The sequence below is a fragment of the Streptomyces sp. NPDC004752 genome, assembly GCF_053601275.1.
This window is the reverse complement of sequence record NZ_JBSGBN010000016.1, coordinates 12,005-69,675: the sequence shown is the minus strand read 5'-3', so window position 1 is coordinate 69,675 and position 57,671 is coordinate 12,005. Positions and strand designations below refer to the sequence as shown.

Below are 57,671 nucleotides of genomic sequence, written 5' to 3'. Positions count from 1 at the left end.
GGTCCGTTCATGGAGCAGGCTGTCCAGCTTGCAACCTCAAAGAGGGTACGGTGCCCGCCCACAGAGAGCTTGGACAGGTACCGCTCGGGACCTTCGGCCCCCGATACGAGGCTGTCTACCCGGGCCGATGGTCCGCCTCGCGCCTCCGGTCACCTTGTTACCGCCCCATGGTCGAGCCGTGACCGACGTGGCCGGATCCGGACGCTCCCACGGCCGCCGCCCGCGGACCGGGCGCACGGACGTCCCCAAGCCCCGGCTCACACTCCGCGCGGGGTGATCCGGCCCAGGCCGTGCACGGACTGTTCGGTCGCATCCCCGGGGGACCTCACGATCGCCGCACGGTGCGCGGGCGGTGTGCCAATGTCCTTGCCGCCGGAGAAGAGGATCGGGTTCAGGTGGCGGAGATCATGTCCCGACGAACTCGGCCCCCGCGTCCCGCAGTCGCGCGTGCAGCGCGTGGAACACCTCCGCCGAACGCGCGCCCGGCCAGCCCGCGGGCAACAGATGCGCCGGCAGCCCGGGATCGGTGTAGGGCAGGTGCCGCCAGGAGTCCAGGGCCAGCAGGTAGTCGCGGTACGCCTCGGCCGGCGGGGTGTCCGCCCGCCGCTGCCAGGCGTGCAGCACGGGCGCGTGCGTGTCCAGGAACGCCTCGTGTTCCTTGGCGAGGGCGGCCAGGTCCCACCAGCGGGCGACCGCCTCCACGGTGGGCGCGAAGCCGAGGTGTTCGCCGCGGAAGAGGTCGACATACGGGTCGAGTCCCAGCCGCTGGAGGGTGTGCCGGGTCTCCTCGTGCAGCCGCGCCGGAGCGATCCACACCCCGGGCGCCGCCGTGCCGAAGCCCAGGCCCGCCAGCCGGGAGCGCAGCATATGCCGCTTCTGCCGCTCCGACTCCGGCACCGAGAACACGGCCAGCACCCAGCCCTCGTCCCCGGGCGGCGCGGACGCGTAGATGCGCAGATCCCCGTCGTCGAGCAACTGCCGTGCCACCGGCGAGAGTTCGTAACCGGCCGCGCCTCGCTCCGTGCGGGCGGGCAGCAGCAGCCCGCGCCGTTTCAGACGGGACACCGACGAGCGCACGGACGGCGCGTCCACGCCGACCGCGGCCAGTAGCCGGATCAGCTCGGCGACGGGCACCGGACCGGGCATGAAGCGGCCGTACGCGCCGTAGAGCGTGACGATGAGGGACCGGGGGACGTGCTGCTCGGACACGTTGATCATCTTAGGTCTTTGTGATCATGGCGGGTCACCCCGGCTACGCAGGCGGAAACGCTGGAGCTTGCCGGTCGCCGTGCGCGGCAGCGCGTCGAGGAAGACGATCTCCCGCGGGCACTTGTACGGCGCCAGCTCCGACTTGACGAAGGCCCGTAAGGCGTCGGGATCCCGCTCGGCGCCCTCCGTCAGCACGGCGTACGCCACCACGACCTGGCCGCGCGCCGCGTCGGGCCGAGCCCGGCCGGGTCGACCGCCCGCTCGTCGCGGAACTCGGCCGCATCTGGCGGCGGTTGGCGGGCCGGACCTATCCGGTGATGGCCGTCGTCGAGGTCGTACGCCGCTGGGACGACCGGGCGATGGTGGAACTCGACGGCTTCGCGCTGCTCCTGCGGTAGCGCTCCGCTGGGCCGGCGGTGGCGGGTCGTCGTGCGTCTGCCGCGTCGTCGTGGCTGGTTGCGCAGTTCCCCGCGCCCCTTTGGGGCTGCTGTTGTGGCTGGTTGATTGGTTCCGTGCGCTCCTTGGGGGCTTTGCCTACGCGGCCGGGGTGAGGCGGTGTGGGGGGATGACGCTGCCGTCGGGGTGGAGTTCGCCCGTGTCGTCGAAGTGGATCGTTCCGTCGCACAGCAGGCTCCAGCCCTGTTCCGGGTGGGCGGCGACGATGTGCGGGACGCTGTCGGCGTGGCACGGGGAGAGCTGGGTACACATGGCAGACCTCCGCGTCGGATATGACGACTGCCCGGCGGCCTGAGCGCCACCCGGCATACCCAGACCATGCAACGGCCGTGAACGCCCCGGAACGGCCGGTCGGGAAGTGTGACAACACGCGGACAACACCCCGACCGCCCCGCGACAGTCATGACGCGCCACCGATGGGGTGACGGTCACCGACCGGGCCCCCGCCACCCGGTATGACCTGACACAACCCCCACCACCCCCATGATTCCGGGAGGTACCCCATGCCCGTACGCACCGCCCTCGGCACTGCCGCCGCCGCGCTGCTGCTCGCCGCGGTCGCGCCGATGACCGCCGCCGCCGGCTCCTACGAGAGCGTCACCGTCGCCCGCGTCGGCCGCGTCGACGTCGACGGCACCGTCGTCCTCACCGGTACCTACCGGTGCCGCGCGGGCATCGGCCCGGTGTTCGTCAGCTCCTCGATCAGCCAGGGGTCCGCGTCGGTCCGACACGGCATCGGCGGCACCCGGGCGTTGTGCGATGGCGCCGAACACCGGTGGGTGAACTCCGGCAAGGTGTCGTCGAAGCGGACCTCCCCCGGGGCGGCACACGTCGAGGCCACCGTCATGGAACTGCGCCCGCAGGGAGGTCTGCCGCTGCCGTACTTCCACGCCACCGGGCAGCGGGACGTGACGCTCGTCGCCAACTGACCCGCGATCCCCGGGCGCCCCCCCCAGGGATGCGGAGTGTGGCCACGGTCGGCGTGGGCCGCGACCGGAGTTCGGGGTGCCGCTTGCGCCCGTCCGGCGCCCTGACGGCGAACCGGACGGGCCGCGGGGTCACCGGACGGGCCGCGGGTTCATACGCGGGACCGCCGTCCGGTCCGCTCCTTGCGCAGAAAGCGTCGCAGGCGGGTCTCCGGCCAGGTGTTGATCACATCGTCCGCGGTGAGCCAGCCGCGCTGTGCCGTACCCACGCCGTAGCGCATGTTGGCCAGGTGGAGAACGGAATGCGCGTCGCTGTCGACGGCGAACTTCACTCCGTGCCGCCGGGCCCGCAGGATGTCCTCGTCGCGCAGGTCCAGCCGGTCGGGGTGGGAATTGATCTCCAGGGCGGTGCCGGTGCGCGCGCACGTCGCGAAGACCTCGTCGAGGTCGGCGTCGATCGGCGGTCGCTTGCCGAGGATGCGGGTGGTGGGGTGACCGATGATGTTGACATACGGGTTCTCACAGGCCCGCACGATCCGCCGGGTCACCGCCCCGCGGGGCTGGTTGAAGTGTGAGTGCACCGAGGCCACGCACAGGTCGAAGCCGGCCAGGAACTCCTCGGGCCAGTCGACGTCGCCGTCCGGGTCGATGTTCAGCTCCACGCCGTGCAGCAGCCGCATTCCGCGCCGCCTGCCCCGCCCGCCGCCGTACGCGCCGTCGAGTTCCCGCACCCGCTCGCGCTGGGCCAGAATCCGTTCCTCGGTCATCTGCTGCATGTACAGGTTCGGCCCGTGGTCGGTGATCGCGTAATAGGCGTAGCCGCGCTCGGCGGCCGCCTGCGCCATCTCCTCCAGCGGCGCGAGCCCGTCGGTCAGATCGGTGTGCGTGTGCAGATCGCCCCGCAGGTCCGACTCCCGCACCAGGTCGGGCAACGCGTCGCGCAGCCCGGCCTCGATCTCCCCGCGGTCCTCGCGCAGGGGCGGCGGGATCCAGGGCAGCCCGAGCCGGGCGTACACCTCCTCCTCGGTCTCGGAGACGATCTTCTTTCCGCTCTCGACATCGAACAGGCCGTATTCGGACAGCTTCAGCCCCTCGTGCACCGCCAGCTCCCGGGTGCGGATGTTGTGTGCCTTGGAGCCGGTGAAGTACTGCAGCGCCGCGCCCCAGGAATCCGGCGGTACCACCCGCAGATCGACGGCCAGCCCTTTGACGGTGCGTACCGAGGTCTTCGACGGGCCGTGCGCGATGACCTCGGTGACGTACGGCAGACCGGTGAAGGCGTCCATCAGCGGGCCCGACTCCTCGGCCGCGATCAGGACGTCGATGTCGCCGATCGTCTCCCGCACGCGGCGCAGCGAGCCGGCGTAGGCGCAGCGGCGGCAGCCGGTCACCTGGGACAGCTCTCCGACGATGGCGTCGGCGAGGTCCAGGGCCACATCGAGCAGGACCCGGCCGCCGGCGGACTGCAAAAGCTCGACGCCGTGCAGAATGTTCTCCTCGGTTCTCGGCCCGAAGCCCTTCAGATCGCGTAGTTTCTCGGCGTGGATCGCGTCGACCAGCTCGTCCACCGAGGAGATGCCCAGTTCTTCGTAGACGGCCAGCGCCTTCCTCGGACCGAGCGTGGGGATGGCCGTCAGCCGCCGGACTCCGGCGGGGATCTTCGCGCGCAGTTCGTCGACCGCGGACACGCTGCCGGTACGGAAGTACTCGGCGACCTTCTCCGCGATCGACGTACCGACACCGGGGATCTCCCGCAGCCCCTTGGCATCGAGCGTGGACACGTCGGCGTGGTAGCCGCCGATCGCGCGCGCGGCCTTTTCGTAGACGCGCGCCTTGTAGGCGTCTCCACCGGTGATCGAGATCAGGTCCGCGTACTCCTGGAACAGCGCCGCGACCTCGTCGTTGGACCGAGCCATTCTTCCCGAGTAGGCAGGAACGCCCGGTTCATTCCTCCCCGTGCGGGCCGGTCACCCGGTGTGGGCCGGGAGCCCGCCGTGCTGGTCACGCCGGTGCGGGCGGGGGAGCCCGCCGCGCCGGTCGGTCCCGTCGATCTCCCTCCCGCCGATTTCCCTGTCCGGCGGCGTTCGAGGGGCGCGGGTGGGCATGAGCGGCTCGGCAAGGGGCATTCAGTAGCTATGGAAGGCGCGCCCGTGATTGTTCAGCCGCCGAACTCTGACGGCGGCAGGCGGGTCACGATTCGCGGCGAGTACGTCGGCACCGCGTATCACCTGCTCGATCTGGTCGAGTTTCTGCGCCGAACCGGCCTGCCCGAGACCGACACGACGCTCGACGACCCGGACCTGATCGAGTGGCGCGGCGGCGGACCGAAGGCCTGGACGGCGACTGAGTGACCCCACCTGCGGTTACCGGCGGATACCGGCGAGTACCCCCATGGGGTGCCCTATGCCGCCGGCAGCCTCACCGGATGATCCGCGCCATGCCCTCCCAATCCAATCCCGATCCAACCCGATCCAAACCCAATCCCATAGGGCGGCGCTGACGTACTGAAGGTAGAGACGCGGCACAGGGAATGCCCGAATGCCCGAATATGCGGGGCCGCGCTTGCAGCAGGCCGTCTGCTCCCCGTGGCTGCGGTCATCCCTCTCGTGTCGCTGAGAGTCGTCCAAGGCGAGGGAAGAGAAGGGTGCATCCGTCATGCGAGCGCAATACGCGAGGCGCGTCGTCGGGGCGTCCGCGGCCGGCATCCTGGTGGCCGCCGGTGCCGCGATCGGCGCGGCAGGCACTGCCGCGGCAGCAACCCCCACCGTGCACACCCGGGTGACCACCGACCGGTGTTTTGACCGCGACTGCTTCGACCGCTTCGACCACTTCGGCCGCTTCGACCAGGGTGGGTTCTGCTTCAACAACCCTGAGTTCTGTTTCGGCAACGGCTTCGACCATGGCTTCGGCTTCGGTGACCGCTTCGGTGACCGTTTCGACAACGGAGCCGTCGTGATCATCGCAGCCCGGTAACGGTCTCCGCAGACACAGCAAGGCCGCCGGCTTGGCGGCCCGCAGGGACCTGGGCTGTGCTCGAAAGTCCCAGAGAAGTGCCACGGATGCCGCCGCACCCCCACTTCTGCCCCGCTGCCTTGCGGGTCAGGGGGCTGTGGCGGCAGGTGGCTGCGCTGGTCTTCGCCGGCACTCCGTGCCCGGACCGCTCGGTCGGCGGCGGTCAGGTGCCCGTTCCCGCCTCCAGGCGTGTCGAGGTCTCCATCAGCGACACGGTGAACGGGTGGCTCGGTGCGGTGAGGACTTGTCGGGCCGGTCCCTGTTCGACGAGTTCGCCGGCGTTCAGGACCGCGATGCGGTGGGCCAGTGCGGCGGTGTCCAGGTCGTGGGTGATCAGGACCAGGCTGAGGTCGTCGCGGTCGCGGAGCAGGGTGGTCAGGATGCCGAGGATGCCCCGGCGGGTGATCGTGTCGAGGCCGGAGGTGATCTCGTCGCAGACGAGGATGCGGGGGCGGGCCAGCAGGGCGCGGGCGAGGGCGGCGCGCTGGAGTTCGCCGCCGGAGAGCTGCCCGGGACGTCGGTGGACCAGGTCCTCGGGGAGACCCAGGCCGGCCAGGGTGGCCAGGGCCTCCTGTACGGCGGCGGAGGACTCCGTGCCGCGCAGCCGGATCGCGGTGCGGGCGATCTGTTGCAGGACGGGTCGGTGCTCGTCGAAGGCGGCCCGCGCGTCCTGGAAGACGTACTGCACGGCTGCCAGTTGGGCGCGATCGCGGTGGCGCAGGCTGCGCGGCAGCGGTGCGTCGTCGAGGAGGATCTCTCCGTCGTGGCCGCGGTGGAGCCCGGCGAGGCAGCGGGCGAGGGTGGTCTTGCCGCTGCCGGAGCGGCCGATGACGGCCAGGCATTCGCCCGCGTGCAGGTCGAGTTCGGGGATGCGCAGTGCCTCGGTCGTGCCGCCTGTGGTGTTGCGGTGGCGGGCGGTCAGGTCGCGTATCCGCAGGGCGGGACGACCGGTCGCGCTCACCGGCTGCGTGAACTGCGGCTGTTCGGAGAGCAGTTCGCGGGTCCATTCGTGCCGGGGCGCGAGCCACAGGCGCCCGACCGGGCCCGACTCCACAACCCGGCCCGCCCTCATGACGATCACCTCCTCGGCGAGGACGCGTACGACGTCCAGGTCGTGGCTGAGCAGGACGACGGCGATGCCGCGTGCCGCCACGGCGGCCAACTGGTCGACGACACGGCTCTTGGTCAGGGCGTCCTGACCGGTCGTGGGCTCGTCGGCGACGATGACACGGGCGCCGAGCATGAGGGCTTGGGCGAGGACGACGCGTTGCTGCTGGCCGCCGGAGAGCTGGTGCGGGTAGCGGCGCAGCAGGGGCTCGGCGTCGGGGAGTTGGGCCTCGGCGAGGGCGTGCAGGAGGCGTTCGCGGGCCGCCGTCCGGCGTCGGCCACGGGGCAGGTGACGCACTTGGGAGCGGGCGATGTCCGTCAGGAGGGCGGAGATTCGGCGGGCGGGGTTGAGGACACCGGCCGGGTGCTGGGGGACATAGCCGACCAGGCCGTCGGCCGCCAGGCGCACATCGCCGCTGACGTGGGCGCCGGGTGGGAACTCGCCGAGCAGGGCGAGGCCGGTGGTGGTCTTGCCGCTGCCGGAGGCTCCCACCAGGGCGGTGATCCTGCCGGGCACTGCCTTGAGACTCACCCCGTCGACGATCGCCCTGCCACCGATCTCGACGCGCAGGTTGCGGATCTCGGCCACGGGATTCCCGTCGGTGGCGGGCGTGCCGACGTGGCCTGCGGTGTCGTTTGTGTGGTTCATGGGCGTGCTTCACTTCCTGCTTTTGCTCTGGACGGCCTCGCCCCGGCCACGGATCTGCTTGCCCCGATCCCCGTCGTGTCGGTGGCCGCCCGCGAGCGCGGCGTCGAAGAGCAGGTTGGTGCCCATGGTGAGGGCGATGATCAGCACAGCGGGGACGACGACCGCCCAGGGCTGGACGAACAGGCCGGTGCGATTGCGGTCGACCATGACGGCCCAGTCTGCGGCGTCAGGGGCGACCCCGACGCCGAGGAAGGCGGCCGTGGAGACCAGGTACAGCACGCCGGTCAGCCGGATTCCGGCGTCGGCGGCCAGGGTGCGCAGCATGGCACGGCCGACGTAGCCGACGGCGATCCGCCACCAGGTCTCGCCCTGCATCCGGAGTGCCTCGACCGCAGGGCGGGCGGCGGCCTCGGTGGCGGCGGCGCGGACGAGGCGGGCCGTGTCGGGCACGTTCACCAGTGCCACGAGCAGGGCCAGACCGACGGCGCCGGGGGAGAACACGGTGGCGGCCAGCAGGATCAGCAGCATCGACGGTACGGCGAGCAGGACGTCCAAGGGGCGCATCAGCAGCTCCTCCAGCCAGCGGCGATGGGTGAGCGCGCCGACCAGACCGACGGGAAGTGCGACGAGATACGACAGGGCGGTGGCGGCGAGCGCGGTCAGTACGACCGGCCGGCCGCCGTGCAGGACCTGCTGCCACACGTCCCGGCCCACGAAGTCGGTGCCGAGCCAGTGACCGGCGCCCAGGGTGAGGGACGCGGACCGCGGGCCCGGTTCACCTGCGAACACAGGGCCGATCAGGGCGAGCACGAGAGGGACGGCAACGACCGTCACACCGAGGGCGAAGCGGGCCGTACGCGCCTTGCTCATGCGGCCACCCCCGCCCGGGGCGCGAGCCGATGGGCGACGAGATCCGCGCCGAGGTTCAGTACGACGGTCAGTACGCCGAACACCACGGCGAGCCCCTGGACCACCGGAACGTCGCGTTCGGCCACGGCGTTGAGCAGAACGGTGCCGAGGCCCGGAATCACGTACAGGGCCTCCACGACGATGACGCCGCACAGCAGCCAGTCGATGGTGCGGGCGAGTTGCTGCGCGGCGGGGGCGAGGGCGTTCGGCAGGGCGTGGGCGTAGTGGACGCGGGCGCCGGAGATGCCGTAGCGGCGGGCCTGGGCCACGTAGGGGGAGGCGAGCGCGTCGATCATGCCGGCCCGCACCAGGCGGGACAGGGAGCACACCGGGCGGGCCAGCAGGACCAGCACGGGCAGGACGAGGGCGACGGGGTGGCCGAGCAGGTCGGTGCCGTAGCCGACGGCGGTCGGCGGCAGCCAGCCCAGACGGAGTGCGAGGACGGTCACCAGCAGCACGCCGAGGGCGAATTCGGGCACCGCGTACACGGCGAGCGTGACCGAGTTGATCAGCCGGTCGGCGAGGCGGCCGACGTGCCGGGCGGCGAGCACGCCGAGGCCGAAGCCGATCGGGACGAGCAGGGCCACGGTGAGCGCGGTCAGCAGCAGGGTCGGGCCGAAGCCGTCGGAGAGGTACCGGGCGACCGGGCGGCCGGAGGTCAGGGAGGTGCCGAGGTCGCCGTGGAGCAGGCCCGTCGCCCAGTCGGTGAGCCGCTCGTACGCGGGCCGGTCGAGATGCATGGCCTCACGGATGGCGGCGATCCGGGCGGGGTCGGGCTGGTCCCCGGCCAGGACGACGGCGGCGTCGCCCGGCAGCGCCTCGGTGAGCGCGAAGACCAGCAGCACCACGGCCACGGTCTGTACGGCGCCGAGCAGCAGCCGACGGGCGACGAAGGAACGCATTCCGTTCACGCGAGCCAGACCTTGTCGAAGCGGGCCCAGTCGAGTGTGTTGGCGGGGGCCTCGGTCTCAACCCCCTTCACATTGCGGGCGGTTCCGAGGATCCAGTCGCCGAACCCCCAGACGAGGAAGCCGCCTTCGGCGTACAGGCGGCGCTGCATCCGCTCGTAGATTGCGGCCCGTTCGGTCTCGTCGCGAGTGGACTGGGCCTGCTGGTAGAGGGCGTCGAAGTCCTTGTGCTGCCACTTGGTGGCGTTGGTGGTGGAGTCGGTGAGCAGGCGCTGGGAGATGTGGGACTCGATGGGCATGGCGCCGGAGCGGTAGCAGCACAGGGTGCCGTTGTCGAGGATGTCGGCCCAGTAGGAGTCCTTGCTGCCCGTCTTCACGTCGATGGTGACGCCCGCCTTCTTCGCCTGGTCGCGGAAGATGCTCGCCGCCTCGGTGAAGCCGGCGGCGACGGCCGAGGTGTCCAGGGTGACCTTCAGGTTCTCGGCGCCGGCCTGCTTGAGCAGGGCGCGGGCCCGGTCGAGATCCTGCTCACGCTGGGGGAGGGCGTCGGCGTAGTACTCGTAGCCCTTGCCGAACAGGTCGTTGCCGATCACGCCCGCGCCGGACAGGGCGCCGTCGAGAAGTTCCCCGCGGTCGGCGATGAGGAAGAACGCCTGCCGAACCCGCTTGTCGTCGAAGGGCGGCCGGTCGGTCTTCATGCAGAACGCCTGCATGACACTGTTGCGCAGCCGCACGATCTCGATCTGTCCCTTGCCCTCGTGGGCCCGGGCGGTGGTGGGGTTGAGCTCGTGGGCGTACTCGACCTGTCCGCCGAGGAGGGCGTTGACGCGGGCGGACTCCTCGCTTGCGACGACGAGTTCGAGCTCGTCGAGGTGCGGGGCGCCCTCCCAGTAGTCGTCGTGGCGGCGGAAGACGGCCGAGCGGCCGGGCCTGAAGGAGACGAACCGGAAGGGGCCGGAGCCGATCGGCTTCTGGTCGAAGTCGGAGGCGTTCTCCGGGACGATGTAGGCGCCGAACGCGGCCAGGATGTTGGGGAATTCGGCGGTGGGGCGCTTGAGGACGAACTCGACCGACCGTCGGCCGGTGGCGCGGCTGGCATCGAGGTCGATGGGTTCCAGGGACGCCTTGGCGCGGAACGCCTGGTCGGGGTCGGCGATGCGGCGGTAGCTGTAGAGGACGTCCGCGGCGGTGACCGGTTTGCCGTCGTGGAAGGTCGCCTCGCGCAGGGTGACCTGCCAGCGGTCCAGGGTCTTGTTCGCCTCCCACTTCTCGGCGAGGCGGGGCCGGGCGGACAGGTCGGCGCCGTAGTCGGCGAGCTTGTCGAACAGTGCCTTCGCGCGGGCGACGTCGGCGAACAGGTTCGCCAGATGCGGGTCGAGGGTCTCGCTCGCGCCGCCGCCCGCGAACGCGGCACGCAGCCGTCCGCCCCGCTTCGGTGTGCCGTCGTCCTTGGCGCCGGAGTCCTCGCCGCCACCGCACCCGGTGAGGGCCAGCGCGCCCAGCGAGGTGGCGGCGAGGAAGCCGCGGCGGCGCAGGCCGGGGAGACGTTCGTCGTTCATGGATGTCCCTTGAAGTGTGAGGTCAGCGGGTGGAGTTGAGACGGGCGACGACGTGCAGCCGGTCTCCGTCCGTCGTGTCGCCGGGCAACTGGCCTTCCTGCCAGGGCGGTTCGGTGCGCGGGCCGGGCCCGTCGTGGAGTTCGAGGACCTCGAAGCCGTGCGCGGTCAGCAGATGGCACAGCTCCTGCGGGAACAGCAGCCGCCACGCGGAACGCTGCTCGACCGGCTCCGACTCGTCGGCGATGGTCCATACGCGGGTACGGCGCAGGAGTTGGGCCGTGCGGTCCAGGGTGAGCGTGGTGGTGGAGCGGTAGGCACGACCTCGCCAGGTGAACTCGTTGACGGTGGGCGCATCGAGCAGGTCGGTGCGGCCGAGGAAGTAGGCGCCGTTGCGTATCTCCGCGACCAGCAGACCGTGGGGTGCCAGGGCGAGGCGGCACGATGTCAAGAAGGCGTCGAGCTGGTCGTTGGTGTGGCAGTACAGCAGGGCACTGTCCAGGCAGACGACGGCGTCGAAGACGCCCCGGCCCAGGTCGAATCCGCGCAGGTCGGCGTGGACGTACTCGGGGCCGGGGTGGTGGGTGCGGGCGTGGCCGAGCATCTCCTCGGAGATGTCGGCGCCGGTGACCGAGCGGCCGGCGTCGTGCAGACGGGAGGCGTCGCGTCCGGTGCCGCAGCCCATGTCGAGCACGCGCGCTGCCGCGCCGTACCGGCGCAGGCAACCCTCCGCCCAGCGCCCGGCCAGCCGTTCGGGATCGGGGAAGCGGGCCTCGTACAGGTCGGGGTTGTCGGTGAGCAGGTTGCGCAGCGCGGGCATCCCGTGTCCTTCCTCAGACCGTCGCCGGTACGGCGGGCTTGTGTGGCGTCGGCAGTGAGCCGAGGCGGTGCAGCCAGACCACGCCCAGCGCGGAGGCGAGCCCGAACAGGGCGCAGCAGGCCCACGGCAGCCAGCCCGCGTCGGTCTGTTCCCCGGCGTCCATGGCCCAGCCGACGACGGTGTTGCCCACGGCGGCGGCGATGCCGGAGAGCACGTAGAAGACGCCGTAGTAGGTGCCGGTCAGTTCGGAGCGGCCGAAGTCGGGGATCAGTTCCATCACGAACGGCTGGGTGACCATCACCCCGAGGTAGAGCATCAGGGCGCCGACGAGGACGGGCAGGGTGCGCAGCACCGGACTGCCCGAGGCTCCCGTCACCAGGGCGGGCGGCACAAATGCCAGCGCCATGAGGCCCAGCCCCGAGGCGATCCAGCGCGCCCGGTTCCCGCGCTCTTTGAGGGCACGGGTGATGCGCAGTTGCAGTGCCAGGTTGGTGAGGGTGCCGACGACGAAGACGAGCCCGGCGGCGCCGTCCCAGCCGGTGGCCTCGCGGGCTCCGTCGGGCAGCAGCAGGTACAGCTGATTCTCCAGGGTGAACATGCCGACCATGGCGAGCGCGAAGGCGAGGAAGGCACGGTTGCCCACGACCTCACGCCAGTCGGAGAGGACCGTGCCCTTGCCGGGTTCGACGTCCCGGGCGGGCAGCACGAGGGCCTGCGCGACGGTGAGGACGGCGAAGATGCCGGCGGCGGTCAGCGCGGACGTGCGGAAGTCCATGAGGAGCAGCGCGCTGCCCAGCAGCGGGCCGATCAGGGCGCCGGTGGTGGCGAACACGTTGAACAGGGCGAACGCCTCCGCCTTGCGCCCGTCCGCCTCCTGGGCGATGTAGGTGCGCACAGCCGGGTTGAACAGTGCTCCGGCGAGCCCGCTGAGCACGGACGCGGCGACCAGTACGGCCAGGTCGTCGCCGAGCGCGAACAGCGCGAACCCGACGGTCCGCAGGGCGCACCCGGCGATGATGACTCCGCGCGCGCCGAGCCGGTCGGAGGCGGAGCCGCCGATGATGAACAGGCCCTGCTGGCTGAGGTTGCGCACCCCGAGGACGATGCCGACGACGGCCGCCGACATGCCGAGGTTCTCGGTGAGGTGGGTGGCGAGGTAGGGGATGAGGAGGTAGAAGCCGGTGTTCACGCCGAGCTGGTTGACCAGCAGGAGCTGGACGGCGAGCGGGAACCGGCGCATCTCACGCCACGTCCTCATACGTCCCCACCTCCTGAACTCCCAGGCCGGGCCGGTCACTTGCCTGCACGAAGCCGTCCGCGCCGCCGATCCCGGTCCATGGGTCGCGGGCGAGCAGCAGGTGTCCGTCGAGGTCGGCCCAGCGGGCCCGGTCGGCGAGGTGCACGGCGGGCGCGAGGCCGAGGCTGCTGGCGGCCAGGCAGCCCAGCATCAGCTCCGTGCCGGTGCCGTCGACCAGCGCGGCGATGCGCAGGGCGGCGTGCACCCCGCCGCACTTGGCGAGCTTGACGTTGACGCCTTGCACGCGTCCGGCCAGGCGGCGGACGTCGTCGATGTCCACGGCGTCCTCGTCGGCGATGACCGGAAGGGGTGAGCGTTCCGCCAGCGCGCCCAGTTCCTCCGGGGCGCCCGGCGCGAGCGGCTGTTCGACGGCCTCGACACCCAGGTCGGCGAACCGGGGCAGCAACTCCCGGGCCTGTGCCGAGGTCCATGCCCCGTTGGGGTCGAGGAGCAGTCGGACCCCGGGCGCGGCGTCGCGGATGACGCGCACGCGCTCCACGTCGTCCGCCGGATCGGGAGACCCTGCCTTGACCTTGATGACCTCGAAACCGCTCGCCGAGAGGCGGCGGGCCTGTGCCGCCGCGTGGGCGCGCGAGGTGATGCCGATGGTGCGGGCGGTGGCCGCGACCGGTGGGGCAGGGGCACCCAGGAGCCGGTGGACGGGACTGCCCGCACGCCTGCCGACGAGGTCGAGCAGTGCCGCCTCGACGGTGGCGGTCACCGCCGGCGGAGTGCTGCCACCGGCCAGCTCGCCCCCGCGCAGGGCGTCCAGCGCGCTTTCGGGGTCGGGGAAGCGGAGAAGATCCACGGCGACGGCAGCGAGGAGCCTTTCCAGGGTGTCGGCGTCGAGGCGGTAGTAGACGCTGGTGACTGCTTCGCCGTAGCCCCGCACGCCTTCGTGGTCGATGCTCAGCCATACGGCGTCGCGGGCGGTCATGGTGGAGCGGGAGATGCGCAGCGGCTCGGCGAGTTCGAGGCGTACGGTGCGCAGGCTGGCTTTCACGGGATCCTTTCCTGGTGGGGTACGGCTTTCGGCGGGCTCTTCAGCGGGTCGGTGACGCGGGTGCAGCGCACCCAGCCGACGGCCTCGGCCGCGCATGGGTGCGGGATCTCCATGGGCCGGGTGGCCGCCGTGGCCGGGTCGAGGCCGTGGGCTGCGGCGAAGTCGTCGTCGTAGACGGTGCCGAGATAGCGGTGCGGGCCGTCGGGGAAGACGGTGGCGACGACCGCGCCCGGGTGGACGCGGGCGACCCAGGCGGCGACGCGGGCGACGGCGCCCGTGCTCCAGCCGCCGCTGACGAAGCTGCCGTGGGCCAGGCGGCGGCAGCTGTCGACGGCTTCGGCGGGGCCGACCCAGTGGACCTCGTCGAAGGCGTCGTAGGCCACGTTGCGCGGGTGGATGCTGCTGCCGAGGCCGCGCATCAGCCGTGGCCGGGCGGGCTGGCCGAAGATGGTGGAGCCGGTCGAGTCGACGCCGACCAGCCGAAGTGCGGGCCAGCGCCGGCGCAGGGGGCCGATGATCCCGGCGCTGTGGCCGCCGGTACCGACGCTGCACACCAGGAGGTCCAGATGGTCGAGCCGGTCGACGAGTTCGGCGGCGAGCGAGGCGTAACCGGCACTGTTGTCGGGGTTGTTGTACTGGTCCGGCCAGTACGCGCCGGGGAGCGCTGCCAGCAGTTCCCGCAACCGTGCGAGCCGTGCCGCTTGCCAGCCGCCCTGATCCGCCGGGCGGTCCACGATCTCCAACCGCACTCCATGGGCGCGCAGCAACTGCCGCATGGACGGCTCCAGTTCGCGGTCGCCGACGAGGACGACGGGATGGCCGAGAGCCTGACCGGCGAAGGCGAGCCCGATGCCGAGGGTGCCGGAGGTGGACTCCACCACCGGTGCGCCGGGCCGCAGTTCGCCGCGCTCCCGGGCGCCCAGCAGCATCGACACGGCGGCCCGTGCCTTCATGCCGCCCGCCGCGAGCCCTTCGAGCTTGGCCCAGAAGCCGGGGTGCGGGCCGGGCAGGTCGGTGGTGACGCGGACCAGAGGCGTGCGACCGAGCAGGGCGAGCAGCTCCGGGCGGGCCGCAGGGCGCAGGGCGGTCGCGGTCACCGGGTGCCTCCCGCGTCGCCGGCCCGGTAGTGGTGGACGGTGCCGGGGCCCCCGTCCAGCCAGAAGAAGGGGTACGGCTCCGCGCACACCGCGCTCACGCCGTGGCCCAGGAAGCGGGGCGGCACGGCGCTGCCCGTCTGGGCGAACATCACCAGCTGCTTGCCGTGCGTCAGCGCATGCTGCCGCAGCGGTTCGAACGTGCCGTTGCCCAGTGTCATCCCGGACACCAGGAGGGCGTCGCAGCGGCCGGCCTCGGCGAGCGCGTCGGTGACGACCGCCTCGCCCCACTCGGTCAGCCCGCCCTTGAGGTCACACGGCACATAGCCCAGCCCGCTCGAACGCAGCGCCTCCAGCAGGGAGTTGACGACCCCCACCACCAGGACGACGGAGCCCGGCCGCAGATCGAGCAGTTCGACGACGGCCTTCGCCCGAACACGGGACTTCTCCAACGAGGTTCCGGCGGGCAACGGGACGGGACACGCGCCGTTCTCCGGAGTGTGCGGGGTGATGTGCATCAGGTAGGCGTCCAGCGCGGCCACCCGAACGGGCAGCAGGGGATGTTCCAGCAGTCCGGCCAGTTCGGCGCCCGCGCACTCCTCGACCGTATGGTCGGGAAGCGCCCCCGGTTCCACCGCGCACGAGCCGACCGCGCTGCCCAGACGCAGGCTGAGGACCTCGTTGTGGTAGCCGGTGCCGCGCCCGTCGTGTCGTACCGCCTGCCGTGTGGTGAACGCCACGGCGATCCGCAGCGAGGCCGGATCCGGACCCAGCCCACCGGCGCGGACGCGCACCAGGAGTTCGTCGAACGTCGTCGTGCGGGACATGCCGGTGACGGCGCTCACCGGATCACCAGCGCGGACCGCAGCTCATCGAGCAGTGCCTCGACCCGGGCGCGGGCGCCCGGCCCCTCGGTATCGCCCGCCATGACGTGCCCGAGGTACTCGTTGTTGCTGCCCGCTGCCTTCACCTGCCTGCCGGGCTCGGCGAGTTGTACCTCCAAAACCCCTGGCGCGTCACCGAGTTCGGCGCCTTCCAGAGCGGCGAGGGTGCCCGAGGTCTCGGGTATGAGGAAGCCGATCGCCGCGCTGTGCAGCCCGGTGTCGCCGCCCCGCAGGTCGGGCTCGCGGCCGAGGGACACCTCCACGAAGGCCGCGGCGAGGTCGATGCCGGTGACGTGGCGGACCAGCTCGGTGATCCGGTTTCCCGCGGGGCGCGGATTCACCTCCACCACGCGCGGTCCGGCGGAGCTCAACTTGATCTCGGTGTGCGCCACGACCCCGTCGGTCAGGCCGAGGGCCTTGAGTGCGGCGAGGGCGGTCTGCTCGGCGGCCTCGGTGTCGGCGGCGGACAGGGCGGCCGGGAACATGTGCCCCGTCTCGATGAACGCGGGCGCCCCGCCGACGCTCTTGTCGGTCACGCCCACCACATGGACCGCGCCCGCGTGCGACACCGTCTCGACGCTCACCTCGGGGCCGTCCATCAGCTCCTCCAGCAGGACGGCGGGCTCCCGGCGCTGCCCGCGCGCGTTGACCGGGAAGTCGGCCAGCGCCCTTACGGCGGAGGCGAGTTGCTCCTCGTCGTCCACCCGCCGCACATACATGCCCGCACACAGGTCGACCGGCTTCACGACCAGCGGGTAGCCGATCTCCCGCGCCGCCCGTGCGATGTCGGCCCATTCCCCGTGGCGGGCGAAGCGCGGCCCGGGGACCCCCGCGTCGGCGAGGATCCGGCGGGTGGCGTCCTTGCGGCAGGCGTTCTGGACCGCCTCCGGGGACGAGCCCGGCAGGCCCAGACGCCCGGCGATTTGGGCCACGGTCGCCAGGTAGTAGTCGCAGGAGGTGAGCACGCCGTCGAAGTGCAGCACCGCGTGCAGCCGCTCGACCTCGGTCAGCAGGGCGTCGACGTCGTTGGTGTCGGCGGTGATCACGTTGCGGGCACCCAGCAGCGGGTGCGCCGCACCCTCGGGCGCCGAGCGGAGGTAGTGGTGCAGGTCGCGAGTGAGGAAGGTGAACTCGTGCCCACCCTCCCGGATCGCCCGTGGCAGCAGTCTGCTCATCGACCCCACCCAGCTCTCGACCATCAGCAGATGAGCCACAACTCCCCTTTTCTCACGATCGGTTCAGGTGCCAGGTCAGCCCGGAGAGCCCTCGGGAGCGAGGAGCCGGGGGTTGCACCCCACATACAGTAACGATCATCATTTTCACTTACCAGCCCTTTATCGAAGCCCGTCGGGAGACAGACCCTTGCTTCGTCCCAGCGCCCTGCTGTGCGCCCTCGCCGCCGCGGCGGCCCTCCTGCCCGCCACCCCCGCCCACGCCGGGGCCCCGGCCCTCCGCTTCGGCGCCTGCCCCGACTCCGTCCCGGCGCCCGCCGCCCCGGACCGTGTCGAGTGCGGACGGATCAGCGTCCCGCTCGACTGGGAGCGCCCCCGGGGACCGCGCATCGAGGTGGCCGTCTCGCGCGTGCCTGCCTCCGGTACCCCCGCCGAGCGGCGCGGCGTCCTCCTGGTGAACCCGGGCGGCCCGGGCGGCTCCGGCCTGCCCTACGCGGTCACGAAGCGCGCCAGGCTCCCCGAGAGCGTGCGGCGCGCCTATGACGTCATCGGCTTCGACCCGCGCGGCGTCGGGCAGAGCGCGCCCGCGGACTGCGGCTCCATGGGCGGCCTCTTCGACAGCCCCGGTGCCGATCCCGTGCCCCTGGGACCGGTGGCGGAACGGACCTACCTGGCGTCTCTGCGGGCCATGGCCGACGACTGCGCGGCGGGTGCCGGCGCCGTGCTGCCGTACCTGTCGACGGAGCAGACCGTCCGGGACATGGACGCGATACGCCTGGCCCTCGGCGAACCCGCGACGAACTTCCTCGGCGTCTCCTACGGCACCTATCTCGGCGCGGCCTACGCGGCACGCTTCCCGCACCGCACCGGCCGCATGGTCCTCGACAGCGTCGTCGGCCCGTGGAACTGGTACGACTTCGACGTCATCCAGAGCCTGGCGCTGCTGCGCCGGCGCGACACCTTCTTCGCCTGGACCGCCGCCCACCCGGACCGCTTCGCCCTCGGCGGCAGCGCGCAGGCGGTACGCCGGGCCTACCTCCGCGTCCGTGAAGGGCTCACCGCCCGGCCGGTGGCCGGCTTCGGCCCGGCGGAGTTCGACCGCGCCGTCTACCGGGCACTGGGCCGCACCGAACGCTGGGCGCCTCTCGCCGACGGCCTGCGCGCCTACCTGAACGACGGCAGCCCCGACGCCCTCCGCCCCACCACCGCCTTCGCGGGCCCCGACTCACGCAATTACGAAGCCGCCAACCGCATCGTGAAGTGCGCCGACGGCCCCGGACCGGGCGCCGACGAGATCGTGCGGGACATCCGCCGTACCCGTCGCCTCGACGCGCAGCCGGTGCTGACCGGCATGGAAGCCTCCGCCTGCGCCTACTGGCACCACCGCCCCGCCCACCGCACCCGGCTCGGCAGCCCCGACGCCCCGCCCGTTCTGCTGGTCGCCTCCACCCATGACCCCGTCACCCCCATCGAGGGCGCCCGCGCACTGCGCGGCCTGCTGCCCGGATCGCGTCTGGTCACCCTCGACGACGACTACTCGCACGGGGTGTTCGCCAGCCGGGGCAACACGTGCGTGGACGACAGCGTGGCCGCGTATCTCGTCGACGGGACGGTCCCGGCGGCGGATGTGCGCTGCGCGGGATCCGGACTGCCCGCGGTGTGACGGCGCACTCGTGCCGCGCCGCAGCCGGAGTTACGTGTCAAAGCCCGCTCTGGCCCCGGCGGGCGTGATCGCTCCGCTGGAGGAGGGCCGCACACACGGCGCTCGGGTGCGGGAGCCTTCCAGGGCTCCGACCCAGGCTTCACCCTGCGGGAGTGCTCCCACTTCCTGCCCCGGGCCTGAAGTCCCAGAGATGCCGCCGCACCCCGTCCAGACCCACATCGGTGCAGGTCGGACAAGATGCGGCCATACCTTGGAAGGCGCGATTCAGATGTCCCGGAAGATCTCGATCTGGGCGCCGATCGAGTTGAGGCGTTCGGCCAGGTCCTCGTAGCCGCGGTTGATGACGTACACGTTGCGCAGCACCGATGTGCCGTCGGCGGCCATCATCGCCAGCAGGACGACCACGGCGGGGCGCAGGGCGGGCGGGCACATCATCTCGGCGGCGCGCCAGCGGGTGGGGCCCTCGACCAGGACGCGGTGCGGGTCGAGCAACTGCAGTCGGCCGCCCAGGCGGTTGAGGTCGGTCAGGTAGATCGCGCGGTTGTCGTAGACCCAGTCGTGGATCAGCGACTTGCCCTGGGCGACCGCCGCGATGGCCGCGAAGAAGGGCACGTTGTCGATGTTCAGGCCGGGGAACGGCATCGGATGGATCTTGTCGATCGGCGCTTCCAGCTTGGAGGGCCGCACGGTCAGGTCCACCAGGCGGGTACGTCCGTTGTCGGCGACGTACTCGGCGGTGCGGTCGTGGTCGAGGCCCATCTCCTCCAGGACCGCGAGTTCGATCTCCAGGAACTCGATCGGCACCCGGCGCACGGTCAGCTCGGACTCGGTGACCACGGCGGCGGCCAGCAGACTCATCGCCTCGACCGGGTCCTCGGAGGGCGAGTAGTCGACGTCGACGTCGATGGTGGGCACGCCGTGCACGGTGAGCGTGGTGGTGCCGATGCCCTCGACCCGCACGCCCAGTGCCTCCAGGAAGAAGCACAGGTCCTGGACCATGTAGTTGGAGGAGGCGTTGCGGATCATGGTGACGCCGTCGTAGCGCGCGGCGGCGAGCAGCGCGTTCTCGGTGACCGTGTCGCCGCGTTCGGTCAGCACGATCGGGCGCGCGGGGCGCACGGACCGGTCCACCGTGGCGTGGTACTGCCCCTCGGTGGCGGCGACCTCCAGACCGAACCGGCGCAGCGCGATCATGTGCGGTTCGATGGTGCGGGTGCCGAGGTCGCAGCCGCCCGCGTACGGCAGTTTGAAGGCGTCCATGCGGTGCAGCAGCGGGCCGAGGAACATGATGATGGAGCGTGTGCGGACGGCGGCCTCCGCGTCGATGGCCGCCAGCTCCAGCTCGGCCGGCGGCACGATCTCCAGGTCGACCCCGTCGTTGATCCAGCGGGTGCGGACGCCGATGGAGTTGAGCACCTCCAGCAGGCGGTACACCTCTTCGATGCGGGCGACCCGGCGCAGCACCGTGCGCCCCTTGTTCAGCAGCGTGGCGCACAGCAGGGCCACACAGGCGTTCTTGCTGGTCTTCACGTCGATGGCGCCGGACAGGCGACGGCCTCCGACCACCCGAAGATGCATGGGGCCCGCGTAGCCCAGCGACACGATCTCGCTGTCCAGGGCCTCGCCGATTCGGGCGATCATCTCAAGGCTGATGTTCTGGTTCCCGCGTTCGATCCGGTTGACGGCGCTCTGGCTGGTGCCGAGTGCCTCCGCGAGCTGTGCCTGTGTCCAGCCGCGGTGTTGCCGGGCGTCACGGATGAGCTTGCCGATGCGTACGAGGTAGTCGTCTGCCATGAGGTTGAGGTTATCTCAGATATGAGATGGACCCGCTATGGGGTCCATGCAGGTGATGGGACGTCAGTGTCCCCTGGCGGCAAGGCGGATGTGGCGGGATCAGGGTAGCCGGGCGGAGGTGATGAATTGTTAGATGTCCTGTTATTTCATGACTTCGTGTCGGACTCGAACGGCGGCTCGGTCTCGGTGCGTCGCGCTCGGGGTTGCGCTCATGGTCGGCAGCGCGGTCGGGATCGTGGGCGGGGTCGTGCTCACGGTCGGTGTCGCGGTCCGGATCGCGGTCGGGGTCGTGCTCACGGTCGGTGTCGCGGTCCGGATCGCGGTCGGGGTTGTGCTCGCGCGTGGGGTCGCCGTCGCTCGGTCGTGTCGTCGGACGCGGGCGGATGGATCCGATCCGGGCATGACCATCGCGGCCCCATGTACTAGAGTTATCTCGACATCGAGATATCTCACCAAGGGCACCACAGCCGCCACCCGGTAAGGGCCACCTAACTAAGGCTTGCCTTAGTGGACTGGTCCAGTTGTCGTGGCGGCAGGATCGTGGTGGTACGCGCACATCAATGAAGGAGACTGTCGTGTCGGCGAACAGCTTCGACGCCCGCAGCACGCTGCAGGTGGGCGACGAGTCGTACGAGATCTTCCGGCTGGACAAGGTGGAGGGCTCGGCCCGCCTGCCCTACAGCCTCAAGGTCCTGCTGGAGAACCTGCTCCGCACCGAGGACGGCGCGAACATCACCGCCGACCACATCCGTGCCCTCGGCACCTGGGACTCCCAGGCCCAGCCGTCGCAGGAGATCCAGTTCACCCCGGCCCGCGTGATCATGCAGGACTTCACCGGCGTCCCGTGCGTCGTGGACCTCGCCACCATGCGCGAGGCCGTGAAGGAACTGGGCGGCGACCCCGCCAAGATCAACCCGCTGGCCCCGGCCGAACTGGTCATCGACCACTCCGTCATCGCCGACAAGTTCGGCACCACGGACGCCTTCAAGGTGAACGTCGATCTGGAGTACGGCCGCAACAAGGAGCGCTACCAGTTCCTGCGCTGGGGCCAGACCGCGTTCGACGAGTTCAAGGTCGTCCCGCCCGGCACCGGCATCGTCCACCAGGTGAACATCGAGCACCTGGCCCGTGTGGTGATGGTGCGCGACGGCAGGGCCTACCCGGACACCCTGGTCGGCACCGACTCGCACACCACGATGGTCAACGGCCTCGGCGTGCTCGGCTGGGGCGTCGGCGGCATCGAGGCCGAGGCCGCCATGCTCGGCCAGCCGGTCTCCATGCTCATCCCGCGCGTCGTCGGCTTCAAGCTGACCGGTGAGCTGCGGCCCGGCACCACCGCCACCGACCTGGTGCTGACCATCACCGAGATGCTGCGGCGGCACGGCGTCGTCGGCAAGTTCGTCGAGTTCTACGGCGAGGGCGTGGCCGCCACCTCGCTCGCCAACCGCGCCACCATCGGCAACATGTCGCCGGAGTTCGGCTCCACTGCCGCGATCTTCCCGATCGACGACGAGACCCTCAACTACCTGCGCCTGACCGGTCGCAGCCAGCAGCAGGTCGCGCTCGTCGAGGCGTACGCCAAGGAGCAGGGCCTCTGGCTGGACCCGAAGGCCGAGCCCGACTTCTCCGAGAAGCTGGAGCTGGACCTGTCGACGGTCGTTCCGTCGATCGCCGGCCCGAAGCGCCCGCAGGACCGTATCGTCCTCGCCGACGCCGCCCAGCAGTTCAAGTCGGACGTCCTCAACTACGTGGACGTGGTGGACGAGGCGGGCAAGGAGTCCTTCCCGGCCTCCGACTCCCCGGCCGTCGCCCCCAACGGCGCCCCGTCCAACCCGGTCCAGGTCACCGCCCCCGACGGCAGCACCTACACCCTCGACCACGGTGCGGTCACGGTCGCGGCCATCACCTCCTGCACCAACACCTCCAACCCGTACGTCATGGTCGCCGCCGCCCTGGTGGCCAAGAAGGCGGTGGAGAAGGGCCTGACCCGCAAGCCGTGGGTCAAGACCACCCTCGCCCCGGGCTCCAAGGTCGTCACCGACTACTTCGACAAGGCGGGCCTCACCCCGTACCTGGACAAGGTCGGCTTCAACCTCGTCGGCTACGGCTGCACCACCTGCATCGGCAACTCCGGCCCGCTGCCGGAGGAGGTCTCCAAGGCCGTCAACGACCACGACCTCGCGGTCACCTCGGTCCTGTCCGGCAACCGTAACTTCGAGGGCCGGATCAACCCCGACGTCAAGATGAACTACCTGGCCTCCCCGCCGCTGGTCGTCGCGTACGCCATCGCGGGCTCCATGAAGGTGGACATCACGCGCGACGCCCTGGGCACCGACCAGGACGGCAACCCGGTCCACCTGAAGGACATCTGGCCGAGCGAGGCCGAGGTCAACGACGTCGTCGCCAACGCCATCGGCGAGGACATGTTCGCCAAGTCGTACGAGGACGTCTTCGCCGGCGACGCCCAGTGGCAGGCGCTGCCGATCCCGACCGGCAACACCTTCGAGTGGGACGCCGAGTCGACGTACGTCCGCAAGCCCCCGTACTTCGAGGGCATGGGCATGGAGCCGACCCCGGTCGAGGACATCGCCGGTGCCCGCGTCCTGGCCAAGCTGGGCGACTCGGTCACCACCGACCACATCTCCCCGGCCGGTGCCATCAAGGCCGACACCCCGGCCGGCCAGTACCTCACCGAGCACGGTGTGGAGCGCCGTGACTTCAACAGCTACGGCTCCCGCCGCGGCAACCACGAGGTCATGATCCGCGGTACGTTCGCCAACATCCGACTGCGCAACCAGATCGCGCCGGGCACCGAGGGCGGGTACACCCGCGACTTCACCCGGGCCGCCGAAGGCGAAGGGGGCGCCCCGGTCTCCTTCATCTACGACGCCTCGCGGAACTACCAGGCCGCCGGCATCCCGCTGGTCGTCCTGGCCGGCAAGGAGTACGGCTCCGGCTCGTCCCGCGACTGGGCGGCCAAGGGCACGGCCCTGCTGGGCGTCAAGGCCGTCATCGCCGAGTCCTACGAGCGCATCCACCGCTCCAACCTCATCGGCATGGGCGTGCTGCCGCTCCAGTTCCCGGAGGGCACGTCCGCCGCGTCCTTCGGCCTGACCGGCGAGGAGACCTTCGCCATCTCGGGCGTGACCGAGCTGAACGACGGCAGCACGCCGCGCACGGTCAAGGTCACCACCGACACGGGCGTCGAGTTCGACGCGGTCGTCCGCATCGACACCCCCGGCGAGGCCGACTACTACCGCAACGGCGGCATCATGCAGTACGTGCTTCGCCAACTTGTCGGTTCTTGACCTGACGTGAACGAGCGCCCTGCCCCTGCATCTCGTGCGCGGGGGCAGGGCGCTCGCGCACGACGGGGCGGAAGACGCGCCTGCGAGCATGATCGCACGCGATCTGTTCCCGGAGCGGAGCTGCGCATCCTACGACGACGAAGAACCCCGCACCTGGTACCAGGTGCGGGGTTCTTCTGTCCTTGCGAGCGTGTGGCGAACGAGCGCCGCTAGGCGATGTGCTGCAGCTGCGTGTCGTCGCCGTCGCTCACAGCCCCATCGTCCTGGCCCAGGCCGAGCCGATACACCGTGAACACGCCCAGGTCGAGCAGGTCTTCGCCGACCTGGAAGACTCGCCCACCTGCCGTCGGGCGAGTTCACCGCGAACGCCGTCTGGCTCACCCTTGCGGCCACCGCCTTCAACCATGGCCTGCGCCTTCTTACGGACACGGGGCACAGCCGCTCGTGCCCGATGCGGTTTCGCCAGCTGCTTCGTGGAGGGACGCGGTCTCGACCACTGGATCACCGACTACTGGGAACACCGAGAGAACACCGAGAGAACATCCGAGACATAACTGCCGCTCTCGCTCCACCATTGGCTCAGCAGGGTCATCCCCCCGCCTTTCCACGCACGCCCCAGTGACTTTCGATCCGCTGACCCGGGTGAATTCCGATCCTCCCATTCGGAAGATACGCAGGAAAGAACGTTCGGCCTACTGAACCGGCAGGTCGAAAGAGCCGCCCGCTCGGTGTAGCCGTCTGGGTACCCTGCCGCTTCCGGGGGGCCTCGGTCCGGGCGTCGGCGGGCAGCCGGGCTGCCAGGAGCGGCCGCCTCCCGCCGGTGCGCGCGCACCGCGCGGGACGTGGGCAGGGAGACGGCCGACGGCGTCCGCCCCTGCCCCGTTTCAGGTGCCGGGCACGGAATTTGAGCGAGGTCGAACAAGCAGTATCAGAATTGACAGGGGGCTTGGCGGCATGCCCTCGACACCGCATGAAAATCGCCAACTGTGCGCAGGGGGCCAAGGAATTGACACCTGCCTGATGGTTGCCTACGGTCCGCTCGTCAGGATTTTCCGATCGCATCCGAAGGTAATTCATGACTACGTCTGCGTTGCCTAAGTTCAGACAGCAGTCGATTCTTGTTGTTCTCATGGTGTGTTCACTGCTGATATGGCTGGACAACACCGTCCTGAGTACGACCTTGGAGACCCTCGCGGACCCGGTCCGTGGACTGAATGCCAGCCCGGCAGAGCTCCAATGGGCCACCGGCTCGTACACGCTGGCCTTCGCCACCTTGATGTTCACCGCAGGCGCGCTGGGCGATCGCTTCGGCCACCGGGCCGTGCTCGCGACGGGCCTGGTGGTCTTCGCCGGATCCTCGGTGTGGGCGGCGTACTCGGGCGACGCAGGCCAGTTGATCGCCGCGAGGGCCGTGATGGGCGTCGGCAGCGCGCTGATCATGCCTGCCAACCTGGCCATCCTCATGTGGACGTTCACCGGCCCGGCGCGGTCGACCGCGGTCGCCATCTCCTCGATTTCCGCCGGTGTCGGCCTGGCCGCGGGCCCGGTGCTTGCCGGGGTACTTCTCGACTCCTTCTGGTGGGGCTCGGTCTTCCTGGTCAATGTCCCGGTTGTGGTGCTGGCGCTGATCGGCATCGTCCTGCTGGTCCCGGACTTCCGCAGTTCCGTGGTGCGGCCGCTGGACCCGGCCGGGATGCTGCTGTCGATCACCGGCCTCGCGGCGCTCGCCTACGGACTGATCCGCGCGGGCCAGGTGGCGGCCTGGGGCCAAACGGACGTCTGGGCGCCGATCGCCGTCGGACTGATCCTGCTGGCCGTGTTCGTCCGCGTCGAACTGCGCAGCAAGATGCCGAGCTTCGATCCCCGGCTGCTCGCCCAGCGCGCGTTCGGCGGTGGCAACGTGGCGATCGGACTGCTCCTCTTCGCCGTTTCCGCGGTCACCTTCTACAACGCCTTCTACCTGCAGGGCGCGCGCGGCTACTCGCCGATCGAGGCAGGCCTGGCCAGCCTCCCGACCGCGCTCGGCGCGATTGTCGGCGCACCCGTCGGCGCCCGCCTGGTACACCGCTGGTCGCTGCGCCCCGTCGCCGTGCCGGCGCTGATCGTCGCGGCGCTGACCATCGGCGCGTACGGGCTCTTCGGACTGGGCACGCCCCTCGTCTGGATCGAGATCGTGCTGCTGGTCCAGGGCCTGTCCGTCGGCATGGTGCTCGGCCCCGTGACCGCGGCGCTGATCAGCACGCTGCCGCTGGAGCGGGCCGGTGCCGGCTCGGCCGTCACCAACACCGCGCGCCAGACCGGCAGTGTGATCGGTGTCGCCGTTGGCGGCACGATCATGTCGATCGTGTACCGGCGCGCGATCGAACCCTCGCTGGACGGTGTTCCCGGACCAGTGCGGGAGCAGGCGCTGGTCTCCGCCGAACTGGCGCGGCACGCCGCCACCACGACCCACCTGCCCGCGCTCGGGCGCGCCGCCGACGACGCGTTCGTGCACGCCATGCATGTCGGCGCGGTCTGGATCATGTTCGTCGCGCTCTTGGGCGCGGCCGTACTGCTGCTCGCCCTGCGCTCGGTCGGGGAGCCCGCGCCCGTCGGGGGCGAGGCGGAGCCCGCGCGGAACGGCGGCCCGACCGCGGACAAGGCGGCCCCCCGGGCCGGTGCCGAGGGTCGGCCCACCCGCGAGGGCGACGACGTGGGCACCCGCTGACGCCATGGGAACCAGGCGGAAACTCCCCAAGGCGCGGTCGGACAGTCAGGCCACGTACCTGTCGGACCGCCACCTGTTCGACCTGTTCGCCCTGTGGACCTGGGCCGACGGCGTGCCGTGAGGGCGGCGCCGCCGGTCGGTGACATCGAGACCGTTCCCCTGGTCGTCCCGCGTGTTCGTCCGTGGACGGCGGCATCGCCCCAGCCGACTCCGGCGCGGGGCGGTGCGTAGCGGGGGAGACCAGCCGGGGCCGTAAGGGGGTGGCGTGCGGAGGGCGGTCACCTCTCGGGGGAAGGCTCCATGGGGCTTGAGCCGGACGATCGTCCCCATGGGCTGTGGCTGAGGCCCCAGGACACCGTCCCCTCCGCGAGCCACGTAAATAGGTGAACGGTCAACCGTCTCGGTTGTTGCCGCGCAGCCCGGACTGCCGCTGTGGCATGGGGAACCCTCCTTGGTGAAGGCCTGGTGGAGGTAGTCGGCGACCAGGGCGGCGAATTCGTCCGGGGTGGCCGACAGGGCTTGATCAAGTTCCGTAGCTGTCCGGATAGTTGGTGATGCCCAGGATGGGGAGTGCGCGTTGGGGCTCGTCGCGGATCGCCCGGGTGGTCTTGGCGATGTTGTCGGCTCCGGGGGTTTTCAGCACGTCGATGGCGAGGTTGCGGAGGGTCGCCATGGCCCGTGGTGCGGTCCCGGCGTGGACGGTGGAGGTGTCCTCGGCGAAGGTGACGTCCCTGATGTGGTGCGAGGAGTTCTCCACTCCCCAGGGCCCGCGGATCGCGGCGGCCAGGTCGGCGGGCCCGGCTTGGTGGGCGTCGAGGCTGGTGACGGCGTAGACACTCTCCCGGGTCTCGCGCTTGCCGGTCTGCTTGCGGCGGCGGTGGATGGTGGCCGGGCGGGCATGGGGAAAGGTGATTCCGCCGAGTTCGCCGGCGATCCCACACGTCTTGACCGAGCGGGACTCGCGGCGTCCGTGTCCGGTTCCGGAGGCGGTGTGCTGGACTGCGATGGACTGCCACGGCAGGGCGGCGAGTTGGGCGTGGGCGGTGGGCCGGCTGGTCTTGATCACGGCGATGTAGTGGGCCTTCTTGGTCTCGACCAGCCAGGAGATGTTCGCTTTCACCGAGTGCAGGGCGTCGAAGGTGACGACGGTGCCGGTCAGGTCCAGCGATGCCAGCAGCGGCCGGAAGTGTGCGGTTTCGTTCGTCTTCGCGCCGACCTCCACCTGGGCGAGGGTCACGACGGTGCCGTGCGTGACCGCGGAGAGCAGGTGCCGGCGCGTCGCGGTAAGACGGGCTGATCCCTTGAGTGCTTTGCCGTCGACAGCGATCGCGCGCGACCGCCCGGACGCGGAGGGCGACGGTGCCTGGGCGGGTTCGGTGGCGGCGCGGTGCCGTCGGCCAGGTAGGCGCCGACCGCCCGGTCCAGGGCGTCACCGTCAACAGCCCCCAGCACACGGCCGATCGTGGCCGGCGCCGGAGTCCGCCGCCCTCCGAGCAGATGGCGGCGGATCCCGATCACGGTCAGGAGTGCGTTCGAAGCACGCTGACCCCACTCGGCGAGTTCATCGATGCTCCTTGCTCCCGAGACGACCGCGCAGGCACACACCAGCAGGATCGCTGTGAGTGAGTACCACCGGCCCCGCCGGGAGCACGGGTCGGGCACCGAGTCGAAGTCGGGGCGCAGGTCGGCGATCCGGCCGGTGTTCAGCGGCCCCAGTTTCACCAGCACGGCAGGGAGGGGAGAGGATGCAGCAGCAGGCCCGGGCCATGATCATCTGGCTTGGACACCACAATGATCACGAAGCCCGTGCCTGCTCTGCTATGCACCCCAACCGGTCACAACCCGACCAGCCGCGGGACGCTGGAACTTGCAACCGCCCGGCCCAGATCCGCCAGGTTCGAGCCGGTGTCGGGATTGAAGGACGTAGTAACGCCGGTTCCTCGCGTACTCCTCTTCGTCTCGCTCGCCGGACCCGCACCATCTGGCAGTGCTGGTACGTTCCGGCTTTGTCAGGGCCGCTCCCGCCCTCCCCGGCACCACCCGGATCAGGCTGCCCTCAGCTACGCTGACCTGCTCCGACAGGCCAAAGGTGATGGTCTTCCACCTCCACTCGAACCACCGCGACTCACGGCGCAACCAAGATCCCCGCCAGAGTCAAGCTCAAGCTCCCTGCCACCTGGCCGTGGGCGGCACGATCGCGCGGGCCTCCGCCCGCGTCCTCGCCCTGCCCCACCTGGCCAGCCCGCCTGCCCCCGCCGAGCACCGGGAGGAGGAACGCGCGGTCCCGCCGGCCGACGCGCACCCCTGACCAGCACCGCCCTCGGACAGAGACAACGCGACATCACGGGCACAAGATCGATCTACCCGACCCCGAGACACCGGCCGGACAGCATCGCCGCAGGCCAGAACCGCCCCGGACACTCACCCGAGTTTCCGGCGTCCGAGTAATTCAGACCCACTGTGCCACCTCAAGCCGCATGGCCGTGGTGATGGTGTCCTCCTGCACGGCCTCCACCACGACGGGAGTGGTGAAGGTGCACAGGTCTTCGTCCCAGCGGAATCCGCCGACGGCCGCTCGCAACCTGGTGATGCGGTCGAGCTCCGCGTAGTCGGCGAAGTCGGAGGTGATGGAGGCGACCGACAGGCTGTAGGGGTCCAGGGCGTGCAGTCGGGCGACGGCGGCGACGGCCAGCTGACGCGCGGCCTCCATCTGTAGATGGCCCGGCACATGGTCCAGCGGATGGTCGAAGACGTGCGGGTGGCTGGTGTCCACCACCAACTGGCAGCCGAACCGTCCCGCGTCGGCGACGGGCTCGGTGACGAACACGTTCCGGGAGTCTCGCCGTCCCACGTGGGAGGGCTCGGCCGCCGTGAACCGCGGCAGCAGGAAGCTGGCATGGTCGGGCGACAGCCGTCTGCTGCGCATGGCCTGGTAGGCGGCCTTGGACAGGATCAGCAGCCTGCCCTCTCCCCGCATCGCGAACCGTCCGTCGACCTCGATGTCCCCGATGAAGCTGAACCCCTGCAGGCGGCCGGCCTTGTTGCGCCGGATCTGCGCGCTCACGTTGATCCGCGCGTTGGCGGGTCGCGAGCCGATGCGCAGTGGTTCGAAGGCGGTGGTACGGAGTGTCAGGTCCCGGAAGATGAACGCGGAGCCCAGTTTCACGTCCAGGTGGCGGTGGGCGATCAGGACCCCGGCCTGACGCACCACCTCGACCATCAGGCTGAAGTCGTACAGCGGGAAGCTCTCCCCGATCATATGGGCGCGCGGGAGCTGCGCGGCGACGACGAAGGTGCCCTCGCCCGTCTCGGTCGAGTCGGTGACGAACACCTCGGCAATCGAGGCTCTGTGGACCAGGGCGCGTGGAACGGTCGCGTCGTAGCTCAGCTCCACATGGTCGTTCCCGGGTGGCACGGGGGCCGTCCCGGACGCGGGGGTGGAGGCGGGTACGGGCACCGGGATCGGCGTGGGCGCATGCGTGGAAAGGGACGGGGACGCGGACATGGGGATGGTCATGGGTCGGGGTCGATCCTTCCGGGGAGATAGCACGAGCGGTGTGCTGAACCTCGTCAAGGCCCTACGGCGGGTACCGGGGTGATGCGAGGCGGCCGGGACGGGAGCCTGGAGAGGAGCGCATCGAGGTCGGCCGCGCCCGAGCGCGCCGCGACGACCCCGTCGGGCCGCAGGTACGCGCACCACGGGGTACCGGCTCCACCCAGCGTGTCGCCCGTCTCCCGCCCCACGGCGAACCCGGCGCCGTGGGGCGGGAGATCGACAGGAGCCGCGTCGGCAGGCTGGATCCACAGCACCCGCACGATGTCCCGGGCACCCCGCTCCCTCACGATCGCCGCAGCTCGTGCGGCGAGTTCCCCGGCGGCCAGGTCGCCGTGAACCAGCACGGTGTGCCGGCCGGCCGACAGGTGGGCGTGGAGCGACTCCGCCTCAGTGCCGTGCACCGGGGCGAGCGCCAGGTCGGGGGCGCGTCGGCCGAGCCGCAGTGCGCGCGGTACGGACGCGGCACCGTCGAGATCCGCCACCGCCGGGCTCCCGGAGTGGTCCAGGTCGAGCTGGGCGAGCAGGGGGATCGCCTTCTTCTCCAGCAGGCCGGTGGCGGACAGCAGCCGCAGCATCGTGTTCCGCAGGAGCCGCGCCGCCGGATTGCGCAGCAGCCACATCCGGGTCTGCTGATCACCGTTCGCGACCGCCCTGACGGACGCCGGGCGGCGTTCCGCCTCGAAGCTGTCGAGTAGCGCCGGATCAGTGCCGCGTACGACGCTCGCGAGTTTCCAGCCCACGTCGTAGCCGTCCTGGACACCCGTGTTGAGTCCCTGGCCGCCGGCGGTGGTGTGGGCGTGCACCGCGTCGCCCGCCAGCAGCACGGGGCCCTCCCGGAACCGGGGGGCGACCTTGGCGTGCACAAAAAAACGGCTGGCCCACCAGGTGCCGTGCAGGCGCAGCCCACCCGGGCCGCGTTCGTCGAGGAGCCGCTGCAGCAACTCCTCGGAGGGCGGTTCGGTCTGCCCGTCCGGCTCCATGTCGAAGAAGACGCGGTGGCCGTCGGGCTGGGGGACGATGACCAGTACGCCGTCCGGTGCGACGTGGTGCTGCACCTCGGCCTCGGCGGGCACGCCCTCCAGCAGGCCGTCCCCGATCAGGAACATACGGTCGAAGGTGTGGCCCTCGAAGGGGATGCCGACGCTGTCACGTACCATGCTGCGGGCGCCGTCGGCGGCGATCAGCCAGGCCACCGTGAGGGTCTCCTCGCCGCGGGCCGAGCGCAGCGTCACTGTCGCTGATTCCGCGGGTCCGCCACGGTTCACGGTGACCGCCGTGACCTCGGTCTCCCACTCGACGGTGCCGCCGAGTTCCGTCAGCCGGGCGTGCAGCGCCCGCTCGGTCACCGGCTGCGGTACGCAGAGGGGGCCGGGGAAGGCGGTGCCCGTCAGCCCGCCGAAACGCGCCCCGGCGAGGCGCCGGCCGTTTGACCAGTACGACGCCCCGGTCAGTGGCAGCGCCGTCTCGGCGATCTTCTCGGCGACGCCGAGGCGGTGCAGGCACTCCAGGGCGCCGCTCCACAGCACCAGCCCCTTGGGAGCGATGCCGGGACCCGGACGTCGGTCGACGACGCGGCAGGGCACGCCGAGGTCCCGCAACACGGCGGCGGCGGTGAGCCCGGTGGGCCCGGCGCCGACGACCAGAACCGGAACGGTCATCTCAGCTCACCTCGCGCGGCGTCGGCGGCCATGGCCAGGGGGCGGTCGAGCAACGCGGAGATCTCGCGGACGGCGCCGTCGGTGTCGGCGAACCGCACCGAGCGGATGCCGAGTTCCGTCGCGGCCACGCAGTTCTCCTCCGTGTCGTCGACGAACAAGCAGCGCTGCGGGGTGGTGCCGAGCCGTTCGAGCAGGATCCGGTAGATGGCCGGGTCGGGCTTGCGTACGCCTTCCCGGTGCGAGTCCACGACGACGTCGAAGAGTTCGTCGACGGGGAGCTGGGCGCGCCACAGCGGTTCCCACTCGCGGACGTTGTTGGTGAGCAGGGCGAGCCGGTAACCGTCGCCGCGCAGGCCGCGCAGGAACTCCAGGAACGGCTCATTGGGGCGCCGGCCACGGAACCACAGCTCGCCGAAGCTCCGCCCGTCCGCCAGGATGCGGCCCGCGTCCTCGGGGAGTTCGGCCAGGATCCGGTCCACCATCTGGCGCTCCGTGATCGCGCCGGTCTCCAGTGCCGCCATCGGCATCTCCCCGTGGCGTTCGGTCGACGCCAGGAGCGCCTGGCCGAGGTCGCCCGCGTCGATCCCGGCCAGTTCGGCGAAAGCGACGAAGGTCTCCACGAGCGGGTTCGTCAGCACGCCCCCGTAGTCGACGACGATCGTGTCGAAGGCCATGTCGTTCCCTTCTTTCAACACGACGCGGCGTACCGACCGCGACCGTGGCCCGAACGGTTGAGTGGCTGTCATCGGACCCCCCTTGCTCAGGGGTGCTCCGGGTTGCTCCGGCGTCCGCCTGACGCGGCGCTCCGGACGCTAACAACGAGGACTTGCGCCGTGCCAAAGCCGCTGCGCCCCGCCAGGACGCGTGCACCCCGCCAAAGCAAGTGCGGGAGGACCTGTGGGGGTCCTCCCGCATTCCGAACTCGCCTCGCCGCAGCCGTCAGTCGGCTGACTTCCCGCCCACCGCGCCGACCGCGGGCACGGGACGTTCCGAGCCGCTCTCGCTGATGCCGAACCGCGCGTGCAGTCGGCGCAGCGGCCCGGGTGCCCACCAGGTCGCCCGGCCGGTGAGCGCCAGCACCGCGGGCACGAGCAGTGTGCGGATCACCATCGCGTCCATGAGGATCGCCAGGGCGACCCCCAGTCCGAGCATCTTCGTGTTGGTGATCCGGGACGTGCCGATGGCCACCATCACGACGGAGAGGACAAGAGCGGCGGCGGTGATGACGCCCCCGGTGCTGCGAATGCCCTCCACCACGGCGGCCTTGTGGTCGAGCACGCGCTCCTGTTCCTCCTTGATCCGGGAGAGCAGGAAGACCCCGTAGTCCATGGAGAGCCCGAAGGCGAGGCAGAACATCAGCACAGGCAGCGCCGTCTCGATGCTCCCGGTTGAGGTGAAGCCCAGCAGCCCCGACAGGTTCCCGTCCTGGAAGACCCACACCACGGCCCCCAGCATCGCGGTCAGGCTGAGCGCGTTGAGCAGCACCGCCTGGATGGGCACCAGCACGCTGCCAGTGAGCAGGAACACCAGCACCAGCGTGGCGAGCACGATGATGCCGAGGGCCCACGGCAGGCCTCGTCCGATGGCCGCCTGGCTGTCGATCATGGCCGCGGTCGTACCGGAGGTGTAGGTGGGGAACGCCGCGTCCACCGCCCGTACGTCCCGTACCAGGTCCTTGCCCTCGTCGGAGACGGCCTCCACACCGGACACCACCGTGAGGTACGAGACGGCGCCGGATGTGCGGCCGGGCTCCGCGATCCCGGCGGCTCTGCCCTCGGCGTAACGGCCCGTCGGGGCGTCCACCCGCAGTACCCCGGGGAGCCGGGACAACCGCTCGGCGTAGGTGCCGAGTTCAGCGGGGGCCGCCTGCTCGGTGACGACCTCGATCACTCCGGTGGGGTTGCCCTGAAAGCCGTCATTGATGTGCTGCTGCACCACTCGCGAATCGGCCGACATGGGGAGCTGCCGGTAGTCGGCGGTGCCGAAGTCGACGTTCAGGAAGGGCGCGCCGAGCAGCAGCAGGACGGCGAGGGTGCCGGTGGCCACCAGGGGCGCGCGCCGCGTCACCCACCCCGCCAGCCGGGCCCAGCCCGCCCCGGCCTCGGTCGGCTGCCGCTGCTCGCGGGAGCGGCGCCGGAACAGCTTGCGGATGTCCAGCGCGTCGATACGGCGGCCCAGGACGGCGAGCAGCGCGGGCAGCACGACCAGGGCCGCCACGGCCGCCAGGACCACCACGCTGATCCCCGCGTACGCGAGGGAGCGCAGGAAGTACAGTGGGAAGACCAGCATCGCGGCGAGCGAGACGGCGACCGTGGCGGCCGAGAACAGCACAGTCCGCCCTGCGGTGTTGAGGGTGACAGCGAGCGCGCCGGGCATGTCCCGACCGTTCGCGAGTTCCTCCCGGTAGCGGCGCACGATCAGCAGCGCGTAGTCGATGGCGAGGCCGAGGCCCAGTGCGGTGGTGAGGTTGGTGGCGAAGACGGAGACGTCGGTGAAGGACGTCAGGACGCGCAGCACCGCGTTGGTGCCGAGGATCGCGATGATGCCGATGCCCAGCGGGAGCGTGGCGGCGACGGCGCTGCCGAACACGATCATGAGGACGATCAGCGTGATCGGCAGCGCGATGGCCTCGGCGCGCAGCAGGTCCTCGCTGATGAGCGTCTGCTGCTCGTGCTGGACGGCGATGCTGCCCCCGATCCGGACGGTGAGGTCGCCCTGCCGTCCGTCGAAGTGCCCGGTGATCCGCTCCTTCAGCGTGCGCTCGGCATCCAGTTCGTCCCCGGTGAGCCGGGCCACCACGAGGGCCTCACGGCCGTCCTTGGAACGCAACGCCTGTGCCCCGGTGTCCCAGTAGGAGGTGACCCCGGTGACGCCCTTCTCGTCGGCGAGGCGGGCGGCGAGTTCCCGTCCCTGACGTGCCACGTCGGCCTCGTCGACCCCGCTGCCGGCCCGCGCCAGCAGGACGAGGTTGGGGCGGGCGCCGGGGAACTCCCGCTCCAGGATGTCCGCGGCGTACGAGGACTCTGAGGCGGGGTCGACGACGCCGCCGCTGCCCCCGCTGCGCAGTCGGTCGGCCACCCCGCTGCCCAGGACGACGGCCCCGGCCAGCAGGATCACGGTGAGGACGAGCAGCAGCCGGGCCCGGGCGCCGGTCAGCCGGGCGAGGGCGCTGAACAGGCCGCGGGGCGGGGCCGTTTCGGGCGGCGGGGTGTCGTGGGCTACGGGTGACATGGGTGGGGCTCCCGGGGGGTCTGAGCTGGTGAGGTGCGTACGGAGCCGTACGCGGCGAGCGCCGCGGGCAGAGCCGTATGTGCCGTAGATACAGAGCCGTGTGTACGGAGCACCGCGTGCAGAGCCTTGCACGCGGACTCCGGTCGAGGCGCCGTCAGCGGCGACGCAGGTGGAACTGGCCCGGCGTGGCGGAGGGGACGCCGGTCAGGATTTCCCGGAGCCCGCCGCTGACCACGTAGTCGCCGTACGGGGTCACGGCGATGGTCGTGGGGTCCTCGATCGGCCAGGTCTGGTCCTGCACCGTGCGCGCGGTACGCCAGTTGTCGGTGGACCGCAGCACCACGACCGCGTCCCTGCCTGTGCGTCCACCGGACAGCGACAGGTCGTTGGCCGCGGCGACCAGCGAGCCGTCCTTGCGCAGCGCGAGACCGTCGATGGAGAGCGGCGCGCGGTCGAGCCGGACCTCGCTGACCACCGGCCGCGCCGACCGGGGACGGTCGATGCGGAAGAGCCGGCCGCCGTCGTACTTGCCCATGAGGAGGAAGCCCGCGGGGTGGGCGACGATCCCGTTCGGTCCCGTGTCGGAGGTGACGAAGCGGTCGTCCTGGATCACCTGGATCACCTGGCCGTCGCGGCTCACCACGCTGACCGTGTCGACCCCGGTGTCGGTGACGTAGATGGTGCCGTTGTCGTCGACGGTGACGTCGTTGGCGCGCGGCTCGGGCTGACCGGCGGACAGGTCGACCAGGTGCTGTACGGCACCGGTGGTCAGGTCGAAGGAGCCGACCCCGGACACCGGGGGCTGCGAGGGGTCCACCATGCCGAGCAGCCGGAAGAAGTAGTCGGTGTAGGCGGCCAGCACCCGGTTACGGGCAGCGTCCACCGTGATGCCGAGCACCGAGACTTGGGCGAAAGGGGCGACCAGCAAAGTCACCGAACCGTCCGCCCTGACCACCGAGATCGTGCCCTGCGCGCTCGACCCGACGAGGAACGCCTTCCTCCGCGGATCCCAGGCGACGCCCTCCGGGTACACGCCCGGGGCGGTGACGGAGAGAGTGCGCGGCAGCGGGCAGCCCCCGGACCTGGACGCCGCGAACGCCGGCAGGGGGGCGGCGGCTAGTGCACCGCCCACGGCGCCCACGGCCCCGAGTCTGAGCAGGGTGCGGCGAGAGGCCGAAACTGACGCGTCCAATGTGTGCTCCTTCAGGCGGTGGAGACGACCCTGCGGCAGAAAGGCCGGGCAGCCGTCCGGCGCCGACAGGCGAAACCACCGAGCCAGGGCCGCCTGACGGCCTGAAGAAGGCTCTCAGTACCCGCTGAAGAACCGCTTAAACGTTGCTGTGTTTGGGGAACACCGTCCCGGCGCGCAGTGGCAGCGGCAGCGGCCGAAAAGTGCGCTGTGGTCGCGGGTGGGTGCCAGGGTGCTGTCCGCGATCAGCGGGTCGCCCATCCCCGGACACAGCCACATCGCGGTCGCACTACGCGCCACCGGGCAGGGCTGATCCTGACCGGAATTCGCCCAACCGTGCCCTCCACCCCCGGCCCCGGCCTTGTGGGGTGACAGTGGATATCGTCATCCCACTCCCCAGGGTGCGGCGCAATGGTGGCATGCGCTGCGGCGCGTCACGCAACCGGTCGGCCTTCGTTCCCCCGAGTAGGGCGGCTCAGTGGCTGGTGCCGAACAACCCTGTGGATCTGCTCCAGATGGGGGCCCCGACCGTGGCCCGCGACGGCGCCGACTCCAGCCCGCGGCCGGGCAGCTCGTGGGAGATCCGGCGGGCACCCCACCGGGGATGTCGGCGGCGCAGCTCGCAGATCTCGGCCCTCAACCTCGGCGGACAGGCGCGTGGGACTGTTCCGCGGCCGGCGGGAGCGATACAGCAGACCGGGCATGTCCTCCTGCTCGAACCGCCGCCGCCAGCTTTGCAGGGTCTGGCGCGAGGTGCCGTACCGGGCCGCGACCTCACCGATCGGAGACCCGCCGAGCACTTCGCGGACAGCCCGGTAGCGGTACTCGGCCAACTGCTGTATATCCACGACTCCGACGGAAGCACCCCTGCCGCACCGGCAGTTGGGGGATAGCGGACGTTCAGCCGAACGTGTCAACCATGTCCAGAGCACAAACGGTTAAGCATCTCCTGAGACCTCACACCGACAGCCTCCTTCCTCAAGTACGAGCCGCTCTCGACTCGTCAGCCGAACGCGTCGGTTTCGCTCAGGACGACTGGTCTTCGCCTGCCCCCAGCAGCGTTGCCATGCCCACCCATGACCGACGAAGCCGGTGCCAAGCGCGGAAGCTCGGCTCGGACCCCGGGTCGATCGCAACGTCGGATTTCAGGGGAGGTGGCGATCTCAAGTACCGCAACCAAAGCATGTGAACTGAGGTGCTTCACCAACTGCGAGTTAGTGCCTATTTGTATCCCTCGGCACGTCTCTGACCAGGCGTTTTGTGTGGTTGGTCGAGAGTGAGGTCAAACGGCGGCGGTGAATAGGGTCAAGAACGGCAATCGAAGCATGTCTCAGTACGTGCTGCGCAGCCTGATCCGCAAGTAGCCGCCGGCCGGACCGGAGCAAGCGACGGTCCCTCCGGCGCTCGGCGCCGAGGGCCCGGCGTTCGGCGCCCGGCGCTCAAGGGCCGCATTCCCGGCGACGGGGGTGCGGCCCTTTGTCGCGTCGTCCGCGCGGCGGCACCTTCGGCGGCTTGTGCCCCGGTCATCGGGGTACGGCACCGGCGGCTGCTTCTGTCGTCCACGGACCGAGGGTGGTTGACCACCGGGTGCCGGTCCCGGCGACCGGGTGGGTGGAGGGCCGGGCAGGGCCGACCACGGTGTATGCCCGGCGGCGGCTCTGGGTAGCTACCCGAGTCCCGGGCGGCCGAGGGCACCACGAGGGGAGCGGCATCATGGCGACGGCCCTGTTCTGCGGAGACATAGCCTTCGATGTGGCGCTGCGGGTGCCCCGCTTTCCTGATCCGGACCAGAAGACGCACGCGTTCGAGAACCTGGTGAGTGCCGGAGGGGTGGCCGCCAACTCGGCGGTCGCCTGCACCCGGCAGGGCATCGACACGGCGCTGCTGGCCGTCGTCGGGGACGATGTGTTCGGCGTCCACGCCGTCGGCCACCTCGCGGCGCGCGGGGTCGACGTCACCGGGGTCACCACCACACCGGGCACGACCGCGCTGTCGGTGTGCACCCTGGCCGAGGACGGGGAGAAGCGTCTCGTCTACACCTCGTCCGTGTCGCAGTACCCACCGCCGGAGCGGGTGCGCCACGCCGAACTGGCAGGAGTGGACTGGATCCACACCTCCTGCCTGGACCCCGAAGGCGCGGCACTGCTCGCGGAGCGGGCGCGGGCCGCCGGCATTCCGATGTCGATTGACCTGGAACCCGTCGCCCTCGCCCACGGCACGGACGCTCTCGCCCCGGCCCTGTACGGGGCGGCGGTCGTCTTCCTCAACGAGCGGGCCACGGCGGAGATAGGCGACGTGCAGGGCTTCTCGGCGCGGCACCGTCTCAAGTCGGTGGTACGCACCGGGGGGTCACGCGGGGCAGCGCTGACGTACGGTTCCGGCGAGATCACCGTGCCGCCGCCGCCCGCTGGCCGGATCGTCGACACCACCGGTGCCGGCGACTGCCTGGCCGGGGTCTACATCGCCCGTTCCCTGTCCGGCTCGGACCCGCACTCGGCGCTCCGGGCGGCGGTGGCCTCGGCAACCTACGCCTGCGGCCACCTCGGTGCGCAAGGCGGATACCCGGACAGGGCCACGACGGACCGACTTCTCGCGGACGCCTGGCCCCAGGGTCCGGACACGACCCGAAAGCCGAAACCCTAGGACCCCACCGCGGCCCGCGGCACGCCGGGCGTTCACAGGCATGGTCGGCACCACCGGCAACGCCAGCACCGCCAGCACCGGACCGGGACCCGGTGGCGGCCTGCGACGATGGTGTGATGAGCGACGGACATCGCCCCGCGGGCCGCCTCGTGCTGCACCCGGACACCCGCAGTGTCACCCTGGACGGCCGGACGGTGCGGCTGAGCCGCAAGGAGTTCCAGGTCCTCGCGCTCCTCGTGGCGGAGCCGGACACGGTGCACACCGTGGTCGAACTGGCCCGGCGCGTCTGGGACTTCCTGCTGCTGCCGGGGGCCGAACCGGCCGTGGAGGTCGAGGTCGCCCGGATCCGCGCCAAGCTCGGCTTCCCGGCGTTCCTGCGGGGCGGCCGGGACGAGGGGTACCGGTTCGTGTCGTCCGCGCTGCACGAGGCCGGCCCCGCCCACGCCGAAGGGGCGGGGCCGGAGTGATTCCGGGCCCGCCCCTCGGTGGGAGTGGTGGGGGTCAGGACAGCAGTTCCAGTTCTGCCAGCGTCGACCTGCCCTCCAGGACCAGCCGGTACTTCGGGTACGTGCCCGGTGAGGGGATCGTGAACGCCCGGGTCTGCCGGTTCCAGGTGAACGACTCACCGGACCGCTGGTCCAGGGTCTGCCATGTGGTGCCGTCGGTGGAGCCTTGCAGGGTCCAGCCGGCCGGTGCCTTCGTATGGTCCGTGGACGAGGTCAGCGTGTACTGGACCGCCTTGGTGGCGGCGCCGACCGGCAGGTCCACGGAGGCGACCGCCGCGTCCGTCGCCGACGTGTCGTCGAACAGCGCGCCGTCCCCCTTCAGTACGTCCGCGCGCGGCGTCGGCACCTTGTCGTCCCGGGTGACGGAGACCGGGCCCGCGTTCTTGCCCGTGCCCCACGTGGACGGCTCGGCGCCCATGGCGAAGGTGAGCACCCCGCCCTTGGCCAGCACCGAGTGCGGGAGCGAAGTCGACGTCCAGGCACGGCCGTTGACCTTCAGCCCCTGCACGTACACGTTCTTCGCGCTGTTCCTCGGCGCGTCGACCACCAGGTCCCGGCCGTTCTCCAGGTGCACCGTGACCTTCTTGAACAGCGGGGAGCCGATGGCGTACTCGCCGCTGCCCATGACCAGCGGGTAGAAGCCGAGCGCGGAGAACAGGTACCAGCCGGACATCTCGCCGTTGTCCTCGTCGCCCGGGTAACCCTGCCCTATCTCACTGCCCACATACAGCCGGGAGAGCGCCTCGCGCACCAACGCCTGCGTCTTCCACGGCTGTCCCGCCGCGTCGTACATGTACAGCGCGTGGTGCGAGGGCTGGTTGGACTGCCCGTGCATGCCCATGCGGACGTCCCGGGCCTCGATCATCTCGTGGATGATCCCGCCGTACGAGCCGACGACCTCGGGCGAGGCCGTCTCGGGCGTGGAGAAGTACTGGTCGAGCTTGTCGGCGAGACCGGACCGGCCGCCGTAGAGGTTGGCCAGGCCCCGGCTGTCCTGCGGCGCGGTGAACGCGTAGCCCCAGCCGTTGGTCTCCGTGTAGTCGTAGCCCCATACGCGCGGGTCGTACGTCGCCGAGTCGACCCGCCAGTCGCCCTTGGCGTCACGGCCCTGGAAGAAGCCCGCCCGTGAGTCGAAGAGGCGCACATAGTCCTGGGCGCGGTTGAGGAAGTACTGCGACTCCTCCTTGTAGCGCCGCTCGCCCGTCTTCTTGTAGAGGGCCTCGCCCATCCTGGCGATGCCGTAGTCGTTGAGATAGCCCTCCATCGCCCAGGACAGGCCCTCGCCGGTGGCGGTGCTGGTGTAGCCGAGGAACGGCGAGGTGGTCATGCCCTTGCGGCCCACGCCGGAGGACGGCGGTACGACGGTCGCGTTCTTCACGGCCGCCTCGTACGCCGCCCCGGCGTCGAAGGTCACGCCCTTGACGTAGGCGTCCGCGAACGCGACGTCCGAGGAGGTGCCGGTCATCAGGTCCGCGTAGCCGGGGGAGGACCAGCGGGAGGTCCAGCCGCCGTCCTTGTACTGCTGAACGAACCCGTCGACCATCGCACCCGCCTGATGGGGCGTCAGGAAGGAGTACGCGGGCCAGGTCGTCCGATAGGTGTCCCAGAAGCCGTTGTTGATGTACACCTTGCCGTCGACCAGCTTCGCGCCCGTGTGGGTCGGGGTGTCCTGGCCCGGCATCGGGGAGAAGGGGGATGCGTACCGGTACCTCGAACCGACCTTCTCGAAACCGGAGTTCGGGTACAGGTAGAGCCGGTACAGGCTGGAGTACAGGGTGGTCAGCTGGTCGGCTGTGGCGCCCTCCACCTCGATGCGGCCGAGCACCTTGTCCCAGGCGCGCTGGGCCCGCGAGGTGACCTTGTCGAAGGACATGCCGTCGGGGATCTCCTGACGCAGGTTGTCCTTCGCCTGGTCGACGCCGATCAGCGAGGTCGCCAGGCGCAGCGTGACGGTGCGGTCGGCGCCCGCGTCGAACCGCAGATAGCCCTTGACCCCGCTGGAGCCGCCCGCGGTGACCGGCTTGTCGAAGACGCCGTACACGAACAGCCGGGTGGCGCCCGCCGACAGACCCGACTTCACGTCGGAGTAGCCGGTGACGATCCCGTTCTCCTTGTCGAGGGTGAGGCCCGCCTGATCGGTGACGTTGTCGAAGATCACGCTCGTGTCGTCGCCCGGGTAGGTGAAGCGCAGCGCCGCCGCGTGGTCGGTCGGCGCCATCTCCGCCTTGAGGCCGTTCTCGAAGCGGACGCCGTAGTAGTACGGCCGCGCCGTCTCGTTCTCGTGCCGGAACGCCAGCGCCCGTGCCGTGCGGCCGGTGTCCGGGGCGCCGGGCGCGGTGGACGGCATCAGCTGGAAGGTCTGCCGGTCACCCATCCAGGGGCTCGGCTCATGGCTCGCGCTGAACGCCTGGATCGTCGGCAGGTTGGCGTCGTTGTTCGCCCGCGCGTACTCGTAGAGCCAGTTCAGCGAGGACGCGTTGGTCACCGGGGTCCAGAAGTTGAAGCCGCCCGGCACCGCGGTCGCCGGGAAGTCGTTGCCGCGCGAGAAGCTGCCGCTGGAGTTGGTGCCGCGGGTGGTCAGCGCATAGTCGGACGGATGCGCCCTGGGCTTCTCCGGGGGCGCCTTGCGCAGTGCCACGTCGTCGAGCCAGCCGCGGAACTTCGCCGGTCCGGTGGGGGAGTCGTAGGCCAGCAGGATCCGGTCGACGGTCTTGCCCGCCGCGACCGAACCGATCCGCGACTCCACGTTGTTCCACTGGTTGACGTACAGCACCTTCGCCGCGCCCTGCCCCTGCGGGGACAGCGTGAAACCGTGCTGGTCGATCGCGCCAAGGCCGCTGAGCCGGGTGCCGTCGGTGAAGGCCAGGTCGACGGATACACGGGTGGCGTCGTAGTCGCGGTCGCCGTCGGCCATGGACGGGAAGATCCGGTACGACAGCCGGGTGTCGCGGCCGACCTTCACGTTCACGTCGAAGACCTTGTTGTACGAGTAGGCGCGCCCGTCCGCGGTGTGCCTTCCGGCGTATCTGAGCGCCCGTCTACCGGTGAAGCCGGCGCCCGCCTTGGCGGTCGGTGAGCCGCTCGGCCCGCGGTCGACCAGCGAGAGCATGTCCGGCGGGACCGGGTTGTCGCTGCCGCCCGTGGAGAACTGGACGTCCGCGAGTTGCAGGATCCCCGACGCGCCGTTGTTCTTCGTCACATCGACCCGGAAATGCTGGTATTCGGCCGGTTCGGCGAGGTCGTACGACCTGGTCCGGAAGCGCTCCGCGAAGGTCTCGCCGGAGCGGGTGTCGAGGGTCTTCCAGTCCTTGCCGTCCGTGGAGCCCTGAAGGGTCCAGTCCTTCGGGTCGCGTTCGGTGTGGTCGTTGGCCGACGTGAGGGCGTACGTCACCAGCTTGATCGGCTTGTCCAGGTCGAACTCGACCCAGCCGGCCGGCTGGAAGGCGAGCCACTTGGTGCTCGGCTCGCCGTCGACGAGATTCTCCTTCACCTCCCCTCCGGCGGTGTTCTCGGCACTCGCGCGCACCTCGGTGACATGCTCGGTGACGTTGCCCGGAATGCCGGTGCGGTAGCCGCCGTCGACCCCCGAGGCGAGCTTCGCCCCGTCCGGCCCGGTGTCCACCGTGTTCAGCCAGTCCGGCGCCGGATCGTCAGGCTCGAACGAGGACGCGAACTCCCGGTCGACGGGCGGTGCTTGGGCGGGCAGGGCGACCGCCGCCCCCTGTGCGCCCATCGCCATGACGAAGGCGGTCGTCACCACGACCGCCGGTCTCCCTCTGTACCGAGCTCTCCGCCGCATCTGCGGAAACCCTCCCTGCGATCGGACAACGTTGTCACATGCGTCGCGCAGAAACCAGTAGGAAGTCAAGTGGCAGATGATGTCAAGGGTGTTGCCTGCGGCGTTCGGGGGTTTATGGCGCAGATTCTTTCGGCAGTGCAGTCACGGGCGGCTCATATATCCGCGAGGTCTCAACTCGGAAAAGACCCTTGGGCAACCTTGCGCTCGATCTTGCTCAGCCGACGGGAAGTGGACTATACCTGTCGGCGTTTCCTGCACAACCCAGCGCTACCCGACCGCGGTGCCGGGGAGGATCCGGTTCACCGCCTGAGTCCTGGAGAAAGCGAGGACTTGAGCATGGGATCCACTTCCGCAGCGAACCACGGGGGCGGTGGCGTCGGCCGCCGCGACCTCATCAAGCGGTCCGCCGCACTCGGTCTGCTCACCCTGCCCACGGCGGGCTTCCTGTCCGCGTGCGCGAGCAGCGGTGGCGACAGCCAGGACAAGGCGAAGGCGGGCAAGAAGTCGGCGAAGAACCCGCTCGCCGTCAATGACACCGCACAGATGGAATTCGTCCTGTTCGACGGCGGCTTCGGCAAGGAGTACGGCCAGGACGCGGTGAAGATCTACGAGCAGAACTTCCCGAAGGTCAAGGTGAAGTTCACCGCCACCCAGAAGATCCAGTCGACGCTCCAGCCCCGCTTCAACCAGGGCAACCCGCCGGACCTCATCGACAACTCCGGCGCCGAGCAGATGGACATGGGCGTCCTGGTCGGCAAGAACCAGCTCGCCGACCTCACCCCGCTGCTCGACGCCCCCTCGTACGACGACCCGAACAAGAAGGTCCGCGACACGCTGCGTCCCGGCATCGTGGAGATGGGCCAGTTCGACGGCGACCCGGTCTGGGTCTTCTACTACGCCTACACGGTGTACGGCGTCTGGTACTCGCAGAAGGCCCTGAACGCGCTCGACGAGCAGTACCCCGAGACCTGGGACCAGATGCTCGCGCTCTGCGCGAAGGCCAAGAAGAAGGGCATCGCGGGCTGGACGTACGCGGGCAAGTACCCGTACTACGTCCCCTTCGCGCTCTACCCGATGATCGCCAAGGTCGGCGGCCGGGAAGTGACCGACGCCATCGACAACCTCGAACCGGGCGCCTGGAAGCACCCGGCGGTCAAGGCATGCTTCGAGGCGTACTACGAGCTGTACAAGAAGGGCTACATCCTCAAGGGCACCCCGGGCCTGGACCACATCCAGTCGCAGACCGCCTGGGCCCAGGGCAAGGCCCTGTTCATCCCGAACGGCTCCTGGGTGGAGAACGAGTCGGCGAACGTCCTTCCGAGCGACTTCGACCTGGCCGTCTCGGGGCCCACCGGCCTCGACGCCTCCGACAAGATGCCGTTCGGCACCGTCTGGGCCTCCGGCGCCGAGCCCTACATCGTCCCGGCCAAGGCGCAGAACCCGGCCGGCGGCATGGAGCAGCTGCGCATCATGCTCAGCGAGGCATCCTCGAAGAACTTCACCGCCAAGGTGAAGTCGCTGAGCGCGTACAACGGCGGCACCACCGGTATCACCCTCACCCCTGGCCTGAAGTCCGGCCAGGCGGCGCTGGAGAAGGCCGGGGACAACGTGGTGAACCCGCGTATCCAGGACTGGTACGTGAAGCTCCAGAAGGAGCAGATCGGTGTGGCCGGACTCGGCGAGATGATGGCGGGCCGCATGACCCCGGCCGAGGCCATCACGAAGATCCAGGGATTCGCCGACGAGGCCGCCAAGGACACGTCGATCAAGCACTACAAGCACCAGTGACGATCCGTCACCAGGGCCTGCCCGGCGGCATCCGCCGGGCAGGCCCTGGCGGCGCCCGCGCACAGATCGGGGTCGGCAGTAATGCAGCACGGTAAGTACCGGTTCATCGTGGGGTTCCTGGTGGCGCCCCTGGGCCTCTACGCGCTCTTTGTCGTATGGCCCTTCATCCAGTCCATCTACTACTCCTTCACGGACTGGACCGGGCTCAGCCCCGACTTCAAGATGGTGGGCTTCGACAACTACGAGCGGCTGCTAGACGACGAGATCTTCTGGAAGTCGTTGCGGCACAGTCTGCTGTTCGCGGTCCTGCTCCCGCTGGTGACGATCAGCCTGGCGCTGTTCTTCTCCTTCATGATCAATGTGGGCGGCCGGCGCCGCAGGGGCGGGCCGGTCATCTCCGGCGTCCGCGGCTCCTCCATCTACAAGATCGTCTACTTTTTCCCGCAGGTGCTGTCGATCGCGATCGTCGCGCTGCTGTTCGCCTTCGCGTACAACCCGGACAGCGGCGCCATCAACTCGATTCTGCGCGCCATCGGCCTCGACAGCGTCCAACCGCTGTGGCTGGGCGACCCGAACCTCGCGCTGTGGTGCGTGATGGCGGTGCTCGTCTGGTCGACGGTCGGCTTCTTCGTGGTCCTGTTCTCGGCGGGCATGGCGTCCATCCCCGCGGACCTCTACGAGGTGGCCCTGCTGGACGGGGCGAGCCGCTTCGCCACGTTCTTCCGCATCACCCTGCCGCTGCTGTGGGACACCGTGCAGTCGGGCTGGGTCTATATGGGCATTCTCGCGCTGGGCGCCGAGTCGTTCGCCGTCGTGGGCATCATGACGACCGGGCCGGGCGGCCCCGACTACTCGACCACCGTGCTGGTCCTGTACGTGTACCAGAAGGCGTTCCGGGACGGTCAGGCCGCCTACGCCACCACCATCGGCGTCGCCCTGCTCGTCGTCACGCTCGCCTTCGCGGCGATCGTGATGCGGCTGGGCCGTCGCGAGCGGCTGGAGTTCTGATCCCATGAAGACGACCGAGACCCCCGCCCCGCTGCCGGCCGAGTCCGGTGCGCCGGTCACCAAGGCGGACGTGGCGTCCGCCGGGCGGCCCGAGCGGAAGAAGGAGGGCCATGTCCTCAACGCCTTCTCGCACGGCGTCCTGATCCTCTGGGCGGTCATGGTGGTCATGCCGCTGCTGTGGGCGGTGATGACGTCCTTCAAGGACGACCGTTCGATCTTCAGCTCGCCGTGGTCGCTGCCGGACAGACTGCACTTCGACAACTGGTCGCGGGCCTGGACGCAGGCCAACATGAGCGACTACTTCCTCAACACCGTTCTGGTGGTGGGCGGTTCGCTGATCGGTACGCTGGTCCTCGGCTCGATGGCGGCATACGTGCTCGCCCGCTTCGACTTCCCCGGCAACCGGTTCATCTACTACCTGTTCATAGGCGGCATGAGCTTCCCGATCATGCTGGCGCTGGTTCCGCTGTTCTATGTCGTGAACAACATGGCGCTGCTGAACACGATCCACGGGCTGATCCTGGTCTACATCGCGTACTCGCTGCCGTTCACGGTGTTCTTCCTGACAGCGTTCTTCCGTACGTTGCCGACGTCGGTGGCGGAGGCGGCCTTCGTGGACGGCGCGTCCCACTCCCGGACGTTCTTCCAGATCATGCTGCCCATGGCCAAGCCCGGGCTGATCAGCGTGGGCATCTTCAACTTCCTGGGCCAGTGGAACCAGTACATGCTCCCGACGGTGCTCAACACCGACCCGGACAAGCGCGTCCTGACCCAGGGCCTGGTCCAACTCGCCGTGAGCCAGGGCTACAAGGGCGACTGGTCCGGCCTGTTCGCGGGCCTGGTCATGGCGATGCTGCCGGTACTGGCGGCGTACATCGTCTTCCAGCGTCAGGTGGTGCAGGGGCTGACGGCGGGGGCGTTGAAGTAGCGCCCCCTGTCCGCACGGCAGCCGGTGTGATGGGCAGATCGGTTCCCCCAGGGCCCGAAGGGGGGTGCGGTGGAATGGGCCGTCCCGGTTTCTTCGACTGAAGGGGGAGGAGGGCGGGCGGGGGTGTTGGGGTGCGGGGTCGCGGGGCGCGGCGGTACCAGTGGGGTGAGCGGTTCGAGGGTGACGCCGCCCTGCTCCGGGGTGGCGCGGGTGCGTCCGGAGGGTTCCGGGGTGCCGCCTACCAAGTGACACCGATTTACGTCAAGGACTTGACTGCGGCGAGCCCTTCAGAAGAGCTTGGAGTTCATAACTTGTAAGTGGCCCGGTTCCATGGATGTGATCTGGGCCACGGGCGGCGCGGGGCCGCCCGGCTGATGGCGGGAGTGGATGAGTCGATGGAGACTCCGGGGTCGCAGTCGTCGCTGCACCGAGCCAACCTGGAACGAGTCGTGCGGGCGGTGCGGCTCGCCGGGTCGCTCACGCAGGCGGAGATCGCGCGGACGACCGGCCTGTCCGCGGCGACGGTCTCCAATATCGTGCGGGAACTCAAGGACGGCGGAACCGTCGAGGTCACGCCGACGTCGGCGGGCGGCAGGCGGGCCCGCAGCGTCTCGCTGAGCGGAGACGCCGGCATTGTCATAGGCGTCGACTTCGGCCACACCCACCTGCGCGTCGCGATCGGGAACCTCGCGCACCAGGTGCTGGCGGAGGAGTCCGAGCCGTTGGACGTCGACGCCTCGTCCGGGCAGGTTTTCGACCGGGCGGAGGAACTGGTCAACCGTCTGATCGACGCGACCGGCGTCGACCGGTCCAAGGTCGCGGGCGTGGGCCTCGGCGTGCCCGGCCCCATCGACGTCGAGTCGGGCACCCTGGGCTCCACCGCCATCCTGCCGGGCTGGTCCGGCATCAGGCCCGCCGAGGAGCTGCGGGGACGGCTCGGCGTACCGGTGCACGTGGACAACGACGCCAACCTGGGCGCCCTCGGCGAGCTGGTCTGGGGCAGCGGCCGGGGCGTGCGCGACCTGGCGTACATCAAGGTCGCCAGCGGGGTCGGCGCCGGTCTGGTGATCAACGGCAGGATCTACCGGGGTCCCGGCGGCACCGCCGGTGAGATCGGGCACATCACGCTCGACGAGTCCGGCCCGGTCTGCCGCTGCGGCAACCGCGGCTGCCTGGAGACCTTCACGGCCGCGCGCCATGTGCTCCCGCTGCTCCAGTCCAGCCACGGCGGCGGCCTGACCATGGAGGGCGTCGTACGGCTGGCCCGGGACGGCGACCCGGGCTGCCGCCGGGTGGTCGCCGACGTCGGCCGCCACATCGGCAGCGGGGTGGCCAACCTGTGCAATCTGCTGAACCCCAGCCGGGTGGTCCTCGGCGGGGACCTCGCCGAGGCCGGGGAACTGGTGCTCGGGCCCATCAGGGACTCGGTCGGGCGCTACGCCATCCCCAGCGCCGCGCGCCGGCTCTCCGTGCTTCCCGGCGCGCTCGGGGGGCGCGCCGAAGTGCTCGGGGCACTCGCCCTGGCGCTGAGCGAGATGGGTGATTCAACCCTTCTGGACGGGACGCTGTCCGCGGCGACACCCACCTTCACTTAGAAAACGGCTGACACCGTTGCCATCTCGTTAAGGATTTACTTCTTGACGTTGCCTGGGCGGCCGAGTTGACTGCCAGCCACCTCGGCCGCAACGACGCGGCCGCGTCAGGGAGGTTACTGAAATGAACACGCGTATGCGTCGTGCCGCCGTTGCCGTGGCCGCCGGTGCGATGGCCGTTTCGCTCGCCGCCTGTGGCAGTGCCAAGGACTCGGGCAGCGACGATTCTTCCCCGTCGGCGGCCAAGAAGGGCGACGACCTCAAGGTCGGTCTGCTGCTGCCCGAGAACAAGACCGCGCGTTACGAGAAGTTCGACCGCCCGCAGATCGAGAAGAAGATCAAGGAGCTGACGAACAACAAGGCCACGGTCGACTACAACAACGCCCGCGGGGACGCCAACCTCCAGGCCCAGCAGGTCGACACGATGGTCACCAACAAGGTGGACGTGCTCATCCTGGACGCCGTGGACGCCAAGGCCATCCAGAACTCGGTCCAGAAGGCCGTGGACGCGGGTATCAAGGTCGTCGCCTACGACCGCCTGGCCGAGGGCCCGATCAGCGCTTACACCTCGTTCGACAACGAGCAGGTGGGCAAGGCCCAGGGCGAGGCCCTGCTGAAGGCCCTGGGCGGCAAGGCCACCACGTCCTCCAAGGTCGTCATGCTCAACGGCTCGGTCACCGACCCGAACGCCGCCCAGTTCAAGAAGGGCGCCCACTCCGTCCTCGACGGCAAGGTCACCGTCGCCAAGGAGTACGACACCAAGGAGTGGTCGCCGGACAACGCCAACTCCGAGATGGAGACGGCGATCTCGGCGATCGGCGCGAAGAACATCGCGGGCGTCTACTCCGCCAACGACGGCATGGCCGGCGGTGCCATCACCGCCCTCAAGGCCGCCGGCATCTCCGTGCCGGTCACCGGCCAGGACGCCGAACTCGCCGCGGTGCAGCGGATCGTCGCCGGTGAGCAGTACATGAGCGTCTTCAAGTCCTACCCGCAGGAGGCGCAGATCGCCGCCGAGATGGCCGTCGCGGTCGCCAAGGGCGAGAGCCTCGACTCCATCGCCAAGGACAAGGTCTCCAGCGGCAGCGCGAAGGACGTCCCGTCCGTCCTGGTCCCGGTCGTCTCGCTGACCAAGGACAACATCAACGACACGGTCATCAAGGACGGCTTCTACACCGTCGCCGACATCTGCTCGGCCAAGTACAAGGCGGCCTGCGACAAGATCGGCCTCAAGTAAGCGGTCCAGGTTCCCCTTCCCCGGCACGGCGCTTCGCCCGAACGCCCGTGCGGGGTACGACTGCTCCAGGTTCCACCGGCGTCCCTCGCATCAGTCAGCCCACAAGCCCGGTGCGGGGCGCCGGATGGAAATCCCCCCAAAATTCCGCACAACCTTTCCGCCGGGTCAGGCGGCGAAGGAGGTGGTTCATGTGTCCGCTACGCCCGTGCTGGCGTTGCGCGGGGTCTCCAAGCGGTTCGGTGCCGTACAGGCGCTCACCGACGTAGAGCTTGAGGTCCACGCCGGTGAGGTGGTCGCCCTGGTGGGTGACAACGGCGCCGGAAAATCCACGCTGGTCAAGACGATCGCCGGCGTGCACCCCATCGATGAGGGCGTCATCGAATGGGGAGGCAGGTCCGTCCAGATCAGCCGGCCGCACGACGCCCAGAGCCTGGGCATCGCGACGGTGTACCAGGATCTGGCGCTGTGCGACAACATCGATGTCGTCGGCAATCTCTTCCTGGGCCGTGAGCTGAAGCGGCGCGGTGTCCTCGACGAGGTCGAGATGGAGCGCCGCTCCCGCGAACTGCTCACCACGCTCTCGATCCGTATCCCCAGTGTTCGCATCCCGATCGCCTCGCTCTCCGGCGGTCAGCGCCAGACCGTGGCGATCGCCCGTTCCATGCTCGGCGAGCCCCAGCTGGTCATCCTCGACGAGCCCACCGCCGCCCTCGGCGTCGAGCAGACCGCCCAGGTCCTCGACCTGGTGGAGCGGCTGCGTGAGCGCGGTCTGGCCGTCATCCTCATCAGCCACAACATGGCGGACGTCAAGGCCGTGGCGGACCGGGTCGCCGTGCTGCGGCTGGGCCGCAACAACGGGGTCTTCGAGGTCAAGACGACCTCGCAGGAAGAGATCATCTCCGCCATCACCGGTGCCACCGACAACGCCGTGACCCGCCGTGCGGCCCGCTCGAACGGGGAGGTTTCCCAGTGAGCCTCGACAAGACCTCCGCGGCCCCGCAGGACGAGACCGCCGTCGAGAACCCCGAGGCGGCCGCCGCCGCGGTGACCGCCGTCGACCCGCGCCTCCTGGTGCGCGAGCAGGGCCTCGCGGGCTACCTCGGCGAGTTCCGGCGCAAGATGAAGGCCGGTGAGCTGGGCTCCCTCCCGGTCGTCGTCGGCCTGATCGTCATCTGCGTCGTCTTCCAGAGCCTGAACTCCAACTTCCTGTCCGCGCAGAACCTGAGCGACATCACCGTCACGATGGTCGGCACGGGCATGATCTCCGTCGGCATCGTCTTCGTGCTGCTGCTCGGCGAGATCGACCTGTCGGTCGGCTCGGTCAGCGGCGCGGCCAGCGCCCTCGCGGCCGTCCTCGCGGTCAACCAGGGCTGGCCCGAGTGGCTGGCGGTGCTCGCCGCCATCGCCGCGGGCGTCGTCATCGGCGCGGCGCACGGCTTCTTCTTCGCGGTGCTCGGCGCCCCCGCGTTCGCCGTGACCCTGGCCGGCCTGCTGTTCTGGCTCGGCTTCATGCTCAAGGTGCTGGGCGAGAACGGCACGATCAACCTCGACGGCGACGGCCTGATCGGCAAGCTCACCACGTACTTCTTCTCCGATGTGGCCGCCGCCTACGGGCTGGCCCTCGTCGTGGTCGCCGTGTTCTTCATCACCTCGTTCCTGGGCAACCGCCGCCGCGAGGCCGCGGGCATCCCGTCCCGGCCGCTCAGCGACACCCTGGTGCGTACGGTCCTGCTCGCGGTGGTCTCGTTCGCCGCCGCCTATATGTACAACCAGTACAAGGGGCTGCCGCTGGCCACGGTGATCTTCCTCGCCTTTCTGATCGGCACGGACTTCCTGCTGCGCCGTACCTCCTACGGTCGCAAGATCTTCGCGCTCGGCGGCAGCGTGGAGGCGTCCCGGCGGGCCGGCATCAACGTCACCGCGGTGCGGATCTCCGTCTTCGCCGTCTCGGGCGGATTCGCGGCGGTCGGCGGGCTGTTCCTGGCCTCGAAGATCGCCTCGGCCAACCAGAGCGCCGGCACCGGCGATCTGCTGATGAACGCGATCGCCGCGGCCGTCATCGGCGGCACCAGCCTCTTCGGCGGCCGGGGCCGGACCTGGAACGCCCTGCTCGGCGTCCTGGTCATCGTGTCGATCCAGTACGGTCTCCAGCTGGAGTCCATCGCCGAGCCGGTGAAGTACATGATCACCGCAGCGGTGCTGCTGACCACCGTGGTCATCGACTCCATCACCCGCAAGACGCAGAAGACGGCGGGCCGCGCGTAGCGCTCCGCTGGGTTTGGCCGTGCAACGTCGTCGTTCGTCTGCGGCGGCGTTGTGGCTCCGCCGGGCTCGTGTTCCGTGGTGTTTTGGCTGCGGGTGCGTCGTGGCTCCGCCGGGGCCGTGGTTTTGTCTGCGGGTGCGTCGTGGCTGGTCGCGCAGTTCCCCGCGCCCCTTTCGGGGCGCTGTGGCTGCCGTGTGTCGGTACAGTTCCGTGCCCCTTTGGGGCGCTGCTGCTGTCGCGGGTCGGTACAGTCTTGTGCCCCTTTGGGGCGAGGTTGTGGGCTCTGTCGTGTCGTGTGGGGCGTGAACATTAGACTCTATGGGCCCGGGAACGCTCGATCAGCTCTACTGCAAGGAGGCACGGGTGCCGCTGCTGACCCGCATCAGGGGACCGCGCGATCTGGACCGGCTCAGCCTGGAGGAGCTGGACGAGCTGGCGCAGGAGATCCGGACCTTCCTCGTGGACGCGGTCGCCAAGACCGGCGGCCACCTCGGGCCCAACCTCGGCGTGGTCGAGCTGACCATCGCCCTGCACCGGGTCTTCGAGTCCCCGAAGGACAAGGTCCTGTGGGACACCGGTCACCAGTCATATGTGCACAAACTGCTCACCGGGCGGCGGGACTTCTCCCGGTTGAAGATGAAGGGCGGCCTGTCCGGCTACCCCTCGCAGGCCGAGTCCGAGCACGACGTCATCGAGAACTCGCACGCCTCGACGGTCCTCGGCTGGGCCGACGGCATCGCCAAGGCCAACCAGCTGCTGCGGCGCGACCACCATGTCGCCGCCGTCATCGGTGACGGGGCGCTCACCGGCGGCATGGCCTGGGAGGCCCTCAACAACATCGCCGCCGCCAAGGACCGCCCGCTGGTCATCGTCGTCAACGACAACGAGCGGTCGTACGCACCGACCATCGGCGGCCTCGCCGACCACCTCGCCACGCTGCGTACGACGGACGGCTACGAGCGTTTTCTGGCCCGTACCAAGGACCTCCTGGAGCGCACTCCGGTCGTCGGCAAGCCGCTGTACGACACGCTCCACGGCGCCAAGAAGGGCCTCAAGGACTTCATCGCGCCGCAGGGCCTGTTCGAGGACCTGGGCCTGAAGTACGTCGGCCCGATCGACGGCCATGACATCGAGGCGCTGGAGTCCGCGCTGTCCCGCGCGAAACGGTTCGGCGGCCCGGTGATCGTGCACTGCCTCACCGAGAAGGGGCGCGGCTACCAGCCCGCCCTCCAGGACGAGGCCGACCGCTTCCACGCCGTCGGCAAGATCCACCCCGACACCGGCCTGCCGATCGCCAGTTCCGGCGCCGACTGGACCTCGGTCTTCGGCGACGAGATGGTCGAGTTGGGCCGGGAGCGCCAGGACGTCGTCGCCATCACCGCCGCCATGCTCCAGCCCGTCGGTCTGGAGAAGTTCGCCAAGGCGTTCCCGGACCGGGTCTACGACGTGGGCATCGCCGAGCAGCACGCCGCCGTGTCGGCGGCGGGCCTGGCGCACGCCGGGGTGCACCCCGTCTTCGCCGTGTACGCCACCTTCCTCAACCGCGCCTTCGACCAGGTGCTGATGGACGTGGCCCTGCACAAGTGCGGGGTGACCTTCGTCCTGGACCGGGCCGGGGTCACCGGCAGCGACGGCGCCTCCCACAACGGCATGTGGGACATGTCGATCCTCCAGGTCGTGCCCGGGCTCAGGCTCGCCGCCCCGCGCGACGCCGAACAGGTGCGCGCCCAACTGCGGGAGGCCGTCGCGGTCGAGGACGCGCCGACCGTCGTGCGCTTCTCGAAGGGCGCCGTCGGCCCCGCCGTACCCGCCGTGGGCCGCGTCGGCGGCATGGACGTGCTGCGCGAGCCCGGCACCGACACCCCGGACGTGCTGCTGGTCTCCGTGGGCGCGCTCGCGCCGATGTGCCTGGAGATCGCCGGCCTGCTCGACCGGCAGGGCATCTCCACCACCGTCGTCGACCCGCGCTGGGTCAAGCCCGTCGACGAGGCCATGGCACCGCTCGCCGAGCGGCACCGGGTGGTCGTCACCGTCGAGGACAACTCCCGTGTCGGCGGCGTCGGCTCGGCCGTCGCCCAGGCGCTGCGGGACGCGGGCGTCGACATGCCGCTGCGGGACTTCGGTATCCCGCCCCGTTTCCTCGACCACGCCTCGCGCGCCGAGGTCCTCGCCGAGATCGGGCTGACCGCGCCCGACGTCGCCCGTCAGGTCACCGGGCTCGTCGCCCGGCTGGGCGGCCGCCTCGAACCGCCCGCGGCCGAGGTCGACCCGATGGAGCCGGCCCGCGACTGAGCGTCCGGAGGGGCCGGTTCCGCCAGGGTGGAGAGTGGCGGAACCGGCCCATTTGCGTGAATGTGCCCACTCCGGGGCATACGTTCCACGCCGCCTCTCGATCATGCCGAGGACGCCGAGCGTGGGAGGTATCCCGTGAGCAGCACCGTTTTCCGGACGAAGAAGGTCGAGCAGTCCCTCCTCGACACCGAGGAGCCAGAGCACGCGCTCAAGAAATCCCTGTCCGCGCTGGATCTGACGGTCTTCGGCGTCGGTGTCATCATCGGCACCGGCATCTTCGTACTGACCGGCAAGGTCGCCAAGGAGAACGCCGGACCCGCGGTCGCCCTGGCCTTCGTCGTCGCCGGCATCGTCTGCGCCCTCGCCGCGCTCTGCTACGCCGAGTTCGCCTCCACGCTCCCGGTGGCGGGCTCCGCCTACACCTTCTCGTACGCCTCCCTGGGCGAGCTGCCCGCCTGGATCATCGGCTGGGACCTGGTCCTGGAGTTCGCGCTCGGCACGGCGGTGGTCGCCGTCGGCTGGTCCGGGTACATCCGGTCACTGCTGGACAACGCGGGCTGGCATCTGCCGGAGTACCTCGGCGGCCGGGACGGGGCGCACGGGTTCGGCTTCGACATCCTCGCCGCCGCGCTCATCCTGGTGCTCACCGGCATCCTCGTGCTCGGCATGAAGCTCTCCGCCCGGGTCACCCAAGTCGTCGTCGCCATCAAGGTGGCCGTCGTCCTCGTCGTGATCGTCGCCGGTGCCTTCTTCGTCACCGCCGGCAACTACAAGCCCTTCGTCCCGAAGCCGGAACCGGTCGCTGCGGGCGGCGATCTCAAGGCACCCCTCGTCCAGCTGCTGGTGGGCTGGGCGCCCTCCAACTTCGGGGTGATGGGCATCTTCACCGCCGCCTCCGTCGTCTTCTTCGCGTTCATCGGCTTCGACGTCGTGGCCACCGCCGCCGAGGAGACCAAGAACCCGCAGCGGGACATGCCGCGCGGCATCCTCGGCTCCCTGTTCGTGTGCACCGTGCTGTACGTCGCGGTGTCCGTCGTCGTCACCGGCATGCAGCACTACAGCCGGCTCTCCGTCGACGCCCCGCTCGCCGACGCCTTCAAGGCCACCGGGCATCCGTGGTTCGCCGGCGTGATCAGCTTCGGCGCCGCCGTCGGCCTGACGACGGTCTGCATGATCCTGCTGCTCGGCCAGACCCGGGTGTTCTTCGCGATGAGCCGCGACGGACTGCTGCCGCGCTTCTTCTCCCATGTGCATCCGCGCTTTCGCACCCCGCACCGGCCGACCATCCTGCTCGGCGTGGTCATCGCGATCGTCGCGGGCTTCACCAGCCTCAGCCAACTCGCCGAGCTGGTGAACATCGGCACACTGTTCGCGTTCGTCGTCGTCGCGGTCGGCGTGGTCATCCTCCGCCACACCCGACCGGACCTGCATCGCGCCTTCCGCACCCCGTGGGTGCCGGTCGTCCCCGTGCTGTCCGTCGCCGCCACCCTGTGGCTGATGCTGAACCTGCCCGCCGAGACCTGGCTGCGGTTCGCCGTCTGGATGGTGCTCGGCTTCGGCGTCTACTTCCTGTACGGCCGCACCCACAGCCGCCTGGCGCGCGGCGAGGACACCCCGGCCGCGCCTCCGTCCCAGGGCCCACGGGGGTGACCGGGAACACACGGGGATCGGCCGGCTTGCCAGCCCTGTCCCGTATGTCCCGCTTCGGCGGAGACTGTGGGGCCGGATAGCGTGCTCATCATGCTCGCCCCGGCCCTCGCCCCACCACGGTCCGCAGCCGTACGGACGGCGTACTGGGCGCGGCTGCTGCCGCTGCTGGCGGCGCTCGCCTGCGTCACCCGGGCGCCGTCCTTCGCCCGGCCGCTGTGGAACCCGGACGAGGGCTATCTCGCCGTACAGGCACGGATGCTGGCACGCGGCGGGCGGCTGTACGAGACGGTCGTGGACCGCAAACCGCCGCTCGTGCCCTGGCTGTACGAGGGCGCGTTCGCGGTGTTCGGATCGGGTTCGCTCACCCCGGTCCGGGTGCTGGCGGTCCTCGCGCAGCTGTGCACCGCGCTGCTGCTGGCCTCCCTGGCCCGGCGCCGCTGGGGCGACACCGCGGGCCGCACGGCCGGGGTGCTGTATCTGCTGGTGTCCGTCGGGCTCAATCCCGAGGACGCGCAGGCCGCCACCTTCGAGGTGTTCATACTGCCCTGCACCGCCGCCGCGATGTGGTGCGCGGACCGGCGCCGCTGGGGTGTGGCCGGGGCGGCGGTCGCCTGCGCCTTCCTCGCCAAGCAGACCGGCGGGGCGGTGCTGGTGCCGGTGGCGTGGCTGCTGCACCGATGCGGGGCGCCGCCGGGCGGGGTACTGCGGCTGGCGGCGGGGGTGGCGGCGCCGGTGCTGTGCGTGGCCCTGGTCACGGACCCGGCGGGCTTCGTCTTCTGGACCGTGACCGGCTCCGGCGCGTATGCCTCCTTCACCGGCTCCGAACTGCACGTCCTGGTCCGGGCTCTGGCCAACACGGCGATCCTGGCGGTGGCCTGCGCGGGGCTGATCCCACCGGTGGTCCGGGCGCTGCGGGTGGCGCGCACGGGTGCCAGGGACCTGTGGCTGTGGCTGGGGTCCTCGGCCGCCGCGGTCGCCGTCGGCTTCCACTTCTTCGGCCACTACTACCTGCAACTGACCCCGGCGATCGCCCTGTTGGCGACGGCCGCGCTGCAGATCCTGCCGCGGGAGCGGCTCGCGGCGGCGGTCCGCGCCACGGCCTGCTGCTGCGTCCTGTTCCTGGCCTGGGGGCTGCTGGCGCCCCGCGACGACCTCGGGCACGCCCAGCGGCTCGCCGCCGCGGTCGGCGACCGCACGGCGCCCGGCGACCGGGTCCTGGTGTGGGGCATACATCCGGAGACGTACTGGCTCGCCGCGCGCAGGCCCGCCAGCCGCTTTCTCACCGCGGGCCTGCTCACCAACTACAGCGGCGGGCGCAACGGGCCCCAGGTGGGCGAGAAGTACGCCGTCCGGGGCGCCTGGCCCGTCTTCCGGGCGGAGTTGGCCGCGCGGGCGCCCGCCCTGGTCGTCGACGACTCCCGGGGCAAGCCGTACGCCCCCGCCCGGGTACCCAGCCTGCGGCGGCTGCTGACGGCCGAGTACGAGCAGGTCGGAGAGGTGGACGGGGCGGTGCTGTACGCGCGGGTGACGGGGGAGTAGACGCGGGTGACGGGGGAGTGGGCGCGGACGAGCGAGCCGCCGCGGGGGAGGCGCCGCGGGCGGTGACGGAAGCCGTGTGACGGGGCCGCACGGCTCGGCGTGACGTGGGGGCGGGGATCTCGGCGAGGGGGGTGCGGGCCCGGTCACCTCGGTGCGGTGCGTGGCCGCGGTGCCTGAGCACGAGGGGTGGCTGGTCTGCGCACGGTGGGCGGGTTGCTCATGGTGGCTGGTCTGCGCACGGTGGGCGGGTTGCTCATGGTGGCTGGTCTGCGCACGGTGGGCGGGTTGCTCATGGTGGCTGGTCTGCGCACGGTGGGC

General features: G+C 70.4%; 42 protein-coding genes and 3 pseudogenes (1 of these 45 cut by a window edge). 20 read left to right on the top strand and 25 right to left on the bottom strand.

The genetic code is table 11. The features are described 5' to 3' along the window. From ACWEKM_RS09565 to ACWEKM_RS09555, 3 genes and pseudogenes are all read right to left on the bottom strand, one after another. Positions 1-11: the 5' end (the start) of an ATP-binding protein gene (locus tag ACWEKM_RS09565; protein WP_451620585.1), read on the bottom strand. It extends 442 nt beyond the left edge of the window; the window shows 11 of its 453 coding nt (coding positions 1-11); the start codon lies at positions 9-11; its stop codon lies off the left edge, out of view. A gap of 394 nt (positions 12-405) precedes the next feature. Further along, entirely contained in the window at positions 406-1,218 is an 813-nt protein-coding gene (locus ACWEKM_RS09560; protein WP_451620584.1) for a PaaX family transcriptional regulator, read from the bottom strand. 15 nt (positions 1,219-1,233) lie between these two features. Further along, positions 1,234-1,446: pseudogene (locus tag ACWEKM_RS09555) on the bottom strand (AMP-binding enzyme); the annotation flags it as partial. A gap of 29 nt (positions 1,447-1,475) precedes the next feature. Here ACWEKM_RS09555 and ACWEKM_RS09550 point away from each other — a divergent pair. Next, positions 1,476-1,607: pseudogene (locus tag ACWEKM_RS09550) on the top strand (RidA family protein); the annotation flags it as partial. Positions 1,608-1,743: 136 nt separating this feature from the next. On the opposite strand, the gene ACWEKM_RS09545 reads toward ACWEKM_RS09550, so the two are convergent. Beyond that, complete coding sequence (locus ACWEKM_RS09545; RefSeq protein ID WP_451620583.1) at positions 1,744-1,917, bottom strand: DUF5999 family protein; 174 nt, start codon at positions 1,915-1,917, stop codon at positions 1,744-1,746. 251 nt (positions 1,918-2,168) lie between these two features. Here ACWEKM_RS09545 and ACWEKM_RS09540 point away from each other — a divergent pair, with 251 nt between their 5' ends. Beyond that, entirely contained in the window at positions 2,169-2,594 is a 426-nt protein-coding gene (locus ACWEKM_RS09540) for a DUF6299 family protein (protein WP_451620582.1), read from the top strand. Positions 2,595-2,743: 149 nt separating this feature from the next. Here ACWEKM_RS09540 and polX read toward each other — a convergent pair whose 3' ends face one another. After that, positions 2,744-4,507 (bottom strand): DNA polymerase/3'-5' exonuclease PolX, encoded by a 1,764-nt coding sequence (gene polX / locus ACWEKM_RS09535; RefSeq protein WP_451620581.1) that lies wholly within the window; start codon positions 4,505-4,507, stop codon positions 2,744-2,746. A gap of 78 nt (positions 4,508-4,585) precedes the next feature. Between polX and ACWEKM_RS09530 the strand changes: the two genes are divergently transcribed. Both ACWEKM_RS09530 and ACWEKM_RS09525 read left to right on the top strand, forming a co-directional pair. Beyond that, on the top strand, positions 4,586-4,942 hold the full coding sequence (locus tag ACWEKM_RS09530; protein ID WP_451620580.1) for a hypothetical protein: 357 nt from the start codon (positions 4,586-4,588) through the stop codon (positions 4,940-4,942). Positions 4,943-5,246: 304 nt separating this feature from the next. Next, positions 5,247-5,564 (top strand): hypothetical protein, encoded by a 318-nt coding sequence (locus ACWEKM_RS09525; RefSeq protein WP_451620579.1) that lies wholly within the window; start codon positions 5,247-5,249, stop codon positions 5,562-5,564. 202 nt (positions 5,565-5,766) lie between these two features. Here the strand turns inward: ACWEKM_RS09525 and ACWEKM_RS09520 are convergent, their stop codons facing one another. The 10 genes from ACWEKM_RS09520 to ACWEKM_RS09475 are packed head-to-tail and all read right to left on the bottom strand — an operon-like array spanning position 5,767 to position 17,044. After that, a complete protein-coding gene (locus ACWEKM_RS09520) occupies positions 5,767-7,359 on the bottom strand; it encodes an ABC transporter ATP-binding protein (protein ID WP_451620578.1) in 1,593 nt (530 codons plus the stop codon). 9 nt (positions 7,360-7,368) lie between these two features. Then, positions 7,369-8,229 (bottom strand): ABC transporter permease, encoded by an 861-nt coding sequence (locus tag ACWEKM_RS09515; RefSeq protein ID WP_451620577.1) that lies wholly within the window; start codon positions 8,227-8,229, stop codon positions 7,369-7,371. Continuing rightward, a complete protein-coding gene (locus ACWEKM_RS09510; RefSeq protein ID WP_451620576.1) occupies positions 8,226-9,179 on the bottom strand; it encodes an ABC transporter permease in 954 nt (317 codons plus the stop codon). Before ACWEKM_RS09510 ends, ACWEKM_RS09515 begins: the two co-directional genes overlap by 4 nt. Next, positions 9,176-10,735 (bottom strand): ABC transporter substrate-binding protein, encoded by a 1,560-nt coding sequence (locus ACWEKM_RS09505; protein WP_451620575.1) that lies wholly within the window; start codon positions 10,733-10,735, stop codon positions 9,176-9,178. Before ACWEKM_RS09505 ends, ACWEKM_RS09510 begins: the two co-directional genes overlap by 4 nt. 22 nt (positions 10,736-10,757) lie before the next feature. Continuing rightward, positions 10,758-11,552 carry a class I SAM-dependent DNA methyltransferase gene (locus tag ACWEKM_RS09500; RefSeq protein WP_451620574.1) on the bottom strand — a complete coding sequence of 265 codons (795 nt, stop codon included), beginning with the start codon at positions 11,550-11,552 and terminating at the stop codon, positions 10,758-10,760. A gap of 13 nt (positions 11,553-11,565) precedes the next feature. Then, entirely contained in the window at positions 11,566-12,810 is a 1,245-nt protein-coding gene (locus ACWEKM_RS09495) for an MFS transporter (RefSeq protein ID WP_451620573.1), read from the bottom strand. Continuing rightward, positions 12,794-13,852: a mandelate racemase/muconate lactonizing enzyme family protein gene (locus tag ACWEKM_RS09490; RefSeq protein ID WP_451620572.1), complete on the bottom strand. Its 1,059-nt coding sequence runs from the start codon at positions 13,850-13,852 to the stop codon at positions 12,794-12,796. Before ACWEKM_RS09490 ends, ACWEKM_RS09495 begins: the two co-directional genes overlap by 17 nt. Further along, complete coding sequence (locus ACWEKM_RS09485) at positions 13,849-14,949, bottom strand: PLP-dependent cysteine synthase family protein (RefSeq protein ID WP_451620571.1); 1,101 nt, start codon at positions 14,947-14,949, stop codon at positions 13,849-13,851. The genes ACWEKM_RS09490 and ACWEKM_RS09485 overlap by 4 nt, the downstream gene beginning before the upstream one ends. Continuing rightward, on the bottom strand, positions 14,946-15,773 hold the full coding sequence (locus ACWEKM_RS09480; RefSeq protein ID WP_451620619.1) for a Rossmann-like domain-containing protein: 828 nt from the start codon (positions 15,771-15,773) through the stop codon (positions 14,946-14,948). The genes ACWEKM_RS09485 and ACWEKM_RS09480 overlap by 4 nt, the downstream gene beginning before the upstream one ends. 14 nt (positions 15,774-15,787) lie before the next feature. Then, positions 15,788-17,044, bottom strand: coding sequence for an ATP-grasp domain-containing protein (locus ACWEKM_RS09475; RefSeq protein WP_451620570.1), 1,257 nt, complete (start codon positions 17,042-17,044; stop codon positions 15,788-15,790). A gap of 148 nt (positions 17,045-17,192) precedes the next feature. Between ACWEKM_RS09475 and ACWEKM_RS09470 the strand changes: the two genes are divergently transcribed. Next, on the top strand, positions 17,193-18,665 hold the full coding sequence (locus ACWEKM_RS09470) for an alpha/beta fold hydrolase (RefSeq protein WP_451620569.1): 1,473 nt from the start codon (positions 17,193-17,195) through the stop codon (positions 18,663-18,665). Positions 18,666-18,929: 264 nt separating this feature from the next. Here ACWEKM_RS09470 and ACWEKM_RS09465 read toward each other — a convergent pair whose 3' ends face one another. Next, entirely contained in the window at positions 18,930-20,459 is a 1,530-nt protein-coding gene (locus ACWEKM_RS09465; protein ID WP_451620568.1) for a helix-turn-helix domain-containing protein, read from the bottom strand. Between the two features lie 575 nt (positions 20,460-21,034). Between ACWEKM_RS09465 and acnA the strand changes: the two genes are divergently transcribed. Continuing rightward, on the top strand, positions 21,035-23,767 hold the full coding sequence (gene acnA, locus ACWEKM_RS09460; protein WP_451620567.1) for an aconitate hydratase AcnA: 2,733 nt from the start codon (positions 21,035-21,037) through the stop codon (positions 23,765-23,767). A gap of 1,090 nt (positions 23,768-24,857) precedes the next feature. Continuing rightward, positions 24,858-26,474: an MFS transporter gene (locus ACWEKM_RS09455; RefSeq protein WP_451620566.1), complete on the top strand. Its 1,617-nt coding sequence runs from the start codon at positions 24,858-24,860 to the stop codon at positions 26,472-26,474. Between the two features lie 523 nt (positions 26,475-26,997). On the opposite strand, the gene ACWEKM_RS09450 is transcribed toward ACWEKM_RS09455, so the two are convergent. Next, positions 26,998-27,801 carry an ISAs1 family transposase gene (locus ACWEKM_RS09450; protein WP_451620618.1) on the bottom strand — a complete coding sequence of 268 codons (804 nt, stop codon included), beginning with the start codon at positions 27,799-27,801 and terminating at the stop codon, positions 26,998-27,000. Next, on the bottom strand, positions 27,708-28,136 hold the full coding sequence (locus tag ACWEKM_RS09445) for a transposase family protein (RefSeq protein ID WP_451620617.1): 429 nt from the start codon (positions 28,134-28,136) through the stop codon (positions 27,708-27,710). Before ACWEKM_RS09445 ends, ACWEKM_RS09450 begins: the two co-directional genes overlap by 94 nt. Before the next feature lie 520 nt (positions 28,137-28,656). Between ACWEKM_RS09445 and ACWEKM_RS09440 the strand changes: the two genes are divergently transcribed. Continuing rightward, positions 28,657-28,782, top strand: a complete 126-nt coding sequence (locus tag ACWEKM_RS09440; RefSeq protein WP_451620565.1) for a hypothetical protein — start codon at positions 28,657-28,659, stop codon at positions 28,780-28,782. Positions 28,783-28,923: 141 nt separating this feature from the next. Here ACWEKM_RS09440 and ACWEKM_RS09435 read toward each other — a convergent pair whose 3' ends face one another. From ACWEKM_RS09435 to ACWEKM_RS09410, 6 genes and pseudogenes are all read right to left on the bottom strand, one after another. Further along, positions 28,924-29,991: a ScbA/BarX family gamma-butyrolactone biosynthesis protein gene (locus ACWEKM_RS09435; RefSeq protein ID WP_451620564.1), complete on the bottom strand. Its 1,068-nt coding sequence runs from the start codon at positions 29,989-29,991 to the stop codon at positions 28,924-28,926. Between the two features lie 53 nt (positions 29,992-30,044). Next, complete coding sequence (locus ACWEKM_RS09430) at positions 30,045-31,688, bottom strand: FAD-dependent monooxygenase (protein ID WP_451620563.1); 1,644 nt, start codon at positions 31,686-31,688, stop codon at positions 30,045-30,047. Then, positions 31,685-32,362: an HAD family hydrolase gene (locus tag ACWEKM_RS09425; RefSeq protein WP_451620562.1), complete on the bottom strand. Its 678-nt coding sequence runs from the start codon at positions 32,360-32,362 to the stop codon at positions 31,685-31,687. The genes ACWEKM_RS09430 and ACWEKM_RS09425 overlap by 4 nt, the downstream gene beginning before the upstream one ends. Before the next feature lie 265 nt (positions 32,363-32,627). Beyond that, a complete protein-coding gene (locus ACWEKM_RS09420) occupies positions 32,628-34,919 on the bottom strand; it encodes an MMPL family transporter (protein WP_451620561.1) in 2,292 nt (763 codons plus the stop codon). Positions 34,920-35,073: 154 nt separating this feature from the next. After that, positions 35,074-36,111, bottom strand: coding sequence for an SMP-30/gluconolactonase/LRE family protein (locus ACWEKM_RS09415; RefSeq protein WP_451620560.1), 1,038 nt, complete (start codon positions 36,109-36,111; stop codon positions 35,074-35,076). A 523-nt stretch (positions 36,112-36,634) separates the two neighbouring features. Beyond that, a pseudogene (locus ACWEKM_RS09410) lies at positions 36,635-36,956 on the bottom strand (helix-turn-helix domain-containing protein); the annotation flags it as partial. An 865-nt stretch (positions 36,957-37,821) separates the two neighbouring features. Here ACWEKM_RS09410 and ACWEKM_RS09405 point away from each other — a divergent pair. Both ACWEKM_RS09405 and ACWEKM_RS09400 read left to right on the top strand, forming a co-directional pair. Beyond that, the gene (locus tag ACWEKM_RS09405) at positions 37,822-38,751 is read left to right on the top strand and encodes a carbohydrate kinase family protein (RefSeq protein WP_451620559.1); all 930 of its coding nucleotides are present in this window, start codon (positions 37,822-37,824) and stop codon (positions 38,749-38,751) included. 116 nt (positions 38,752-38,867) lie between these two features. Further along, on the top strand, positions 38,868-39,218 hold the full coding sequence (locus tag ACWEKM_RS09400; protein ID WP_451620558.1) for a winged helix-turn-helix domain-containing protein: 351 nt from the start codon (positions 38,868-38,870) through the stop codon (positions 39,216-39,218). 34 nt (positions 39,219-39,252) lie between these two features. Here the strand turns inward: ACWEKM_RS09400 and ACWEKM_RS09395 are convergent, their stop codons facing one another. Then, entirely contained in the window at positions 39,253-43,056 is a 3,804-nt protein-coding gene (locus ACWEKM_RS09395) for a GH92 family glycosyl hydrolase (protein WP_451620557.1), read from the bottom strand. 336 nt (positions 43,057-43,392) lie between these two features. Between ACWEKM_RS09395 and ngcE the strand changes: the two genes are divergently transcribed. The 10 genes from ngcE (at position 43,393) to ACWEKM_RS09345 (ending at position 57,353) form a co-directional block, all read left to right on the top strand. Further along, complete coding sequence (ngcE, locus tag ACWEKM_RS09390; RefSeq protein WP_451620556.1) at positions 43,393-44,844, top strand: N-acetylglucosamine/diacetylchitobiose ABC transporter substrate-binding protein; 1,452 nt, start codon at positions 43,393-43,395, stop codon at positions 44,842-44,844. A gap of 81 nt (positions 44,845-44,925) precedes the next feature. Beyond that, positions 44,926-45,852 carry a carbohydrate ABC transporter permease gene (locus ACWEKM_RS09385; protein WP_451620555.1) on the top strand — a complete coding sequence of 309 codons (927 nt, stop codon included), beginning with the start codon at positions 44,926-44,928 and terminating at the stop codon, positions 45,850-45,852. Between the two features lie 4 nt (positions 45,853-45,856). Continuing rightward, entirely contained in the window at positions 45,857-46,780 is a 924-nt protein-coding gene (locus ACWEKM_RS09380) for a carbohydrate ABC transporter permease (protein ID WP_451620554.1), read from the top strand. Positions 46,781-47,175: 395 nt separating this feature from the next. After that, positions 47,176-48,375 (top strand): ROK family transcriptional regulator, encoded by a 1,200-nt coding sequence (locus ACWEKM_RS09375; RefSeq protein ID WP_451620553.1) that lies wholly within the window; start codon positions 47,176-47,178, stop codon positions 48,373-48,375. A gap of 121 nt (positions 48,376-48,496) precedes the next feature. Next, a complete protein-coding gene (locus tag ACWEKM_RS09370) occupies positions 48,497-49,609 on the top strand; it encodes a substrate-binding domain-containing protein (RefSeq protein WP_451620552.1) in 1,113 nt (370 codons plus the stop codon). A gap of 181 nt (positions 49,610-49,790) precedes the next feature. Continuing rightward, positions 49,791-50,582, top strand: coding sequence for an ATP-binding cassette domain-containing protein (locus ACWEKM_RS09365; RefSeq protein WP_451620551.1), 792 nt, complete (start codon positions 49,791-49,793; stop codon positions 50,580-50,582). After that, positions 50,579-51,874: a sugar ABC transporter permease gene (locus ACWEKM_RS09360; protein ID WP_451620550.1), complete on the top strand. Its 1,296-nt coding sequence runs from the start codon at positions 50,579-50,581 to the stop codon at positions 51,872-51,874. Before ACWEKM_RS09365 ends, ACWEKM_RS09360 begins: the two co-directional genes overlap by 4 nt. A 361-nt stretch (positions 51,875-52,235) precedes the next feature. Beyond that, positions 52,236-54,164 (top strand): 1-deoxy-D-xylulose-5-phosphate synthase, encoded by a 1,929-nt coding sequence (dxs, locus tag ACWEKM_RS09355; RefSeq protein ID WP_451620616.1) that lies wholly within the window; start codon positions 52,236-52,238, stop codon positions 54,162-54,164. 135 nt (positions 54,165-54,299) lie between these two features. Next, positions 54,300-55,814: an amino acid permease gene (locus ACWEKM_RS09350; protein ID WP_451620549.1), complete on the top strand. Its 1,515-nt coding sequence runs from the start codon at positions 54,300-54,302 to the stop codon at positions 55,812-55,814. Positions 55,815-55,904: 90 nt separating this feature from the next. Next, on the top strand, positions 55,905-57,353 hold the full coding sequence (locus tag ACWEKM_RS09345) for an ArnT family glycosyltransferase (RefSeq protein WP_451620548.1): 1,449 nt from the start codon (positions 55,905-55,907) through the stop codon (positions 57,351-57,353). The last annotated feature ends 318 nt before the right edge of the window (positions 57,354-57,671 follow it).

What these genes read in the sequence shown, in the direction of transcription:
- ACWEKM_RS09560 (WP_451620584.1), bottom strand. Translation starts at nt 1,218, where the DNA reads ATGATCAACGTGTCCGAGCAGCACGTCCCCCGGTCCCTCATCGTCACG.
- ACWEKM_RS09545 (WP_451620583.1), bottom strand. Translation starts at nt 1,917, where the DNA reads ATGTGTACCCAGCTCTCCCCGTGCCACGCCGACAGCGTCCCGCACATC.
- ACWEKM_RS09540 (WP_451620582.1), top strand. Translation starts at nt 2,169, where the DNA reads ATGCCCGTACGCACCGCCCTCGGCACTGCCGCCGCCGCGCTGCTGCTC.
- polX (WP_451620581.1), bottom strand. Translation starts at nt 4,507, where the DNA reads ATGGCTCGGTCCAACGACGAGGTCGCGGCGCTGTTCCAGGAGTACGCG.
- ACWEKM_RS09525 (WP_451620579.1), top strand. Translation starts at nt 5,247, where the DNA reads ATGCGAGCGCAATACGCGAGGCGCGTCGTCGGGGCGTCCGCGGCCGGC.
- ACWEKM_RS09520 (WP_451620578.1), bottom strand. Translation starts at nt 7,359, where the DNA reads ATGAACCACACAAACGACACCGCAGGCCACGTCGGCACGCCCGCCACC.
- ACWEKM_RS09515 (WP_451620577.1), bottom strand. Translation starts at nt 8,229, where the DNA reads ATGAGCAAGGCGCGTACGGCCCGCTTCGCCCTCGGTGTGACGGTCGTT.
- ACWEKM_RS09505 (WP_451620575.1), bottom strand. Translation starts at nt 10,735, where the DNA reads ATGAACGACGAACGTCTCCCCGGCCTGCGCCGCCGCGGCTTCCTCGCC.
- ACWEKM_RS09500 (WP_451620574.1), bottom strand. Translation starts at nt 11,552, where the DNA reads ATGCCCGCGCTGCGCAACCTGCTCACCGACAACCCCGACCTGTACGAG.
- ACWEKM_RS09495 (WP_451620573.1), bottom strand. Translation starts at nt 12,810, where the DNA reads ATGAGGACGTGGCGTGAGATGCGCCGGTTCCCGCTCGCCGTCCAGCTC.
- ACWEKM_RS09480 (WP_451620619.1), bottom strand. Translation starts at nt 15,773, where the DNA reads ATGTCCCGCACGACGACGTTCGACGAACTCCTGGTGCGCGTCCGCGCC.
- ACWEKM_RS09465 (WP_451620568.1), bottom strand. Translation starts at nt 20,459, where the DNA reads ATGGCAGACGACTACCTCGTACGCATCGGCAAGCTCATCCGTGACGCC.
- ACWEKM_RS09435 (WP_451620564.1), bottom strand. Translation starts at nt 29,991, where the DNA reads ATGACCATCCCCATGTCCGCGTCCCCGTCCCTTTCCACGCATGCGCCC.
- ACWEKM_RS09430 (WP_451620563.1), bottom strand. Translation starts at nt 31,688, where the DNA reads ATGACCGTTCCGGTTCTGGTCGTCGGCGCCGGGCCCACCGGGCTCACC.
- ACWEKM_RS09425 (WP_451620562.1), bottom strand. Translation starts at nt 32,362, where the DNA reads ATGGCCTTCGACACGATCGTCGTCGACTACGGGGGCGTGCTGACGAAC.
- ACWEKM_RS09420 (WP_451620561.1), bottom strand. Translation starts at nt 34,919, where the DNA reads ATGTCACCCGTAGCCCACGACACCCCGCCGCCCGAAACGGCCCCGCCC.
- ACWEKM_RS09405 (WP_451620559.1), top strand. Translation starts at nt 37,822, where the DNA reads ATGGCGACGGCCCTGTTCTGCGGAGACATAGCCTTCGATGTGGCGCTG.
- ACWEKM_RS09400 (WP_451620558.1), top strand. Translation starts at nt 38,868, where the DNA reads ATGAGCGACGGACATCGCCCCGCGGGCCGCCTCGTGCTGCACCCGGAC.
- ACWEKM_RS09395 (WP_451620557.1), bottom strand. Translation starts at nt 43,056, where the DNA reads ATGCGGCGGAGAGCTCGGTACAGAGGGAGACCGGCGGTCGTGGTGACG.
- ngcE (WP_451620556.1), top strand. Translation starts at nt 43,393, where the DNA reads ATGGGATCCACTTCCGCAGCGAACCACGGGGGCGGTGGCGTCGGCCGC.
- ACWEKM_RS09385 (WP_451620555.1), top strand. Translation starts at nt 44,926, where the DNA reads ATGCAGCACGGTAAGTACCGGTTCATCGTGGGGTTCCTGGTGGCGCCC.
- ACWEKM_RS09380 (WP_451620554.1), top strand. Translation starts at nt 45,857, where the DNA reads ATGAAGACGACCGAGACCCCCGCCCCGCTGCCGGCCGAGTCCGGTGCG.
- ACWEKM_RS09375 (WP_451620553.1), top strand. Translation starts at nt 47,176, where the DNA reads ATGGAGACTCCGGGGTCGCAGTCGTCGCTGCACCGAGCCAACCTGGAA.
- ACWEKM_RS09370 (WP_451620552.1), top strand. Translation starts at nt 48,497, where the DNA reads ATGAACACGCGTATGCGTCGTGCCGCCGTTGCCGTGGCCGCCGGTGCG.
- ACWEKM_RS09345 (WP_451620548.1), top strand. Translation starts at nt 55,905, where the DNA reads ATGCTCGCCCCGGCCCTCGCCCCACCACGGTCCGCAGCCGTACGGACG.